The 57,671-nt window shown below is 44.9% G+C and carries 37 protein-coding genes (2 of these 37 cut by a window edge); 19 read left to right on the top strand and 18 right to left on the bottom strand.

The genetic code is table 11. The annotated features are described in order from the left end of the window. The 4 genes from AB4180_RS13755 to AB4180_RS13740 form a co-directional block, all read left to right on the top strand. Window positions 1–616, top strand: the 3' end of a protein-coding gene (locus tag AB4180_RS13755) for a DHA2 family efflux MFS transporter permease subunit (protein WP_102249238.1). It extends 935 nt beyond the left edge of the window; only the last 616 of its 1,551 coding nucleotides appear in the window; its start codon lies beyond the left edge, outside the window; its stop codon occupies window positions 614–616. A 276-nt stretch (window positions 617–892) separates the two neighbouring features. Further along, window positions 893–2,482: a response regulator gene (locus tag AB4180_RS13750; RefSeq protein ID WP_102249237.1), complete on the top strand. Its 1,590-nt coding sequence runs from the start codon at window positions 893–895 to the stop codon at window positions 2,480–2,482. Continuing rightward, on the top strand, window positions 2,476–2,808 hold the full coding sequence (locus tag AB4180_RS13745) for an Hpt domain-containing protein (RefSeq protein WP_009844988.1): 333 nt from the start codon (window positions 2,476–2,478) through the stop codon (window positions 2,806–2,808). The genes AB4180_RS13750 and AB4180_RS13745 overlap by 7 nt, the downstream gene beginning before the upstream one ends. Window positions 2,809–3,218: 410 nt before the next feature. Beyond that, the gene (locus AB4180_RS13740) at window positions 3,219–4,115 is read left to right on the top strand and encodes an RNA polymerase sigma factor RpoD/SigA (RefSeq protein WP_102249236.1); all 897 of its coding nucleotides are present in this window, start codon (window positions 3,219–3,221) and stop codon (window positions 4,113–4,115) included. Window positions 4,116–4,259: 144 nt separating this feature from the next. Here the strand turns inward: AB4180_RS13740 and AB4180_RS13735 are convergent, their stop codons facing one another. Together AB4180_RS13735 and AB4180_RS13730 are read right to left on the bottom strand one after the other, a co-directional pair. After that, entirely contained in the window at window positions 4,260–4,613 is a 354-nt protein-coding gene (locus AB4180_RS13735; RefSeq protein WP_102249235.1) for a hypothetical protein, read from the bottom strand. Window positions 4,614–4,814: 201 nt separating this feature from the next. After that, window positions 4,815–19,016: a tandem-95 repeat protein gene (locus AB4180_RS13730; protein ID WP_102249234.1), complete on the bottom strand. Its 14,202-nt coding sequence runs from the start codon at window positions 19,014–19,016 to the stop codon at window positions 4,815–4,817. A 186-nt stretch (window positions 19,017–19,202) separates the two neighbouring features. Here AB4180_RS13730 and AB4180_RS13725 point away from each other — a divergent pair, with 186 nt between their 5' ends. The 10 genes from AB4180_RS13725 to AB4180_RS13680 all read left to right on the top strand — a co-directional run bounded on the left by AB4180_RS13725 (window position 19,203) and on the right by AB4180_RS13680 (window position 33,706). Continuing rightward, window positions 19,203–19,565, top strand: a complete 363-nt coding sequence (locus tag AB4180_RS13725) for a hypothetical protein (protein ID WP_017102613.1) — start codon at window positions 19,203–19,205, stop codon at window positions 19,563–19,565. A 3-nt stretch (window positions 19,566–19,568) separates the two neighbouring features. Beyond that, a complete protein-coding gene (locus AB4180_RS13720; RefSeq protein ID WP_009844977.1) occupies window positions 19,569–20,918 on the top strand; it encodes an HlyD family type I secretion periplasmic adaptor subunit in 1,350 nt (449 codons plus the stop codon). 3 nt (window positions 20,919–20,921) lie between these two features. Continuing rightward, window positions 20,922–23,153, top strand: a complete 2,232-nt coding sequence (locus AB4180_RS13715; protein ID WP_017102612.1) for a response regulator — start codon at window positions 20,922–20,924, stop codon at window positions 23,151–23,153. Next, window positions 23,128–24,552 (top strand): TolC family protein, encoded by a 1,425-nt coding sequence (locus tag AB4180_RS13710; protein WP_017102611.1) that lies wholly within the window; start codon window positions 23,128–23,130, stop codon window positions 24,550–24,552. Before AB4180_RS13715 ends, AB4180_RS13710 begins: the two co-directional genes overlap by 26 nt. After that, window positions 24,542–26,128 carry an ABC transporter transmembrane domain-containing protein gene (locus AB4180_RS13705; protein WP_017102610.1) on the top strand — a complete coding sequence of 529 codons (1,587 nt, stop codon included), beginning with the start codon at window positions 24,542–24,544 and terminating at the stop codon, window positions 26,126–26,128. The genes AB4180_RS13710 and AB4180_RS13705 overlap by 11 nt, the downstream gene beginning before the upstream one ends. Beyond that, window positions 26,125–28,263, top strand: coding sequence for an ATP-binding cassette domain-containing protein (locus AB4180_RS13700; protein ID WP_102249233.1), 2,139 nt, complete (start codon window positions 26,125–26,127; stop codon window positions 28,261–28,263). The genes AB4180_RS13705 and AB4180_RS13700 overlap by 4 nt, the downstream gene beginning before the upstream one ends. A gap of 109 nt (window positions 28,264–28,372) precedes the next feature. Then, the gene (locus AB4180_RS13695; protein WP_102249232.1) at window positions 28,373–28,747 is read left to right on the top strand and encodes a hypothetical protein; all 375 of its coding nucleotides are present in this window, start codon (window positions 28,373–28,375) and stop codon (window positions 28,745–28,747) included. A gap of 215 nt (window positions 28,748–28,962) precedes the next feature. Beyond that, window positions 28,963–32,166 (top strand): response regulator, encoded by a 3,204-nt coding sequence (locus AB4180_RS13690; RefSeq protein WP_102249231.1) that lies wholly within the window; start codon window positions 28,963–28,965, stop codon window positions 32,164–32,166. 9 nt (window positions 32,167–32,175) lie between these two features. Then, window positions 32,176–32,652 (top strand): hypothetical protein, encoded by a 477-nt coding sequence (locus tag AB4180_RS13685; RefSeq protein ID WP_009844970.1) that lies wholly within the window; start codon window positions 32,176–32,178, stop codon window positions 32,650–32,652. A 1-nt stretch (window position 32,653) separates the two neighbouring features. Then, window positions 32,654–33,706, top strand: coding sequence for a sulfate ABC transporter permease (locus AB4180_RS13680; protein ID WP_102249230.1), 1,053 nt, complete (start codon window positions 32,654–32,656; stop codon window positions 33,704–33,706). Between the two features lie 107 nt (window positions 33,707–33,813). Here the strand turns inward: AB4180_RS13680 and AB4180_RS13675 are convergent, their stop codons facing one another. Both AB4180_RS13675 and AB4180_RS13670 read right to left on the bottom strand, forming a co-directional pair. Further along, entirely contained in the window at window positions 33,814–34,908 is a 1,095-nt protein-coding gene (locus AB4180_RS13675) for a HEAT repeat domain-containing protein (RefSeq protein WP_102249229.1), read from the bottom strand. A gap of 86 nt (window positions 34,909–34,994) precedes the next feature. Next, a complete protein-coding gene (locus tag AB4180_RS13670) occupies window positions 34,995–36,326 on the bottom strand; it encodes an anaerobic sulfatase maturase (RefSeq protein ID WP_102249228.1) in 1,332 nt (443 codons plus the stop codon). Between the two features lie 136 nt (window positions 36,327–36,462). Between AB4180_RS13670 and AB4180_RS13665 the strand changes: the two genes are divergently transcribed. Together AB4180_RS13665 and AB4180_RS13660 are read left to right on the top strand one after the other, a co-directional pair. Beyond that, complete coding sequence (locus tag AB4180_RS13665) at window positions 36,463–37,251, top strand: SUMF1/EgtB/PvdO family nonheme iron enzyme (protein WP_102249227.1); 789 nt, start codon at window positions 36,463–36,465, stop codon at window positions 37,249–37,251. Window positions 37,252–37,430: 179 nt separating this feature from the next. Next, the gene (locus tag AB4180_RS13660; protein ID WP_102249226.1) at window positions 37,431–39,113 is read left to right on the top strand and encodes an alkaline phosphatase family protein; all 1,683 of its coding nucleotides are present in this window, start codon (window positions 37,431–37,433) and stop codon (window positions 39,111–39,113) included. Between the two features lie 204 nt (window positions 39,114–39,317). On the opposite strand, the gene AB4180_RS13655 is transcribed toward AB4180_RS13660, so the two are convergent. From AB4180_RS13655 to AB4180_RS13615, 9 genes are all read right to left on the bottom strand, one after another. After that, on the bottom strand, window positions 39,318–40,223 hold the full coding sequence (locus tag AB4180_RS13655; protein WP_102249225.1) for a LysR family transcriptional regulator: 906 nt from the start codon (window positions 40,221–40,223) through the stop codon (window positions 39,318–39,320). A gap of 78 nt (window positions 40,224–40,301) precedes the next feature. Next, window positions 40,302–41,696: a BatD family protein gene (locus tag AB4180_RS13650; protein WP_102249224.1), complete on the bottom strand. Its 1,395-nt coding sequence runs from the start codon at window positions 41,694–41,696 to the stop codon at window positions 40,302–40,304. Beyond that, window positions 41,693–43,417 carry a VWA domain-containing protein gene (locus AB4180_RS13645; RefSeq protein WP_102249223.1) on the bottom strand — a complete coding sequence of 575 codons (1,725 nt, stop codon included), beginning with the start codon at window positions 43,415–43,417 and terminating at the stop codon, window positions 41,693–41,695. The genes AB4180_RS13650 and AB4180_RS13645 overlap by 4 nt, the downstream gene beginning before the upstream one ends. Then, window positions 43,410–44,489 (bottom strand): VWA domain-containing protein, encoded by a 1,080-nt coding sequence (locus AB4180_RS13640; protein ID WP_102249222.1) that lies wholly within the window; start codon window positions 44,487–44,489, stop codon window positions 43,410–43,412. The genes AB4180_RS13645 and AB4180_RS13640 overlap by 8 nt, the downstream gene beginning before the upstream one ends. Further along, the gene (locus tag AB4180_RS13635; protein WP_102249221.1) at window positions 44,482–45,042 is read right to left on the bottom strand and encodes a DUF4381 domain-containing protein; all 561 of its coding nucleotides are present in this window, start codon (window positions 45,040–45,042) and stop codon (window positions 44,482–44,484) included. Before AB4180_RS13635 ends, AB4180_RS13640 begins: the two co-directional genes overlap by 8 nt. Continuing rightward, a complete protein-coding gene (locus AB4180_RS13630) occupies window positions 45,043–46,005 on the bottom strand; it encodes a DUF58 domain-containing protein (RefSeq protein WP_102249220.1) in 963 nt (320 codons plus the stop codon). A gap of 12 nt (window positions 46,006–46,017) precedes the next feature. After that, window positions 46,018–47,001 carry a MoxR family ATPase gene (locus AB4180_RS13625; protein ID WP_102249219.1) on the bottom strand — a complete coding sequence of 328 codons (984 nt, stop codon included), beginning with the start codon at window positions 46,999–47,001 and terminating at the stop codon, window positions 46,018–46,020. A gap of 184 nt (window positions 47,002–47,185) precedes the next feature. Next, the gene (locus tag AB4180_RS13620; RefSeq protein ID WP_102249218.1) at window positions 47,186–49,585 is read right to left on the bottom strand and encodes a tetratricopeptide repeat protein; all 2,400 of its coding nucleotides are present in this window, start codon (window positions 49,583–49,585) and stop codon (window positions 47,186–47,188) included. A 209-nt stretch (window positions 49,586–49,794) separates the two neighbouring features. Beyond that, the gene (locus AB4180_RS13615) at window positions 49,795–51,342 is read right to left on the bottom strand and encodes an arylsulfatase (RefSeq protein WP_029222847.1); all 1,548 of its coding nucleotides are present in this window, start codon (window positions 51,340–51,342) and stop codon (window positions 49,795–49,797) included. Window positions 51,343–51,688: 346 nt separating this feature from the next. Here AB4180_RS13615 and AB4180_RS13610 point away from each other — a divergent pair, with 346 nt between their 5' ends. Next, complete coding sequence (locus tag AB4180_RS13610; RefSeq protein WP_050633498.1) at window positions 51,689–53,251, top strand: arylsulfatase; 1,563 nt, start codon at window positions 51,689–51,691, stop codon at window positions 53,249–53,251. Between the two features lie 283 nt (window positions 53,252–53,534). Continuing rightward, window positions 53,535–54,182 carry a DUF2057 family protein gene (locus tag AB4180_RS13605; protein WP_102249217.1) on the top strand — a complete coding sequence of 216 codons (648 nt, stop codon included), beginning with the start codon at window positions 53,535–53,537 and terminating at the stop codon, window positions 54,180–54,182. A gap of 105 nt (window positions 54,183–54,287) precedes the next feature. On the opposite strand, the gene AB4180_RS13600 is transcribed toward AB4180_RS13605, so the two are convergent. After that, a complete protein-coding gene (locus AB4180_RS13600; RefSeq protein ID WP_009844954.1) occupies window positions 54,288–54,782 on the bottom strand; it encodes a GNAT family N-acetyltransferase in 495 nt (164 codons plus the stop codon). Between the two features lie 481 nt (window positions 54,783–55,263). Between AB4180_RS13600 and AB4180_RS13595 the strand changes: the two genes are divergently transcribed. Then, the gene (locus tag AB4180_RS13595) at window positions 55,264–55,761 is read left to right on the top strand and encodes a fasciclin domain-containing protein (RefSeq protein ID WP_017102596.1); all 498 of its coding nucleotides are present in this window, start codon (window positions 55,264–55,266) and stop codon (window positions 55,759–55,761) included. Window positions 55,762–55,888: 127 nt separating this feature from the next. Here the strand turns inward: AB4180_RS13595 and AB4180_RS13590 are convergent, their stop codons facing one another. From AB4180_RS13590 to AB4180_RS13575, 4 genes are all read right to left on the bottom strand, one after another. Then, window positions 55,889–56,356: a GNAT family N-acetyltransferase gene (locus tag AB4180_RS13590; protein ID WP_017102595.1), complete on the bottom strand. Its 468-nt coding sequence runs from the start codon at window positions 56,354–56,356 to the stop codon at window positions 55,889–55,891. A gap of 53 nt (window positions 56,357–56,409) precedes the next feature. Next, window positions 56,410–56,724, bottom strand: coding sequence for a cupin domain-containing protein (locus AB4180_RS13585; protein ID WP_017102594.1), 315 nt, complete (start codon window positions 56,722–56,724; stop codon window positions 56,410–56,412). Between the two features lie 107 nt (window positions 56,725–56,831). Beyond that, on the bottom strand, window positions 56,832–57,335 hold the full coding sequence (locus AB4180_RS13580) for a YgjV family protein (protein WP_017099360.1): 504 nt from the start codon (window positions 57,333–57,335) through the stop codon (window positions 56,832–56,834). A 91-nt stretch (window positions 57,336–57,426) separates the two neighbouring features. Further along, window positions 57,427–57,671, bottom strand: the 3' end of a protein-coding gene (locus AB4180_RS13575) for a PhzF family phenazine biosynthesis protein (RefSeq protein WP_029222846.1). Its footprint extends 556 nt past the window's final position; the window shows 245 of its 801 coding nt (coding positions 557–801); its start codon lies off the right edge, out of view; its stop codon occupies window positions 57,427–57,429.

The following is a 57,671-nucleotide window of genomic DNA, read 5'->3' as shown; positions in this document are numbered from 1 at the left end:
GATGGAGATTGGTGAAGTCTTGATGTGGATGGGTTTCCCACAGTTGTTGATATTCCCAATCGTTCCTAAGCTGACCCAAATCATTAAGCCTAAGTACTTGGTTACTTTTGGTTTCGCGATGTTTGGCTTCAGTTGTTACGTGAACACGCATATGACGATTGATTTTGGTGGTCAACAGTTGATCTTGTCTATGGTCCTTCGTGCTATCGGTAGCCCGTTTATTATGGTTCCGCTGTCTTTGGTTGCGATGAAAAACATCAGCAAAATGGACACGCCTGACGCTTCGACCTTAACCAACGTAATGCGTAATTTGGGTGGCGCGTTCAGTATTGCGATTATCGCTACGCTATTGGATAACAAAACCCGTGAGCATCTTGCACACATCAAAGAGTCGCTACCTTCAGTGAGTCAGTTAGGTTGGCAAACTCTCAAAAATCAACAAGCGTTCTTTATCCAATCTGGCAGTGATGCCGCGACAGCGATGCAACAAGCGCAAGCTAGCCTACTTGGCACAATGCAACGTGACGCTGCCATTATGGCTTACAACGATGTGTTCTTAATGATGACGGCGTTCTTGGCTCTAGCTGCAGTATTGATTCTAAATATGCGTGATTAGCGCAGAGTTTTATTTAATAGAGCTTCAAGAAAAGAACAACATTTCGAATAACAAATCGAACAATTAAACTGAGAGGTATGCTTATCGGCTTGCCTCTTTTTTTATTTCTAAAACACGTATAACCCAACGAAAATCAAGTAAAAGTCACCTGCGTTAGAAGGATTTCATAAATGTTTTAATTACCAATAGTTTATTGAGTATTTTTATGTGATATAGGCACCTTGACAATGTGCAACCTGACACCTAAATTAAAGATAATATTTGGTATTGAGGAAAATGGATTTGACCTTACCAACAGACCTTCGGATTTTGATTGTCGACGACTCCAAGAGTGCAACTATTCTTATAAAGCAGCAACTCTCGAGCTTGGGCATTGCACATGATTGCATCTTTATTGCGACCGACTATCGACAAGCAATTAAAGCGGTCGAGACGCACTCTTTTCATGTACTCCTCATTGACTACCACTTAGAACAGTCTTTTACTGGCTTTGAGCTGTTGGGGATTCTGTATCGAAACAGGCTCATCGATCATACGGTGGCGACAATCTTGCTCTCTGGGGATATGCGTCAAGAAACGGTATTAACTGCCCTTTCAGGCGAGGCACACCATTTCGTTTCTAAACCGATTCATACTCAGAGGTTAGGTAAAAAGATCCAAAGTGCTGTGTCCGTCTCGAAGAAGCTGACACAACTGAACGAGTTATATCCAATCACCAGTCAGGAGAAATTGGCTCAAGCATTAGCGGTCTCGCCTAATGGCACTAGCGTTCAATTCGAAGCGACACTGATTGAACATTTAATTTCAGGTAAGAAATGGCAATTACTCTCTAGCGTCATTAACCACTCGAAAACCAACATGCACCCGACAAAACTGGTTGCTGAAGCTCTGATTCTCGACAGTTTAGGAAAACAGGAGCTAGCCATAGATAAGCTCCACAACTTTCTGATCGCGCAGCCACTCTCATTGAGCGTCATTGACTGCTTAAGCTGTATCTACGAAAAACATAAGATGCTGCTTCCTGCTCTGAAATTAGCGATTCGTGCATTTGAGATGACACCAAGTATCAGCCATCGTGCAATCAGGGCGATTGACTTGGCTGAGAACGTAGACAACACACGTATGATCATAAAGTTAGGTGAGATGTATGCTACCCATATTTCAGCTGCTGACATTGATGTCATTCACTCCATTTGTGCGCACTTTAATTCGTTAAAAGCGACTTATCAGCGCGAGACGCAACTAAAGTACAAACGTATTTTGCTTGAGCACGCCAACCAATTCACCGAGTTAGTAAACCTGAAACTTCCGGTAAAACAACAGCAGCAGGTTTTGGCCAGCCTTGCCCTGTTTCAGAGCAGTATCTTGCTCATTGAAAATAGCCCTCAGGTTGCCCACAAAAAAGTGATTAGAGCTTCAACGCTGTTAGCGAATAATTTCCACAGCCAACCAACTTACTTGCTCGCTCAACTATTACCACTGCTCGTCCATTTTGGGGAATACTCTCTTTATCACTTAACAGTGGAGTGTCTAAAATCTCGTGGAGAAGCAGTAAACCACAAACTTGAGTCCAAAAATGTCGACCCTTCAACTTGTATAAACATTGAAAACTTTGGGTCGATCCAGGAATTAAAGGACTACATTCACAGTTACCCATATTCAGTTGCCGCCAAACTTGACTATATATACGCCGTCCATAAAGCTCATATAGATGAAAAACTTAGCGACGACTATTTAAGAGAAATTTTACAGTTAGAACTTCCTCCAAAATGGAATCAATGGATTAGTGATTCATTAAGAGCTGGTTTTTCGAGTAAGCCGCCTAGCCCATTTTCAACATACAGCCAACAGGAGTCTATATGCTAGATATCGATGCCTTAAATGCCTACTTAGATAATGACAGAGAAATAATCTTCGCTGTATTGTCTGTGTATCAAGAAGACCATGGCAATTCATTAGAAGAGATACAAGAACTGGTACAGCAACAAGATTGGGGCAAGCTTCATTTTATCGTACATACATTAAAAGGCATATTGGCCAGCTTCGGCGAGGAAACAGCTACAGCCGCCTTAGAAAGAGTCGAGCAAAACACATCCAATAAACTAGCACCTCAAACGGATGACCTTTCGGTTATCTATAGCGAAGTAAAAATCATCAATCAACAAATCGATGATGTACTCAGCACTTATTAATCGATAGAACTAAGAGTTACGTGGTGAAACTTAGTAGCCAAAGGAGTTGAGGTACTTGGAAACATTGAACCTCGACTCTTGTCATTTTTCTCATCATTTTCCCTCTCAATTATAGTTCTAACCCACACCTATAAATTCACGTCATTTATCTAGATAAACCAATGCATAACACATGCTTTATAAACTAGCCGCCTTAATGTTTTAAATGAAAAATCAACATACTTGATGAGATGCAAAATAGTTAAACATTTGTAGATCTTTTTGTGACATAAACATACGAAATTGCATTTTATTTATTGGTAAAGAAGGAACTGTTATCTACACTCTAGTGAAACCAAGCGTTAATCACTTGGTGGCATAATAATAAAATATAAAATAAAACGTTCAGTCGGCTAAAAAAGGACAAGGAAATGAACAATGACAGTTTTGCTGCGTTTCAGGGGCTCACGGATGACACACCCACTAAAGAATCATTTTCTACCACTGCAGAACCTTATGCTCGCTATCTAAAGGATATTGTGGGGATTGATTTGCTGTCGCGTGAAGATGAGGTGTATTACGCAAAATTGAATCGCGCGGGTGACAAACATGCACGTGACATCATGATCGAATCAAACCTGCGACTTGTTGTAAAAATCGCAAAGAGCTACCTAAAACGTAAAGGCAATAACTTCACCCTGCTCGACCTGATTGAAGAAGGTAACATTGGCTTGATTAAGGCAATCGATAAATACGATCCAGAACCCGGTTATCGCTTTTCGACTTACGCCGTATGGTGGATTCGAGAGAATATTGAAGCGGCATTGATGAATAAAGGTCGTACTGTCCGATTGCCCGCCCACGTATGCAAAGAAATAAATAGCCTCGCGTCCAAGAAGCTCGATGTAAGTAAAAAAATGAGTAAAGAAATTTCTATTTCAGAGTTGTCAGACAGCTCTGGCGTTAAGGCAAAACGTGTCGACCAACTCGTGGCGCTTAGCGGGTTTATTGACGTGACAACAACGGTTGGTATCAGCCACGCACCAATAGTACTTGAACAGTGTGAAAGTGAGTATATCCCTGACCCGCAAAAAGATTGTGAAGATCAGTCTTTTACCCAAGCTCTAGAGCAAATAATAAACACACTGCCACCCAAATTACAGAAGGTTCTCATTCACCGTTTTGGTTTCTTTGATAACAAGGTGAAAACACTGTCTGAGGTGGGACAAATGCAAGATGTGAATGTTTCTAATGAGCGTGTTAGACAAATGCAGAAAGAAGCAGTCGAGAGAATTCAAAAACGACTCAAATTTGATGGTTGGGTCTAAATAGCTAAATAGACATTTAAAGAACAATCACAAGGGTGAGCCTCAAAAGCTTGCCCTTTTTGTTTGCCTGCTTTCTTAGCAAACTTGAGTCATCATAGCTCTCAAAACAAGCAATCATGGTCAGCGAATCCAGGCTGCGTTTAATCACCTTAACGAAGTACCTCTTTCGCTGCGTAGAATGAGGTAATTAACATAGGTGGTTTCAAGGCAATCTTGCTCCCACAAAGATAGGATACGCTTAGTGGCAAAGTAATAGTCTTTGTTCCTCAATAACATGCCAACCGTGCGGCTAAGTTTTTCAAATCGCACTTGGTCGCTTGCCGAAATGTAATCGTCATCACTTTGAATAATGGGAGCCAAACCATCGGCAAACCAATTATTTAGAATTTCTCGCATCTCCAATTCAGACTCAGGTACATCCACACTCGACAACTCACGATGTTGAGGTGGTGGTACGATGTATCTCGACGCTTGTGGCGAACTGACATAACGATACATGTCGTCCCTCCTTTCTAACTAACTCTTCTAATAATTAAGGACATTTTTATCTGTTCTCAAGTTTATTTAGCGAAACAAAACAAATAAAAAAGCCATGCATCAATGACTCTACATGGCTTTAATGAGGGCAACTTTACGCTGCCCGATCTACTTGTTGGTTTAGACTAAATGTCGGTTCAGACTAAAACTAAGCCCTCTCGATTAAATCGAGCTTTGGTCGAAGTCGTTGCCTTGATCGGTTCCAGTTTGAGAATCTGAATCGAAGCTTCCAGAGTCGTCCGTGAAGTCAACACCTTGATCTTGACCACCTGAACTTGTCCAGTCGCTGCCACCAGATTCCATACCTGCCATGTCTGGTTGCTGCTCTTGAGTAGAACCTTGCATGGTGTATTGGTCATCGACCTCAACCTCAACAGAACCGTTAGCACCGTCTATTGAACTACCCAATTCGTCGTAACCTTGGAATTGGATCTCGCTAGTACCTTCGTAACCTTCTGGTAGTTCGACAGATACAGGCTGCTCTAGGTTGCCACTGATTGTGAAGCTACCATCACCGTTATCCAGTGCGTTGCTCACAGTAGCGCCCTCAGGTAAGCCAGACATATCAGCGTAATCAACCGATTCGTTACCACTTACCTCATCTGGAATCGAGATAGAGATGGTATCACCCGGTGCCGCGGTTACATCTACTGTACTGTCTTCAGTTTCAGCATCTTGAGCTTGGTCATCAGCTTGTTGAGCCACTTCCACTTGTTGCTCTTCTGTTGCCTGAGCAGCTTGAACTTGTGGTTCATCACTTTGTACTGAATCATCGGCTACTTGGATACTTAAGCTGTGACTTGATACTTCACCGCCGTCGTTAACTTCAACATTCATCGCTAAGTTGCCATCGAAGTCTTCGTTCGGCCAGTAAGTCCACTCACCTTCACCTGATTCGGCAAAGAAGCCAGCATCGTTCGCGTCTGCAACATCAACAACTTGTGCAGAATCACTCACGCCCAACTCATCCACCAGCTGTGCATCCGTGATAGTTAGTGAACCATCATCAGCTAAGGCATAACCTTCACTCGCCGCTGCTTCATCACCACCTTGGATATCCACATTGAAGAAGCTTTCGATGCGGTTTTCACCATCGGTCGCTATAAACCCAACTTGAACATCGCCGGTGTAGTCTTCAGCAGGTGTGAATTGATAGTTACCTTGGTTATCGCTCTCAATTACACCCTGACCTTCCATCAAGCTTACTGACTCAATGCTCAAGCTATCGCCTTCTGCATCGCTCAGGTTCGCTAACATGTCTTCATCAGTGAACGACAAGGTTGCATCCGCTGCGATTTCCGTCGTCGTGATGCTGTTAACTTCTGGTGCAGCATTCTCTTGCGAGTCGCCTTCTTTCACGACCACGCCAGTTTGCTCATCATGAAGCACGCCATCTTTATCAACCACGTAAGCTATATCTGCTTCGCCAGTAAAGCCTGGTGCTGGTGTGAACGTCCAAGTGCCATCGCCATTATCGACAATCTCACCTTGGCTGCGGTCGGCAAGATGAACCAATTTCACTTCATCATCGCTGTCAGCATCCACATTCTCAGCCAAACCGATTAGGTCGTCCGCCGTTAGGATGATGGAATCACCCGCTACGGTTTCGAAATCACCAGAATCGATGCCATCTTCAAACGCTTCCGGCTCATCTCCGTAATCAACCGTTGTTGCGCTAACCGTTACGAAGAACTCACCATGGAAGTCTTCAGGCGGCGTCATTTGAATGTTTGAGATATCCCAGTCGAACAGGTCGATGTATTGACCCGGCTCAGTGATCATCACGGTATTCACACCATCTGTTACCTCGAATCCAACAGGGAAACCTGTCATCACTAGGTTACTTAGCGTTTCTGAATCATCGACTAGTCCAACATTCAATCCTAAGTGACCGGTTTCATCTTCACCGAACACTAATGGACCGTCATGGTCAGTTGAAATAACCGCGCCATCTGCGACAGGACGTACGTACACTGGAACATCGAGAACGGTTTCAAACTCACCATCACTCACGACAACTTGTAGGTCAGAGACGCCTGCAAAGTCGCCTGTTGGTGTGAATGTCCAAGTACCATCACCGTTGTCTGTTACTTCACCACCATCTTCACCGTCTGCGGTAATAATGCGTGAAACAACAAGGTCAGCGGTATCAATGTCACCGAACAGGTTCATCAAGTCGCCAGCATCGAAGGTGAACGCGCCATCTTCATTTGTGGTCATCATTGCGTTACCGACGTTAAACGGTGCGTCGTTAACAGGAATGACATCCACATTCAGCGACCCATCAACCACTTCTTCACCGTCAGTCGCTTGATAACCCAGTTCTACTAAGCCATTAAAGTCTTGAGTAGTCACTAAGTGATACATGCCGTCTGGTTGCTGAGTTAAGGTCGCATTCGCTGGAGCTCGAACTGTGATGCTTTCAATGCTGATCTCATCGCCATCAAGGTCTGTAACTTGATCCGCGATGTAAGCAGGGTCAATCACCATGACCACATCTTCTTCGCCTTGCATCTCAATCATTGGTGCTTCAGGTGCATCGTTCACTGGCGTGACATCGATGTTACCGTCGACTGAAATTGTCTCTTGGCCATCACTAACGTTAAACGTCATTGGCACATCGCCATTGAAGTTTTCGTTTGGTGTAAATGACCAAGTACCATCTTCGTTGTCTAGCAACTCACCCAAGCTAGGGTCGATTTGTAGACCCGAAGCTGACAGCTCATCTGCGGTGTTATCGATGTCGGTAGCTTGAGCTAACAACATGTCTTGTGTGATTAGAATGGTGCTGTCTTCGGCTGTGGTTAGTTCCACTTCCTCAGACTCTGGTCCATCGTTCACAGCCAGAACTTCGATACCTGCCGTTGTTGTTGCAGTTGCACCGTCATCATCGGTCACGACCACATCTAGGCTGATATCACCGTTAAAGTTCTCGTTTGGCGTGAAGGTCACAGACCCATTATCGTTTTGAACCAAGGTGCCGTCAGAGCCTGAGTAAGTCACGCTTTCAAGCGACACTTCACCATCAACGTCAGAGCTATTAGCAATCAACTGTTCAGGGCTAATGTTAATCGTGCCATCTTCATTCATTTGATAAGACGTAGAACCCGCAACCGGCGCATCATTCACATCCGTTACGGTCACATCAATATTGGCATCGACTGTCTCAGTGCCATCAAACACTGTGAAGCCAAGGTTTACATCACCATTGAAGTTCTCGTTGGGCGCAAAGCTGTAAGTGCCATCACCGTTATCCGTGAACACACCTTCTGCGCCCGTGTAAGACACATCCGAGATAGACAGGTCATCTCCGTCGATGTCTGCAGCGCCTGCTAGTAGATCTGCATCCGTGAAGATTAGCGTTCCATCTTCCTCAACTGTGAAGCTTTGGTCAGCGGCTGTCGGTAAGTCATTGACTGGGTTAACCGTTAGGTCGACGCCTGCTTGAACAGTTTCAAGACCATCTGACACATCGAAGCTTAGGTCTATGTCGCCGTTGAAGTCAGCATCCGGTGTGATAGTAAATGAACCATCATCATTCGCTGTTACAGTCGCATTGTCTCCTGCAGATAGGTTACTTGCGGTCAGTGCATCACCATCGACATCTGATGCGTTAGCCAGTAACTGCTCTTGAGATAACGTAATTGAACCGTCTTCATCAACCGAGTAAGCCACGTTTCCAGCCACTGGTGCGTCGTTAACTGCAATAACTTCAATACCAGCGGTGGTTTGAGCCGTTGCACCGTCGTCATCAATAACCGTCACGTCAAGGTTGATGTCGCCGTTAAAGTTTTCGTTTGGTGCGAACGTTACCGAACCATCTTCATTTTGAACCAAGATACCGTCTGCACCTGAGTAGCTCACGCTATCAAGCGACACTTCCCCGTCCACATCAGAGCTATTAGCAATCAACTGCTCAGGGCTCAATGTGATGGTGCCATCTTCGTTCATTTGGTAAGACGTTGCGCCTGCCACTGGTGCATCGTTAACGTCTGTTACCGTTACGTCGATATTTGCATCAACCGTCTCTGTACCGTCAGATACTGAGAAGTCCAAACTTACGTCACCATTGAAGTTCTCGTTCGGTGCAAAGGTGTAAGTGCCATCGCCATTGTCGGTGAACACACCCTCTGCTCCAGTGTAAGACACATCGGCAACTGAAAGCTCGTCACCATCAATATCAGAGGCACCCGCTAGCAGTTGATCGTCTGTAAAGGTAAGTGAACCATCTTCTTCAATGGTGTAAGCGACATCTTCTACAACCGCAATGTCATTCACTGGATTCACAGTAAGGTCGGCCGTTGCAACAACCGTTTCAGTACCATCAGAAAGGTCGAAGCTAAGGTCAATATCGCCATTAAAGTCGGCATCCGGGGTAATGGTAAATGAACCATCATCGTTTGCCGTAACGGTAGCGTTATCACCTGCGGTTAGGTTGGCAGCGGTAAGATCATCGCCGTCCACATCCGATGCTTGAGCAAGCAGCTGCTCTTGGCTTAGTGTGATTGAACCATCTTCATCCACTGAGTAAGCCAAGTCACCTGACACTGGCGCGTCGTTAACCGCGATAACTTCAATACCCGCAGTGGTTTCAGCCGTTGCACCCTCTTCATCAGCAACGGTGACATCTAGGCTGACATTGCCGTTAAAGTTTTCATTTGGTGCGAAGCTGTAAGTACCATCACCATTGTCAGTAAAGATACCGTCTGCGCCTGAGTAGGAAACGTCGCTAACGGATACATCACCTTCAATGTCTGAGCTGTTCGCAAGAAGCTGTGCTTCAGAGACGGTAATCACGTTATCTTCGTCAACGCTGTAGGTCGTTGAACCTGCAACCGGCAAGTCATTGACAGCAATGACGTCGATACCTGCGGTTGTTTCAGCGGTTGCGCCATCTTCATCCATAACAGAGACATCAAGACTGATGTCACCGTTAAAGTTTTCGTTTGGAGCAAAGGTGTAAGTACCATCACCATTATCAGTGAATACACCATCAGTGCCGCTGTAGCTTACATCGCTGACAAACACTTCCCCTTCAACATCCGAGCTATTCGCCAGAAGTTGTGCATCGCTTAGCGTAATACTGCCGTCTTCTTCAACGCTGTAAGTTGTAGAACCTGCTACCGGTACGTCGTTGATTGGAACCACTTGAACATCAATATTCGCCGATACAACATCTGTACCATCGCTCACATCGTAAGTTAGGTCGACATTACCATTGAAGTTCTCGTTTGGAGCAAAGGTATAAGTACCGTCGCCGTTATCCGTGAACACACCGTCTGCGCCTTCGTAGTTAACCGACTCGACAGAAAGATCATCGCCGTCAATATCCGTTGCACCAGTCAGTAGCTGTTCATCGGTAAAGGTCAGCGAGCCATCTTCATTAATGGTGTAGTCGTGGTCGTAAATTACAGAAAGGTCGTTAACTGCTGTTACGGTCACGTCTAGTTCCGTAGGCGCAACCCCACCGTTGCCATCGTCTACGTTGTAGCTAATCGAGAATTCACCATTGAAGTTCTCTTCCGGTGTAATGGTGTAAGTACCATCACCATTGTCAGTGATAAGAGCGTTCTCAATGGAAACATCTCCAACACTTGGTTCGTTTCCACCCGTATCACCAGAGTCATCACCTTCATCGCCCGTTAGCAATTCAGAGATATCAATGCCGTTTTCATTCGCGAGCGCTTCTTCTGCCGTTGGTAAATCAAACGCATTCTCGCTGCCTACATCTTGGCTTGGAACAATAACGCCATTCACGATATCAAATACATGCCAATGGTCACCTGATGGGTTATCGGATAAATCAGGGCTAAAGGTTTCAACCAATGTATCGCCTACAAACACCTGAACTTGTACATCTTCAACACCATCTACATCCCAACTTCTGCTGGTGTAGTTGTGTACTGAATAGTGCATGTCAGCATCTTGATAATTTGGAATAGTGATGGTTTCAGGGCCGCCACCATTTGTGTCATCTACATCTTGTTGAACAATGTTACCTTCACCCAAATCATGGCTCATGTCGCGATAGTAAATATGGTCTAGCTCATTGCCATTCTCTGTATCGTAGAGCCATAGATGGTTGTCCATATCACGTGGGCTTTCACCCCATGTGACCACGATACGCATATCTGTTTCTTCAAGTACTTCAGATATTGCAGTTACGCCACCGTTGGTATCTTCACCAGCTGGAACTAGGAAGCTGCTAGTAATAGAGCCTTCTTGTTCAATAGTAACAGTACCTTGGTCGACAACAGGACCGCTCACAGAGTAGTTACCTGATTGATCCGTCACCGTGGTGTAAGAGTGACCCGCGTTGTCGGTTAACGTCACATCCGCACCTGCGATTGGATTGCCGGTTTCAGCATCCAACACGGTACCGGTTACGGTTGTTTCATCGCCCGGCTCTCCGATAATTGCAGTCATGTCATCGTCTTCGATGTCAGTCGCGAATTGTAGGAGCTCTTCTTGAGTGATTGTGTATGAACCATCTTCTTCTATGGTTATCGCCACATCAGCAGAAACAATTGGCGCGTCGTTAACTGGGTCAACGGTTAAGCCCAAGTTAGCGGCAATTGGTGTGTCGCCATCGTTGATGCTGTAGGCAACATCGATGTAGCCATTGAAGTTCTCGCTTGGAGTGATTGAGAACGTGCCATCGCCGTTATCGACAATCGTTGCATCGTCACCCACTAAGGTTAAGTCGGAAGCGACAAGGTCATCACCTTCAATATCTGCGGCATTCGCAAGTAGCTGCTCCTGCGTGATAGTGATGGTGTTGTCTTCATCAACATTGGCATAAACATCGTCGTTAGTTGGCAGGTCATTAACAGGGTTAACCGTCAGATCGGCATTCGCCACAATCGACTCAGTACCGTCCGAAATATCAAAGCTTAGGTCGATATCGCCATTGAAGTTAGCATCTGGCGTTACCGTAAAGGTGCCATCGCCATTATCAACAACGGTTGCATTATCACCTGCGCTTAAGTTGCTTGCGGTCAGATCATCACCATCCACATCCGAGGCTTGAGATAGCAATTGCTCTTGAGTCAGAGTAATCGAACCATCTTCATCAATGCTGTATGACAAGTCACCCGATACTGGTGGATCGTTAATTGGAAGCACATCAATGCTTGCCGTTGTAGCTGTCGTTGCGCCATCCTCATCGGTCACCACGACATCAAGGCTAACATCTCCGTCGAAGTTTGCGTTCGGCGCGAAGCTGAATGTTCCATCGCCATTATCAGTAAAGATGCCGTCAGCGCCTGTGTAGTTAACGCTATCAATCGCCACTTCACCTTCAATATCAGAAGAGTTCGCCAACAGTTGCTCTGCACTGATGGTGATAACTTCATCTTCGTTCACTGAGTAGCTGGTAGAACCTGCGATTGGCGGATCGTTAACCTCAAGTACGGTGATTCCCGCGGTGGTCGCTTCTGTTGCCCCTTCTTCATCGGTAACAACAACCGCTAAACTCACATCACCATTGAAGTTCTCGTTTGGAGAGAAGGTGTAAGTGCCGTCACCGTTGTCTTCGAACACACCATCACTGCCAGTGTAAGTCACGCTATCAATCGCAACCTCACCTTCAACATCTGAAGAGTTGGCTAATAGCTGTTCGTTACTGATCGTGATTGAGTTGTCTTCATGCACAGTGTAAGACGTGCTGCCCGCCACTGGTGGATCGTTCTCAGGCGTCACGCTCACATCGATGTTCGCTTGAACCGTATCCGTGCCATCTGACACATCAAAGCTGAAGTTCACATCACCATTGAAGTTCTCGTTTGGCGCAAAGCTGTAGCTTCCGTCGCCATTATCAGTAAGAACGCCATCAGGACCCGTGTATGTCACACCTTCTACCGTTAAGTCATCACCTTCAACATCCGTTGCACCCGTTAACAGGTCAGCGTCAGAGAAGTTAAGAACCCCATCTTCACCAATAGTGAATGCTTGGTCTTGTGGCTCTGGCGCATCATTGACAGGTGTTACTGTCAAATCTAGGCCTGCAGCGACCATGTCTTCCCCATCGGTTACATCGTAACTAAATTCGATATTACCGTTGAAGTTTTCGCTCGGTGTAATGGTGAAACTGCCATCGTCGTTCATTTGAACGGTCGCATTTTCATCATTGGTGGTTAGATTGATTGCTGATAGGTCATCGCCATCAATGTCGACAGCGTGCTCTAGCAACTGTTCTTGAGTTAGCGTGATGCTGTTATCTTCGGCTGTAACGGCACTAATATCACCGTCAACTTCTGGAGCATCGTTCGCTGGCGAGATGTGAATCGTCACATCTTGTGTTGCCGTTGCGGTAGTGCCCGTATCAACATCAGTCGATGTCGCATTCACGGTTAGAACCACATCACCATTGAAGTCACCTGAAGGAATAAACTCTAGCCCTTCTAGCTCGCCTGGTTGCAATGACCAAGTGCCATCACCGTTATCGATACCTGCAGAAAGCGAGCTGCCTTCTGGCACGTCTTCAATCAAGATAGCAAGGTTTTCTGAGCCATCGGTATCGGTTAGAGCGGCATCAATATCGAGTGGTACAGGTGTATCTTCGGTACCAATGATTTGGTATTCCGCGTCAGACACTGTGATTTCGATGTTGTCGATACCAAACGATTCGTCATTAACGCTTTGATTCAGGGTTGAACCGAAGCCAAGTTCAAGTTGGCCGTCTTCTACTGGTACCGTTAGGTTGATTTGGTGTGCTTGGTCATTCCAACCACTGAAGCCCTCACCTTGCGACACGCCGTGAACCACTTCGCCGACTTCATTACCCTCTGAGTCGTAAAGCGTTGTAGTGCCATCTTGAGTACGGAACGCAGAATTATCTAATGTCGTTAGCTCTTCGCCACCAACAAAGATTTGGAACGACTCACCATCCCAAGAATCGATTTCGTAGAAGCTAAACGAGATATTAACTTCGCTCACATCACTTGGAATGTCGTAAGTTTTGCTGACGGCTTCATCACCGCCCGTTCCACCAATACGACCTAGCATGTCACCCGACTCGAAGCCTTGTGAGCTTTCAGTACCGGTATTCCAGCCGTTTGAGCCAGACTCGAAGTTGTCTGAAACAATCACTAGGTCAGACGCAATCGACAGCTCTGGCATATCAACCACAGATTGAACATCAATTGTCGCTTCTGCTGGTACTGTCGCTGTACCGTCATTCACGTCGAACGTCACATTTACATTGCCGTCGAAGTTTTCATTCGGTGCGAATGTGTAAGTACCGTCGCCGTTATCAACCAAAGTACCGCTATCTGAAGCCACATTTTCAACCGATAGGTTATCGCCATCAATGTCGCCCGCATTTTGCAGCAGTTGCTCTTCTGTGAAGGTAAAGCTGGTGTCTTCTTGAGTCACAAATTGTGGCTCACCTACTGTTGGCAAGTCATTAACTGGGTTAACCGTTAGGTCAGCTGTTGCTTGAAGCGTCGCATCACCATCGGTAATGTCGAAGTTCAAATCAATGTCGCCATTGAAGTTAGCATCTGGCGTGATAGTGAAACTACCATCATCGTTTGCAGTAACTGTCGCATCACCACCAACGGTCAGGTTAGCCGCTGTTAAGTCATCGCCATCCACATCACTCGCTTGAGCAAGTAATTGCTCTTGGCTCAGGGTAATTGAACCATCTTCGTCCACGCTGTACGCCAAGTCGCCCGATACCGGAGCATCGTTAACAGGCAGAACATCAATGCTTGCGTTGGTCGCTACGGTTGCGCCTTCTTCATCAGTAACGACAACATCAAGGCTTACATCGCCATCGAAGTTAGCGTTTGGTGCGAAGCTGAATGTGCCATCACCATTGTCGGTAAAGATACCGTCTGAGCCTGTGTAGTTAACGCTATCAATCGCCACTTCACCTTCGATATCAGAAGCGTTCGCCAACAGTTGCTCTGAACTGATGGTGATAACTTCGTCCTCGTTGACTGAGTAGCTGGTTGAGCCTGCGATTGGTGGATCGTTCACCTCAAGTACAGTAATACCCGCGGTGGTCGATTCAGTTGCACCCTCTTCATCGGTAACGACAACATCAAGGCTAACTTCGCCGTTGAAGTTTTCGTTTGGTGAGAAGGTGTAAGTACCGTCACCGTTGTCTTCAAAGACACCATCAGCGCCAGTGTAAGTCACGCTATCGACTGCCACATCACCTTCAATGTCCGAAGTGTTAGCAAGTAACTGTTCGTCGCTGATGGTAATTGAGTTGTCTTCATGAACGGTGTAAGACGTGCTACCTGCAACCGGTGGATCGTTCTCTGGTGTCACGCTGACATCAATGTTGGCTTGAACCGTATCCGTGCCATCTGACACATCAAAACTGAAGTTCACATCACCATTGAAGTTCTCGTTTGGCGCAAAGCTGTAGCTTCCATCGCCATTATCAGTAAGAACACCATCAGCGCCCGTGTAGAGCACGTTTTCAATCGACAGTTCATCACCATCAATATCTGACGCGCCTGCAAGTAGGTCAGCATCGGTGAAGAGTAACGTACCGTCTTCTTCAATCGTGAACTGTTGATCTTGCGCTTGTGGCAAGTCATTCAACGGGTTCACTGTGATATCAAGACCGACTTGAACCTCACCACCATCGTTATCGATGATATCGAAACTCAGGTCTAGGTCGCCGTTGTAATCAGCGTCTGGTGTAATGGTGTAGCTACCATCGTCGTTTTGTTGGATGGTTGCATTTTCATCGGTCGAAAGGTTAATAGCTTCTAGGTTTTCGCTATCAATATCACCAGCTCGCGCCAGTAACTGCTCTTGGCTTAGTGTGATTAAGCTGTCTTCGTTGATGGTGTAAGCCAAATCGCCCGATACTGGTGGATCGTTAATTGGCAGTACATCAACATTAATCTGTGTCTCTACCGTCGCACCATCTTCATCTTGAATGGTCACACCCAATTGAACCTGACCATTAAAGTTTTCATTGGGTGCAAAGCTGCATGTACCATCACCATTTACAGTGAAGATACCGTCAGAGCCATCGTAGTTAATGCCAACAAGTTCTACATCGCCTTCGATATCCGAAGCATTCACAAGAATCTGAGATTCACTGAACGTCAGAACCGAATCTTCATCAATGGTGTATGACGTTGGACCTGCGACCGGTGGATCATTCACTTCTAGAACGGTAATGCCCGCGGTGGTCTCATCAATCGAACCGTCTTCATCAGCAACAATAACGTCAAGGCTGATATCGCCACTGAAGTTTTCATTAGGAAGGAAGGTATAACTGCCGTCACCATTGTCTTGGAACACACCATCCGTACCACTGTAGGTCACGCTATCAACCGATACCGCACCTTCAACGTCAGAAGAGTTTGCTAACAATTGCTCATCAGAAATTGTGATAGCGTTGTCTTCATTGACCATGTACGAGGTAGAGCCAGCAACTGGCGGATCGTTCTCAGGTGTCACGCTCACATCAATATTTGCACTAACCGTTTCTGTGCCATCAGACACATCGAAGCCGAAGTTTACATCGCCATTGAAGTTTTCGTTTGGTGCAAAGGTATAAGTACCATCACCATGGTCCGTTAATACACCGTCACCGCCTGTGTAGCTGATGCCTTCTACGGTGAGGTCATCGCCATCGATATCGGTGGCATCAGTAAGCAGGTCAGCGTCAGTGAATTGGAGCGTACCGTCTTCTTCTACACTGAACTGTTGATCTTGAGGAACTGGCAGATCATTGATTGGATTAACAGTAAGATCGGCGGTTGCTTGAACCGTGTCAGTACCATCCGTGATGTTGAATTGGATATCAACGTCACCATTGAAGTTCGCATCAGGAACAATGGTGAAGCTACCATCATCATTAGCGGTTACCGTTGCGTTTCCATCAACCGTTAGGTCGCTCGCGGTTAGGTCTTCACCTTCAACATCGGACGCTTGAGACAACAACTGATCTTGGCTCAATGTGATTGAACCGTCTTCGTTAACGTTGTAAGCCAAATCACCCGAGACTGGTGCATCATTAATTGGCAGAACATCCACGTTGATGACCGTATCAACTTCTGCGCCGTCTTCATCACGAATAGTCACGTCAAGTTGAACTTGGCCATTAAAGTTCTCATTCGGTGCAAAGCTACAAGTCCCATCTCCATTGACTGAGAAGATGCCATCAGGGCCGTCGTAGCTAATGCCGACAAGCTCAACATCCCCTTCTAAATCAGAAGCATTCAGTAGCATTTGTGACTCACTGAAGGTCAGTACTGAGTCTTCATCAATGGTGTAAGACGTTGGGCCTGCGACTGGCGGATCATTCACTTCAAGTACGGTGATACCCGCAGTTGTCGCATCGGTTGCACCTTCTTCATCGGCAACCACTACATCTAGGGCAATTTCACCGCTGAAGTTCTCATTTGGCGAGAAGGTGTAAGTGCCATTACCGTTGATTTCAAGGACACCATCACTACCCGAGTAAGTCACGCTGTCTATCGATACATCACCTTCGATGTCTGAAGATGTTGCCAATAGTTGTGCATCAGAAATGGTAATCGAATTGTCTTCATTAACTGTGTAAGACGTAGAGCCAGCAACTGGCGGATCGTTCTCTGGAGTCACGCTAATATCAATGTTTGCAGACACCGTATCGGTGCCGTCTGAAACATCGAAACTAAAGTTTACGTCGCCATTGAAGTTTTCATTTGGCGCAAAGCTGTATGAGCCCCCACCCAGGTCAGTCAGTACGCCATCAGTACCTTCATAACTGATACCTTCAACCGTCAGGTTATCACCTTCAACGTCTGTCGCACCTGTAAGCAGATCCGCGTCTGTGAACAGTAAAGTACCGTCTTCTGCAATACTGAACTGTTGATCTTGAGGCACTGGCAGATCATTAACTGGGTTAACAGTTAGGTCTGCGGAAGCTTGAACGGTATTGGTGCCATCAGAGATATCAAAACTGATATCAATGTCGCCATTGAAGTTCTCATCTGGCGTGATAGTGAAACTGCCATCATCGTTTTGAGTAACGGTTGCATCACCGCCAACTGTTAGGCTGCTGGCTGTCAGGTCATCGCCTTCAACGTCAGACGCTTGCGATAGAAGCTGCTCTTGGCTTAAACGGATAGAACCGTCTTCATCGATTGAGTATGCTAGGTCACCTGACACAGGCGCATCATCAACCGCTGTTACGCTCACATCGATGTTGGTAGAGACTGTATCGGTACCATCTGATACATCGAAACCGAAGTTTACGTCGCCATTAAAGTTTTCATTCGGTGCGAAGGTGTATGTGCCATTACCGTTGTCGGTAAGAATACCGTCGCCACCGTCGTAGGTCACACTTTCAATAGTAAGGTTGTCACCTTCAATGTCCGTCGCACCAGAAAGAAGATCAGCGTCGGTGAAGACAAGAGTTCCGTCTTCCTCTATTTCAAACGTTTTATCTTCTGGTACAGGTGCGTCATTAATAGGACGAACCGTTAAATCAATTGCACTACTTATGGTTTCTTGGCCGTCACTGATATCAAAAGTAAGGTCTAGCTCGCCATTAAAGTCAGCGGAAGGTACAACTGTGAATGTACCGTCACCATTATCTTGAACCGTTGCATCTGCGCCGACTTGAACATTTGAAGCAACAAGCTCATCACCATCAACATCACTTGCGTATTCGAGTAATTGTTCTTGAGTAAATGTTATGGAGCCATCTTCATCCATGATGTAAGCCAGATCTTGTTCAGCCTCTGGAGCATCATTTTCACTTTCCACTTTGATTTTGAACGTTTCACTTGTTGTCTCAGAATCAAAGTCATCTTCTACTTCACTGATGGTCTCTTCATCTGAAGCTTGAACATCAACGGCAAATGTCTCTTCGACTGTCTGTGAATCGAGGTCATCATCGACTTGTTGGCCATCAGATTCAGAAGATGTAGCACTCGGCGCTGCAGATGTACGTGCTGCTTGGCCTTGTTCTTCATTACCCTCAGCGTCGGCTCCACCTGTCGCAGCCTCTGCGTTATCGCCACCTACGGCTTGAGCGCCAGCACCTGCTCCGCCACCACTGCCAGCAGCATTATCCGAGCCAGCTTCCGAAGCCGCACCACCGACTACATTAGATTGAGCTGCATCTGAATCTCCATCGCTTTCTGGCGTCTCTTCTTGAACAGCCGCACCAGAAGCTGCTGCTTCTTCTGAATTACCAGCACCACTTGGATTGTCTTCCAACGCTTGGTTCACTTCGTCTGCCGCGTCGGTATTTTCAGCACCCGTCGCTACCGTCGACGCAATCGTGTTCTGTTGATTCTGCTGTTGGGAGGGCGTACCCGCGTCGTTCGTGTCCGTCTGTTCTACCGCGTCATTGAGATCTTCATTTTGGTTGTTTTGGTTATTTTCGCCTGCCATTACAGCCTCCGTTGCTACTAGCTAACTGATCGTATTTAGAGGCATTAAAGGACACCATTTTGAAAAACCAAGTTTTTATACAACTTTTTTCATATTTTTCTTTTTATGCATAAAGAAGTAAAAAAAATTTGAAAACTGCCTTTAAAGATCCTTAGTTATTGTGATTAAAGCAATTAAGGCAGTGGAATGATGATAGACATGACGAATTTATTGCGTTCAATCGACAACAACCACAAAGGGCTGCAATTGCTGCTAGGCGACTTTTATAAGGACTTTTCGGACGCACCGATGAACATAGAGATGCTTCATAAAGGTAATCGTTTTGATGAACTCAACAACTACTCTAAAAAATTGAAAACCATCTTAACTTTGTTATGCGACCAAGACCTGCCGCCCAAAATGGCCAAGTTGGAACATTTGAGTAAACACGAATTCCCTGCGCCGGAAGCGCTTTTAGAGGATGTAAAAACTGAACTACAAAACGTCAATAGACAAATCCATCACTTGTTGGATATTAAGGAAGTTGTAGATGACGAGTCATCGAGGTAGGTCATGAGCAATAACCAAATAGAGCATCACCTAAGAAAAGCGCTTGTTTCTAACAACGAGGCTTCCAAGGTCACAGCAGATGACACCATCGTGCTTGCAAGTGCGATGACTAGCGTTCACAAGACGTTACTCATCATTTTTCTACTTGCTTTGGTGGCTATCGCCGTAGCGTCACAAGCACGCATCGACATTGTCGTTTCTGTGCGTGGCGAGCTGTTACTAGAGTCTGATGTTGAGAAAGTTCAACATCTAGAAGGCGGTATTTTAGAAGAGCTGTTAGTGAGAAAAGGGGAAGTTGTGTATGAAGGCCAACCTATTGCTCGAATCCGCTCACTCGACCGTAACACCCAACTCGATACAGTGAACACCGAAATCATTCAGCTGGAACTCGATAAAATCCGTTATGAAAGCTTGCGTGACATGGTCGAACCAAACTTTGCTTCTTACATCGAAAAGTACCCAGAACAAGTTCAAGTCAACATGAATACGTGGCAGCAAGAGTTCTCGAAGAACCGCTCTAACGAAGAGCTGATCACTCACGATATTAAACACAAAAACTCTCTAATTGGATCAATGCTAAAGCGTCGCAAAAGCTCAGAGAACCAACTCTCACTCATTCGCAAACAACTCAACATCAAAAACACGCTTTATAAAGAAGAGATGGCGTCATATGTCGACGTTCTAAATATGAAAGTACAAGAATCCAATATGGTTCGTGAGATTGAAAACCTTGATGAGTCCGTCATGAATGAACGTTTCCAGCTCGACAAACTCGAGAAACAACATCGAGACTTGGTTGAGAACCGAAACTCTGAGTACCAAGCACAAATCATCCAGGCCAATAAAGACCTCAAACTAAAACGGATCTTACAACCACAGCACTCCGATAAGGTAGACCGACTCATAGTCTACTCACCAGTGGATGGTGTGGTCGACAAATTACACTTCAACTTCCGTTCTGCGGTAATACCACCCGGCGAGAGTATCGCTGATATTGCTCCAATCAATAACTCCCTACACGGTGAAGCGAAAATTCCGCGTAAAGACATGGGGTTTGTTGAAATTGGCCAGGCGGTAAAAGTAAAAATGGATACTTATAACTTCGCAAAATATGGATTTGTTGAGGGAACCATCGCCTCAATTAGCCGTTCATCATACGAAGAAGAAGATGCCGAATTCTATTTGGCAGAGATTGAGATTGATCGAAACTTTCTTGAACGAGGAGGCACTCAATACAAATTATCACCTTATATGGAATTTACCGCCGACGTAAAAACAGGCTCGCGTCGCGTGATCGAATACGCTGCAAAACCTGTGATGTCAGCCATCGAAGATGCATTCGATGAGAGGTAATCAATGAGCGGAAAACCTTCTTATAACATTTCCGTACCAGCTCTACGTCTGAGCATATTGTTCAGCGTAGTACTAGCGGCGCTCGCTTTCTATTTATACTTTTCTTGGTCAAAAGTAGATTCGGTTGCTCAAGTGCAAAGTGCCCCACTGCTCATACAAGCTCAGAAGCTTAATCAGACCATCGAACAAGATATTCAAACTCTACAGCAGTGCTTAAGTACCGACACTTGTGGTACTAACGAATTCAATCTAGTTAACTTGAAGCGTGAAATAGATGAATTTAGATCGCTAGCCTCTTTGAACAAAACTGAGTTCAGCTTGGTTGGCGCGACTGAATACACCCAACTTGAATTAGCTATCAATCGCTTTTCCGACAGCACTAAAACACGCAACGACGTACTCGACTTATACCTGTCACTGACCAACAACTACCTACAGATGGACGACAACTACCGCACCATGTTCAACAACCATGCGAGCGACTTGATGTCAGAGAAAAATGAGTTCTTTATCTGGTTGTTTATGGTGGTCGTGATACTGGCAGTAATCACGGTCCTATCGAACTCAGTTGCTATGTTGAAGCTGAAGAAATCCAGCTCTAATGAACGAGAAATCGACTATGAGTTCGATGCTCTCTATCAAGAGCTGAAACAACTCGACTTACAAAGACTCGAAGAGCTTCTGAATGAAGTGAGCATCAATCCGAAACAACGCCAGATCTACTCTCACCTCAAACTGATTTTCAGTAAATTGGAAGACCAAAAGCGCAATAACGATCTCTACAAACAGCTGTATGCGCTAATCGGCTATGAGATTCGCGGAATCACCAACACCATCAACGGTGGTGTCCAATATCTGGTTCAAGAAACCGATGAAAACGGCGTATTGATGGCGAAGGATATTACCTCAGCATGTAGTACGTTATCTGAGTTAGCAGAAAACTATAACCGTTTGATTTCACAGGGTACGGAAAGTAAGTCGAAGGAATTCTCTTTACTGAGCGTGTTGTCTGAATTGATGATTCATATCAGCGCCAAAGTTCAGAGGAACGAAGGTCAACTCGACTGCTTTATCTCTGATAATTTGCCGAACCGTGTGGAAGGCCAATCCACCAGCTTGTTCTGGATCTTGTTCCTGCAGCTTTCTAACGCCATCCAACTTAAATCAAACAAGAAGTTGTTCGTGACAATAGAGTCTGGCGCAGCTTCGGATATGGAAAATACACGTGTCACCATCAATCTGAATTTCCTTTCAACACTGGATGTCTCTGTCGCCAAGCTCAATAAGCTCCATTGGAGCGATCATAAACACCATACTGCTAACACAGACGACTTAGCGAAAAGCGTATTAAAAGATTACGGGTATTACGAAAGTCACTGGTTCCAATCGGGTACACAGGAACGTTTTCAGATCGAGCTTGATCTCAAGGCGAAGAATTTCCATACAGAGAAAACTCGCTTCGACGGCAAGCGTTTACTGCTTTGCGCCAATACACAAGTTCGTATAGATGTAATGAAGAAAATGCTCAGTAACTTGGGGCTTGATATCACTGAAATCCGCACTGCAAATGAGTTGTTTTCAGCGGCGAAGACCTTTGGTGAGTACGATGCCATCATGCTGACCGATACCTTTGAACCTAACAAGCTGCCATCACTGAGCAAAACGGTGAAATCTCAACTTAAGAATCATCCAAATACCAAGCTGTTGCTGTCAGTAACCAATACTCAGCATGCACAAGAGTGTCACAGCTTCGTCGATAAGATCATCAACTCCCCTGCGATTCCTTATGAGTTTATTCCGAACTTACTCACCATTATGGAAGCAGAAGCATCAGAAGAGCAGATGGAAAACAGTTCATTCCTTATCGTAGAGGATGACCGAGTTCAACAGATCTTACTTAAACGAATTTTAACCAAACAAGAGTATGAACCAGACACGGTTGGCGATGGTGCCGACGCAGTAGAGCACTTCATGAATAAACGTTCTGACATCATTTTCATGGACTGCATCATGCCAGGTATGGGCGGCATTGAAGCGACCAAACGCATTCGCCAGTTTGAACAAGAGAACGAGAAAAACCCTTGTACCATCATAGGGGCAACCGCATTGACCAGCAGTAACGAACACCAGGCTTGTATTGAAGCCGGAATGGATTACGTGATCAGCAAACCTTACAAAAGCGACCAAATCATCAAGGTGATCAACAAGTATGTGGCGGTACAGAAACTTAACTAGCAGCATTATGGCTGCGCTTGCATTCAGCACAACACCTTCAGTATCGGCGACGACCCTGCTTGAGGCGGTAGAACTCGGCCTGCAAAACAGCCTATCCCTTCGCGCCAGTGATAAAGGTGTGGAAGAGAACGAATACAACATTGGGATCAGCCGCTCTAAGTTTCTTCCTTCACTCAATGGTGCAGCTGATACTACATGGAATGAGAATGAAACCTTGTTATCGAGCGTGCCCGATGAAACCTCCAGCTATAACTCAAACAGCTACAGCCTTTCCCTTACCCAATCGATATTCAATCTTGGTGATATTTTTAAATATGGAACGGCAAAACTCGACTTCAATATTGAAGAAATTAAACACGAGAACAAAATCCAGAGCACTATCTCTGAAATCGGCTCTCAATACTTCGAGTATTTGAAAAACAATGCGCAAATAAAAGCGACCAAGGTAGAGCTTAAGTCGTCTGAGACTCGTGAACATCAGATGCGACGCAACGTAGAGTTGGGGAACACAGCCGCCAGCGAGCTGTACGAAGTTATCGCTCAGAAAGAAGGTGTGTCGAATCGATTAAGAACCTTGCAGAAAGATCGCCGTGTCATTCTCAACGGGCTATCCATTCAGATTCAGTACCCTATCACTCCATCACAGGATATATACGAAAGTGTGCCATTAAAAGAGATAAACGAAAGCGAACAACACTCAATCATGGATCAAGCGTTAAAGCTCAACAACGACTTACTAGTAGCCAAGAAAAACGTCGAGAGAAGCCGTAGAAGCTTAAAAGAGAGCGGTACAAACTTCTTACCTACCGTGTCACTCTCAGCCAGCTATCGTCACGATGACGCCAATAACTACGATAAAACCGACATCACAGCGACAGGCGAAAGCAACTCAACTAGCGTTGGCTTGAACCTAGCCTTGCCTATTTTGTCTGGTGGTTCTGATTACTATGGATATCAAAAATCATCGACGGCAATTGAACGTACTGAACTGCTTTATCAAGACTCGCTTTACACCACGCGCAACAGCGTGAACACCTCTGTACTCAACATCAACGATTTTTCGCAATCTATAAGCAGTTACGAGAACATCATTCGCGCCAACTATGCCTCTTATAAAGGGATCCAAAGAGCCTACCAATTAGGCACGCGTACCATCACCGACTTGCTGGCGGCGGAAAGTAAACTGTTCAGCGCTTTGAGAGACTATGAAAGCGCACGATACGACTACATCATCGAGACCATCAAGCTTGAGCAAATTAAAGGCATACTCTCAATTCAATCGATAGAGAGCATCATGCAATTGATGAGCGATATTGAGGGACGAGACAATCAAGATTTGGTGCCGAAACACCTTCTCTCAACGGAGTCATTGAGAAAAGGAGGTCGTAATGCAAACTGAGCAATTTTCGCAAAAGATCAATATGGCAGATAAGTGTTATCTGACTTTCTCAACGATAATATCGACCCTGTTTGGCTTGGTACTGCCCTTCTCTATTCTGATCATTTTTGACCGAGTGTTACCCAACCAAGCACAAGATACTCTGTTCTTACTGTTTACGATTATCTTGATTTCCATCTTCCTTGACTACCACCTGAAAAATCAGGAAGAGAAGATTTCCTCTGTCATCATGAGGCAGTTTGAGACCAACTTAACCAATAAGGTATTTCAATCCATCTGTTTGGCTGAGATCTCTAAATTCCGCCGTTTAGAGCCCGGTGAATATTTGGAGCGTATTTCGACCATTCCAGAACTGAAAACCTTTTTTGGTGGAGAATCGGTTCGAGCACTGATCAACCTTGCTGTCAGTTTGATTACCATCCTTATCATAGGACTCATCAACATATGGGCTGGTATTACACTTCTGATTGCCTCTGTCATCTTGGCTATTTTCGCGTGGAGCCTTTCCAAACAAAAGATTGGTAGTTTGCAGAATAAGTCAGACATCGAAGGGTTAACCACCTCCAAAATCATCGAGATCATCTCTAGCCCGCTTGATATCAAAGCTCGAAATATGGAATACCGCGTTGAAAGCCTGATGACACAAATGGTCGAGGAACGTGAAGTTGAAAACATCAAATACGAACAGATTGAATCGAATTTTGGCTTAATCTTAGCGCTCATCCAACAACTCTCGATTGCTTGTGTTGTTGTGGTATTGGCAACAGCCGTGATCAATATGGAGTCAAGCCAAGGCATTATGGCCGCGATAATCATGCTTACCAATCGTTACTTCGCGCCCTACCAACAAGTGATGCGTACCGCGAGCCGCTGGGAACTAAACAAGCTCCATATACAACGTATCGCCGAACTTCTTGAACTGGCCGCGTCGGTTGAACATCAACATGAGACGACCGAAGTAGAACGTATTTCTGTTAAATATTCTGAAAAGCAGCGTATCGAATTCGAACTCGGACAAACTTATTTGCTTACCGGGAAAAGTGGCTCCGGCAAGACCCACCTTGCTAACTGTATTACACGTCAGAACAATGATAACAAACTGGACATCATGATTAATGACACGCCTCTGAGTGACGTAAACTACAACGTTTGGCGTAACAGCGTGCTGATGGTCGATAAAACAAGTTCATTCGTGGAAGGGACCATTATTGATAACCTAACCTGTTTCCGTCCAAGCCTGAACAATACGGCTTTCGCCTTATGTGAAACCATGAACATCAAGGCTCAAATTGATGGGCTGCCTGCAGGTTTCTATACCGAGCTCAAAGGTCACATGCGTAACCCATTCTCACGCCAAGTTGGCTATGCTCTGTTATTAGTCCGTGCCCTGCTCGCCAGTAAGCGTGTGTTGATATTCGACGATATAGACTGCGTCTTTGATGAAGAATTTGCGCGCGTCGTGCTGACCAGTACCGCCTATCGTGCCAATGACAAAATCTTAATCATCGCCAGCAATAAGATGGATAAACTTAACCACCGCCTCAAACGCGTAAAACTTATCGGAGGTGACCAATGAGTATCCTAGTAGACTTCAATAATGTGCCGCAACGTGTTTTGGATTTTGAATCTAGTGGATACGACGAACGTTACAGTCAATCGCCACTTATTCGTGGTTTGGCCTACACCTTGATAGCGCTCGAATGGGAAGGCACGCCCGCTATACTCAGCGATGCTTTTATTCCAAAACCCAAAGACGGCGATAGCTTTACAGCAACCATAGAGCGCCTTGGATACCGCTGTGATGTGACCAAACTAAAGACACTCGAGAATATCGATAAATATCCTCACCCGTGCTTTATTGAGATAGAAAACCTCAGTGCCATCTTCTTAGGGACAAAAGATGGGAAGTTGCTGCTGTTTGATTACACGAACAACAACACCATTGAATACCCAATGTGTAAAAAGCCCTGCTTGCTGATTTCTATTAGCGAGTACTCTCGTCTGTTCCGCGAACCACCTCCGGAATCGCAAGACAGAAGCAATTGGATAAAATACGCTTTCTATCGTTACAACAATGAACTTAAAAGCCTGATCATTCTGAGCTTCGTCATCAGTATTCTCGGTGCGTTACAGCCATTCTTCATCATGAGTGTCTATAACTTCGCACTGACTTCGAGTTCTCAAGCCACGCTCTATTGGTTGACCCTATTTGCCGTGATCGTCGGCTTCTCGGAATACTTCTTCAAAAAGATGCGAGTCAACATCATTGCGACCTCCGGTAAAGATCTCGCGGTTCACATATCCCAAGCCGTAATATCGAAACTGCTTTGGCTGCCCTACGCAATGACTTCAACCGCAGGGGTTTCGTCTCAGTTGGCTCGTTTGAAAGATATCGATACCTTCCGCCGCTTAGTGACCGCAGAATCGACCCTTAGTTACTTTGATATGCCGTTTGTGATTGTATTCATCATTGCGATTGCTCTGATGTCTGGCACCGCTGCACTTGTGGTGATGGGCGGCTTAATATTGATGTTGGTGTTCTGTGTTTACTCTCGTTACATCTACTCACAAGCCACATCTAAAAGCTCTCGCGCCAATGCGATGGTCTCTTATCAATGGAATGAAATCCTTCGTGGTATCAAGACCATTCAGGGTTTGCCTTTGTTGCGCGTGGTTCAATCTCGTTTTAGTGCCTCCCATATGCAAAGCACCAATGATGCGGAGAATGTCGCTGTAACCAACAGTAAAATTCAGGCTGCAGGTGGTAGTTTGATTCAGGTGATTGGTACTGCAAGTATCGTGACCGCAGTAATCGGAGTCATGGAAGGCACTTCTGATGCGGGCGCGATGCTCGCAACCGTTATTCTCGTTTGGAAAGCACTAGGCCCGATAATGGGCATCTATAACTCAATTTCTAAGTTTCAATCCATCAAGGCTTCGTCGGCACAGATCAACAACTTGATGTCGATGAATGACGACAAGTTAACGCTAGAAAAAAGCCCGCCTATTCGGCTGTTCCAAGGAAATATTGTGGGCAGTGGTGTCAGCCACCGTTACACAGGGGCAGCAACAGGGTTAACCAACTTGGGGTTCAAAATACCACCCAGTGCAAAAGTGGTCATTTGTGGCCCTACGGGCTGCGGAAAAACCACCTTAATTTCAATCATTGCTGGGCTAGAAGACCGCTATCAAGGCGCAGTTTCTGTCGATGGTTACAACATTAAACAGTTCAATAGCTACCGTTATCGCACCTCAATTAACTACATCCCTTTTAACCTGCATATTTTTGAAGGCTCACTAGAAACCAACTTCATTCTGCATAACGGACTCATTCCGACAGAGAAAATGCAGGAGATGGTGAGCTTCTTCGAGCTAGACGAATGGCTGCCAGAAGGCTTAGCGACTCAATTGAGTGTCGATAAGTGCAAAGGTCTTCCCAATGGCATTCAACAAAAGCTGCGTTTGGCACTTGGTTTAGGTAACTGTGAGCAATCTCTGATAATCATTGATGAACCGTTCAACGGGGCTGAAAATGAAAACGCCCAGTATTTTAACCGCCTGTTCAGCGATAAGTTGCTGAATAAAACCGTCATTTTTTCGACCAATGATCCCGGTTTGATCGCTACTTCCAATATGAGTTTGGTTCTAGAACCTGATGGCAACTTGAAATATTTTGGCTTAACAGACAAATACTTAAACAGCTTGAGTTAAACACGACGATGCTTATTCACAAATTACTCGTTAGATAAATAGATGTAATTGACAAAAACATAAGTGAGAGAGATGATTCGCTCTAAAATCACCGATACAAAGGAAGCAAATGTACACATTCGTTGCAGACAAGCTTGATGTAGCTTACTTATCCGCAATTCCTGAAAACCATCAACTTCAGGGCTGCGATGTGCCTGAAGAGGAAATCGAACTTCGAGAGATCATAGAAGTTTGGTATGAGTGTGCCTTTCTACCCGTTTTCAATCTTCAGAAAATCGATATCGAGAACAAAGCTGAGTTAACCGTCGTACAATCAAATGTTCTGAGCAACGATACGCGTACGCTCGCTTTCCTACTCAAAAACAGAGTGTACCGCGCTGCACTGAACAGAATACTCGGTGTTTGGGCGCTAGAACCTTCTGCAAAAACGGGGTTAGAGCAACTTCTATTTGAACTAAGTCTCGATAAAAATCACCCTAATTAACTCGCTTTTTAAGATACTCATCAATAAGCATCAAAATCAAACCGACCGCCAAACGCTATAAATTGCTAGCAAGACAAGCTATTTCAAAATAAGCTGTGGAATCACAAGAACTTATACCCCTCCCACACTTCCATTAAATTTACAGTTTCAAAGTTTCCATATCGGCATTTTTATTCTACTGTTTTTATATAAAACCAGTTGGATGGATCCTTAATATGTCGACACTTACGGTCTGGAATAACCTTTCAGTTAAACATAAACTCTTTGGCTTAGTTCTACTACCGATCTCATTGCTCCTTTTCTTAGCCGGTAGACAAGCTTACTTTCTGACTACGCAGTTAAACGATTTTGAGCGAACCAATCAGTTAGCAATTTACCTTGAAGATATCTCTGTCTTGTATCGAAGTACTTTGGCCCCAAACACTGAAGAGTTCGTTAATCGAAGTGCTAAGGTAAATGCCGAGCTCAAAGCACTTTCACCCAGCATATTTCTAAACAGTTCCGAAGAAGTGAACCAACTGCTGGCCGACTTCAGTGAGGCAACCTTGTCGACTATGAAAACGACCGACAGTTTCGATAAGCTGGATGCGATTGAGTGGCAAAGTGACTTGTACCAACAATTGTTGTTGGCCATTGAGAAAGTCCCTTTTGATATCACCAAGCGTGAGATTCAACAGCACCTCACCGCCTTGCATCAACTAGAGTGGTTGATGTTTTGGTCAAATGAAGAATTTAAGCTCAGCGCTTCGCTCTTCGATATTTACCAAAATCATCAAGAGTATGATTCTGAACTAGCCGAGTTGGTTGAAAGCCTCAATGCTAGGCAAGTTTTGTTCTTAGAAAGATTTGTATCCTTGAATGCCAATACACATCAAGTTTCACTCATGATTGAAGTGTTTAAAGATGAGGCTTTTATGAAAAGCCAAGAGATACGTCACGCACTTCATAGTTCATCCACAATAAGCGCATTGACTCCACAAGAGATCACTACCGGACTCAATGCGATGAGTGCTCGCCTAAGCCTGTTGCAGAATTTAGGTGACGTGATCAAACAAGAGTTCCAAGCCGAAGTAGCTCAAGCGATCTCAGATGCTCAAACAGAAAGAACGCTATTTATTTCCATCGTCACGTTGCTTGCAGCAACTGTTATGGGATTAACCCTCAGTTTAGCGAAACAAGTCACCAACAATCTTGGGCTAGTTCTTAGGTTCTTAAAAAGTGAAAACGATGATACCCGCCCTTCTTTGGCCAAACTGATTCAAGGCAAAGACGAACTCAGCCTATTTGCTCAGCAAGTAGAGCGACTCACCATCGAACGAGAACATGCAAAAGAGAAGTTAACGATAGCTAAAGAAGACGCAGAGCGAGCTAAAGAAGACGCCGAAGAAGCCAAAGACCACGCGATACAAGCTAGCAAAGCGAAAAGTAGCTTCTTGGCCAATATGTCTCATGAAATTCGAACCCCACTGAATGGCGTTATCGGAATTTCGGAGATCCTGTCAGACACACCACTTACACCAACACAACGTGATTATGTAGATACGATCGAGACCTCATCCCAACTACTGCTAAGCCTGATCAACGACATCTTAGACTTCTCTAAGATTGAATCTGGCATGCTATTAATCAGCCCGCATTCGGCATCGATTAGAGAATCCATTTACGACATCGCATCTATTGTCGCGCCAAAAGCTAAAGAGCAAAAAATATCAGTGAACGTTGATATCAGCCCAGACACACCTGCACGCGTGATGATCGATGATCACCGATTAAGACAGATCTTGATGAACTTTATGTCGAACGCGGTGAAGTTCACAGCAGAAGGTGGCGTTACCCTGTCAATCCAAACGCTAAACAAAGCAGAAAACAATGTCACCCTAAGGTTTTCTGTGCGAGACACGGGGATTGGTATCGATAAACAGCAACAGAAACAGATATTCGAACCGTTCGCTCAAGAAGATGATTCAACGACCAGACAATTCGGTGGTACTGGTCTTGGCCTTGCGATCAGTACTCAGCTTGTTGAACTTATGGGTGGTCAGATCCAACTCGACTCCGTCAAAGGTAAAGGCAGTTGTTTCTACTTCGATCTAGAATTACCCATTGATTTAATGTTGCCAAAACCAAGCACAGCAACCGCCGACATTTATGTTCTAGGTAACGCGAACATGCTCTCTAAACGAATAGAATGGGACCTTAACCTCTATGGTTTAGAAATAACCCAACAAACGAGAGATACAGCTGAGCTTACACAACAACTCACGATTCAAAAGCACGCTAACCCAATCACAGTTGTCTTTGCTGAAGATGACACATTCCAAGCCAGTGACTATACCAGTGACTTAGATAAGCTCCACCAAAACGGCATCACTATCTGCTTGATTCGATCATTTTTGAGCGAGCCGGCTGACATCGGCAATTATGTTACGGCTCAAGTATCACAACCCCTACTCGGTTTACGTTTGATTAAAGCGGTTGAGCTCTGTGATACACAGGGTCGGGTTGAGCTTTCAGAGGCGAGCCAACCTTCTCTAGAGATACAACACAAAATTCTGATCGTCGAAGACAACAAGGTCAACCAAAAAATTGCCGGGCTTCATGTTGGTAAAAGTGGTTTTGAATTCGAGTTTGCGAATAATGGCCAGGAAGCCGTGGACATGTTCAGATCGAACCCTCACTACGCAGCAATACTCATGGACTGCATGATGCCGGTTATGGATGGCTTTGAAGCGACAAGTAATATTCGCCGCGTTGAAAAAGAGACCAATGCCACGCGTCGTATCCCTATCATTGCCCTGACCGCCAGTGTTATTGATGACGATATTCAAAGGTGTTTCGACGTGGGCATGGATGACTATGTGCCAAAGCCATTCAAATTTGAAATGTTAAAAGAAAAAGTACTTGCCGCCGTTGAAGCAATGCCACTTCCTGTTGCCTACAAAACTAAATCTACGAAAAAACCCGCGACCGTAACGCCGATTCTTAATGCTGCAGCTAAACGGACTGTGCCAGAGGAAAGAGAACAAAACCCGGTTCCGATCAAATCTGAAAGAATACTACTCGTCGAAGACAATCGAGTTAACCAAAAAGTCGCTTCGGTCATGCTAACAAGGGCTGGTTACGCTTTTGAAATTGCAGAGAATGGTCAAATTGCCGTTGATATGTACCAAAACGACAGTAGTTTCGACATTATACTAATGGATTGCATGATGCCCGTTATGGACGGTTTCACAGCAACTAAGGAGATTCGGGAGCATGAGAAAAACCTAGGCTTAAGCAAAACCCCTATCATCGCGCTAACCGCCAGTGTTATCGATGATGACATTCAAAAGTGCTTTGATTCAGGCATGGATGGATACGTAGCGAAGCCCGTAAGAAAAGAAAAGCTATTCCATCAAATAGAAAGTGCGACTTGTTAGGAGAAACCCATGGATTGGATTAAAACAATAAAAACACTTCCACGCAGAGTCATATTGCCAGTCGCGGTAGGGCTATTAGGAAACTTGCTTCTTCTCAGCCCAGCTCATGCCGCAGAAGATTACGCCATATTCTCTTTAGATTCAGGATTTGAAGAAATATCGATAAACAAAGCAAGGAAGCTGTATAGAGGAAAAACAAAACGACTCGATGGTAAACGTGTAGAACTTTCTGATTGGCCTGAAAACAGCAGCGAACGTGAAGTTTTTTACCAACAACTGCTTGGAAAAAACGCAGCTCAAATGAATGCCCATTGGGCGAGCTTATCCTTCTCAGGTAAAGCTCGTTATCCAAGAGAGATTAAATCGGCGTCCACCGAAACCTTGGTTGACTGGCTTGATGACAAGCCCAATCGAATTGGGTACGCCCCGCTCTCGACGCTCCCTGAAAATGCCAATGTTCTATACGTTATAAGCTCGGAGAAATAATATGAAAAAAATAATTACGTCAGTGCTATGTGCTTCAATTGCCTCTCCGGCTTTCGCTATTATTGAACTTACCGATAATTTTTCGTTAAGCGGATTTGGTTCTACTTCTTGGGCAACATCAGATAACGACTCCCCTTTAATCATCAACAATGGTTTTACCGATGAAAATTGTTATGACTGTGATACCACACTTGGAGTTCAACTCGATTACTTTTACAACTCATTTAAAGCTTCCGTACAAGTTGTCAAACCACCCCAATATGATTGGAGTGATCCTCAACTCGAGTGGGCTTACTTGGGCTATGAATTTAACGACTTCGATGTGAGTATTGGTCGATTACGACTGCCACTATTCCTTGCCTCTGAATACTATTATGTTGGCCAAGCCTATATGACGGCAAGACCACCGACAGAGGTGTATAACAGCGTTCTTGGTATTACCGCTTTCAACGGTGTCAAAGTGAGTTGGACTCATGATGTAACCGATGAAGCTACCCTACAACTCTCTCCATTTGTCGGAATCAAAGATAAGAATGAAGTAGAGTTCAATTCGACAACCGAGCTGGAATTCGAAACAAATCGAATGTTTGGTGCAAACCTTCAATTAAGTGGTGATAACTATCGTTGGAACTTATCTTTCCTTGATTCAAATTTCGATCAAACGACAAAAATTAAAAACGTTGGCACGCTTCCAACAGCAGACAACCAACACATCCAACTTTGGTCGCTAGGCGCTGAATATGAATTTGGCCAAGCGGTATTGGCGAGCGAAGGTCAAATCAGTGACGTTTCTTCATCCATGTACGCCAGCCTAGGTTACCATTTAGGAGTATTCACACCTTACGTAGTATACGGCGCGCAATTTAACGCCAATGAGCACTTAGAAGGGAATAGCTACTTAGTTGGTGTAGATTACGACTTGATGTCAAATATATCTATCAATGGTGAAATGCAATTCTTCGAAGCTAGTAGGTCAAACGGTGTCTTTATTGACGCCCCTAAAACCGATAAAGATGCATTGCTCTACACCATCATGTTGAGTTTTGTTTTTTAGCTCGAATTCAAATCGATGGTCACTTGCAGCAATTAAGATCCAAAAAAGCCAGTCGAATATTTCGACTGGCTTTTCATAAGCGGCTTATCTATTTACTCATTCAAATATTATGAGCTTGGCGCTACTCGCTTCTCTTTCAGCTGCTCAATAACATAGTCAGGAGCCACTTTACCTAGCTCACTTAAGCAATCATCAGTCTTGTCGTTGCCGTATCGCACGTAGATATCACATACCGCGTATAACTGCTCCGGAGAACCAGAGATCAAATACGCCTTCTCGAACGATTTAGTCGATTTGTCGATATCCAGCTCTTCTTGTAGTACCCCATTCAAGTACCAGTAGTAGCTGTTATCTTTTGCAAGTTCTGCTGCTACTTCAATCTCTTTGGCTGCTGCTGCCTTGTCTTCAAGGCGAACCAAAGTTAATGATTTAGAATAGTGCATCGCTGCATTGTCCGGCACGTTCTTCAAACCACGATCCAACACCTCGACCGCTTGTTGATCTTTATTCTGAGCTCGGAAGTTATCCGCGTAGCTCAGCCAAACTTGAGGGTCTTTCTGGTGAGTATTAATCAACTCAAGATAAATCGTTTCCGCTTTATCCCATTCATTGTGCCAACGGAGCACGTCAGCGAACAACAATTGAAACTTTTCAGATTCTTGTGATTCCAAGAATGTTATTAACTCAGCGACAGGTTGTTCGATTTGTGCTTTCTGTTCTTTATCTAACGTATTGTAATCACGAACTAAGTTCGATGTTGCTGAATGACGAACCATAGAGTCTGTATCGCTCAGCAAAGGCGAAACTAACGCCCAACGATGCTCAAGTTGATATGGCGAAGAACCGATAATCGAAGCCTCACGAACTTCAGGGTTTTGATCTTTCAAACCTCTTGCCACCGCCACCAGCGCATTCTGGCTTGGATATGAAGCAAGCTCTTGCAGTGCACCAGTACGATTTTCAACAGATTGATTTTGATCTTGTGCCATGTAAGACAACTGTTGAATACGGGTTTGAGTGTCCGTCATTTCGAGCACTTGATTGATATTTTGTGCCGGTGCGTCAACGGTTTGTTGAACGCTATTGGCAGCCATTGCTGACGTTGAAATCAATGCAGACGTTGATATCAATGCGGACGTTGAAACTAATGCGGACGTTGAAACTAATAGAGCAACAGCCGTCGCTAAACTCTTCTTCATCATAGTATTACCTTAAACTGGAGAACTTAGCCTGTCCTTAGACTCGTATCTGATTAAATTTATCTTGGGCCGTTGACCCAAAAAACGAGTTAAAACTTGGTCTCGAACGTAGCTTGTTGCGCCTGTTTTGCACGATGCGCCATCAATACCGAGTCACTGAATTTGCCATGAGCCACTGAGTGCCCCATCGCACGAGCAATATAAGCCATCGACTTGTCGGCATGAGAAAAGAACTTGTGCCAACCAGCACATAAGTAGTTCAAGCCCGGTTCACCTGCGCGAGTTTTGATAAAGCGGTTTTTCGGACATTCACCATGACAAGCAAACTTGTACTCACACTGCTGACATTGACTGGTCATTGTGCGTGATTTAGCAAAACCAAACTTTTGCTGTGGTGCGCTGTACGCCAAATCATCAAGCTTCTCGTGGTGGATATTGCCAATTTTGTATTCAGGGTAAACGTAGTGGTCACAAGAGAACACATCACCGTTTGGCTCCATCGCTAGGCCTTTACCGCAGATCTCATTCAGAGTGCAAAGCGGATTCGGACGACCAATCCACGTTTCTAAGCTCGCTTCAAAATACTGAACGAACACTTTACCGATGTCGTTCTTCGCCCACTCATCAAACACAGAGATCAGGAAGTTACCCCAAGCCAAGTCCGACACACACCACGATTCCATGATCGAATCTTTATGGCCGGGGATCAGGCGTTTGTCGCCTTGTTTTAGCTGCTCACTCACTTGGGATGTTTGTGGCGCAACCGTTCTAAAGGTTTTCTGTTCAACGATAGGAATAAACTGCATTTGTGGAGACTTCACCACATCACGTAGGAAGCGATACACCTCAAGTGCATTTTGACTGGTGAGGTTATTCACACAAGTCAACGTTGCAAATTTAACTTGATGTTTGTGCAGCAACTCAACCGCCGCCATCACTTGTTTGAATGTACCACGGCCTGCTCTATTAACACGATACGCATTGTGCAGCATTTCAGGGCCATCAATACTCAAGCCAATCAGGAAGTTATTCTTTGCTAAGAATCGGCCCCAATCGTCATTCAGCAGTGTGCCATTGGTTTGTAGATCATTTGAAATCAACACACCTTCAGGCTGGTACTTTTTTTGTAGCTCAACCACTCTTTCAAAGTACGCTAAACCCAGCATAGTTGGCTCGCCGCCCTGCCATGAGAAGATAATTTCAGGCGTGTTTTGACCTTCGATATATTGTCGGATGTAGGTTTCTAGCGTCTCATCATCCATTCTTGGAGAACTGCCTTTCTTGTACTCCAACAAATCTTGCTTACTTAGGTAATAACAATATTTACAGTCAATGTTGCATGCTGCGCCAATTGGCTTAGCCATAACATGCAAGCGTTTAGACGCTTTACCATTGTATTGTGGACCTTGAGTAATGTGCATGATTTATCTACCTATCTTAGTGTCTGTAGCCATCATAATGCCTATTTCAGTCAGTGGCATGTTATACCCTTTATAACCAATAGGAATGACCTTAAACGTTAAAATTGCCCTCTATTTCGAACATTCGAGGCACGTGATGAAATTTTTCAATTACAAACAATTAGCGGCGATCAGCAGCGTCACCATGACTATTTTCCTAAGCGGCTGTGCGAGCGTGCCTACACACCCTATCGCCCAACAAATCGACCAAGAGATGGTGCTAGTTGAAGGTGGTACATTCACCATGGGTTCGAACGATCCTGAAGCGACCAAAGCAGAACAACCAGCGCGAGATATAACTGTAGATAGTTTCTACATTGCGAAGTTTGAGGTGACTCAAGAATTGTTCGAATCGGTGATGGGTTCATCTCTCAGTTATTTCCAAAACCCACAAGTTCCGGTCAATAACTTAAGTTGGCAACAGGCGAACTACTTCGTTGAACAATTGAACGAACTTACAGGTGAAGAATACCGTCTGCCGACTGAAGCTGAATGGGAATTTGCAGCGAAAGGTGGCAACAAGAGCAAAGGCTATACTTACAGTGGTTCCAATAACTTAGATGATGTTGCGTGGTACTCAGCAAATTCTAAAAATAGCGCACATCCAGTCGGGCTAAAGAAGCCAAATGAACTAGGCTTATATGACATGACCGGAAACGTGGGTGAGTTTGTGATTGATGCCTTCGATGACACCTTCTACCGATTCGGTCCAACAGACAATCCTAACAACGCAAAACACAGCGACGTTGGTTTATCACATAAATCGGTTCGCGGTGGCAGCTTTGCTTATGACGAAAACGAATCTGAAAGTTACCGTCGCGACTTCGCAAGCCAATCGATCACTATGTCAGATATGGGCCTGCGTTTAGTTAAGGATACGAACTAGCTAAAGCTGTGAGCTAGTTAAAGAATGAACTAACTAAAGGTGCCAACGGTTATGAATCAACAATCTTCACAAGCGATACTAAAATACGACTTGCACTATACACACATTAGAAATTTGACACACGTTAGAAATCTGACCAAACGTTAGAACTCTGCGGCAACGCTGAATAAGGAACTTCTATGCAATACACCAAGCTTTCAGGACTTACACTCGCGTTACTCTGTGCCTTCCCTGTCTCAGCAGCAGAGAAGCCAAATCTAGTCCTTCAAATCACGGTAGATGGCCTGCGCGCAGATCTTATCGAACGATATAAGCACAACTTCGGTGAAGGTGGTTTCCGGTACTTAATGGATGACGGTACTTACTACACCAACGCGAACTATCAACATGGCAACACGGAAACGATCGTGGGCCATGTGTCGCTTGCAACCGGCGCTCCACCGAGCGTACACGGCATGGTAGGTAACGTTTGGTATGACCGTAGCGAAGAACGTTTGGTGTATAACGTAGAAGACGGTAACTACAAAATGTTGACCTCTGGTGCGGGTGTCGATAAAGCAACTGAGATCGACCCAACTCAGAAGACAGCACAAGGTGATGGGCGATCTCCAGAGCCTATACTTGCCACCACGTTTGGTGACGAGCTGACAATTTCCAATAGTGGCAAATCAAAAGTGTTCGGTGTATCCGTGAAAGACCGCGGCGCAATCTCATTGGCGGGACACAGTGGTAAAGCCTTCTGGTTCTCCAAAGCGCAATCTGAGTTTGTCACCAGCAACTATTACTACGACGAGTATCCAGATTGGGTATCACGTTGGAACGAGAAAGCGATTGCTGCAGAGTACTCGAAACAGAAGTGGGATCTCTCATTACCACGTGAAAACTACACGCTGCAAGAGCACGATACCGAACACAAAGTGAAACTCGGTGATTTCCAACGCACCTTCCCTCACCCTTATGGCCCCGCGAGTTACAAGTACTACAGCACAACGCTAACCGTTAGCCCGGCTGGCGATGAAATCACAGAAAACTTTGCAAGCACACTGTTGATGCAAGAGAAGCTAGGTCAAGGTGACGTGACCGATTACCTGTCTGTAAGTTTCTCATCAAACGACTACGTGGTGCACTTATACGGCCCTGAAAGCCTAGAGACAGAAGACAACCTTATCAGACTTGATAAGACGATCGCCAAGCTTCTTAAAACCGTTGATCACCAAGTCGGACTAAAGAATACACTAATTGTGTTGTCTGCCGACCACGGTGTACCTGAATCTTCACCTGCGGCAAATGCGCTTGGCTTCAATCAAGCTCAATACTTCAATAAAGACACACTGCTCTCGAGTGGCGTAGAGCAAAGGTTGAAGGATGAGTTTGGTTTATCCAAAGACGCAATACGCTTGTACGCACAGCCTTATATTTATCTGAATCACGATTTAATCGCAGAGAAGAAACTTGACCTAGCTAAAGTACAGGAAGCGATCGCCGATGAAATAGCGAAAGTGAAGGGAGTGGCGTTTGCCGTATCAAGCAGTGATATCGCGGCAAACCGAGTACCTGATACTCATGTAATGCAGCTCATTAAGAACAACTACCACCCAGCTCGTTCTGGCGATGTGTATGTGGTATTTGCTCCACGTAGCTACATTAACGACATGGAAGGCCTTCAAATCGCCTCGACTCATGGCTCGCCATGGAAGTACGATACACATGTCCCTGTCATCTTCGCAGGCTACGACGTTGAAGCTCAGAAAATCTCGCGTGCAATCACGCCATACGACATTGCACCAACGCTTTCGAATAAACTGGGTATCACTCAACCAAGTGGTTCAATTGGAGAAGTTCTCCAAGAAATTACCGAATAAAAGATGTCATTGAGGTTTCTTAGTTTTAATGTCGAAACCCACACCAAGTAAAAGAGCCACTTATCAATTCAGACTGATTCAGTCAAAACAGATAAGCGGCTCTTTTTGATTGCCTGTTGTTAGGTCGAAATCCAATCAACGTATGTCAGTGCTAGGAATAACGGCTATTCACACAAACATTTTCCATTAAACTCCCTTTAAAGGTTAACTTGATATGTCTTTTGCTGCCGCTTTGATCTTAGCCCGCAACCACTTGTGGCTAGGTTCATTAGTGCGACTCGGGTGCCAAATCATACACATATCGAGGTCTTCCAATTCGAATGGCAGTGGTAGTGTTTTAACCGCGTACTTTTCAGAAAAACAACGCACCGATGACATAGGTAACACTCCGATGTAATCAGAGCCCTCAATAACTGGAAGCATCTCAACAACACCCGCAGCACGATAGACTATTCTTCGTTTTTCAAGGTCACTGTAGTGTTCAGAACTCAATAAGCTTTTACGTGCATGCCAACGAGATACAACCACATGCTCAACTGATAAGAACTGCTCCATATCAATCGTATCACCAATCGTAGGATGGTCTTTGCGGCAAACGACCACCAGCTCCTCTTTAGAAATCACCTCATGCTTGAGCATGGTTCTTCCTTTAGGTGTCATATCGATAATAACATCATGTCTTTGAAGCCTTAAATCAGACTCGTAATCTTCCGTAAATAGAGGGTGAATTTCTAACGCGATACCAGGTGCAACTTGGCTGATTAACTGCATCACTCTTGGCATCATTTCGTAGCTCGCCGCCGAGACGCAGGCAATTGAATACACGCGCCCTGAAGTTTTGGGGTCGAAATCTCTTGATGCGGATAAGGTAGACGTAAAGTTTTTTAGCGCAGCGGCCATTGCCGGGTAGATATCAATAGCGAATGTGGTTGGCTCTACGCCTGATGTGGTTCGGTGAAACAGTGGCTCGTCATAGATATCTCGCAACCGTGCAAGCGCTTTGCTCACAGCAGGTTGGCTTATATCCATGCGATTAGCAGCCCTAGATAAGTTCTGCTCTTCATAGATAGCAACAAATATAGGAATTAAATTGAGTTCGGTGCTTTTCATACAGTTCCATATTAAAGAAGCAGGTCCCCTATAGTAGAGAGCCTGCCGATTTTGTTCGATGCGAATGACTAAAGTTTGCTACTTAGTTCTATCTTTTAAGTCTGGCAAGGCTTTAGGGATTTTCAAGCGGTCGAAAATTGAACGAGAATTGCTTGAGTTTGATGTGTCATTGGGTAAGTTACGTAACCCTCTCCACAAACGAGTAAATACGTTTTTGTCTTCTCGCCCTTGTTGGAGGGATTCACTGTCTTCTATCCAACGCTTTTGTTCGTTCGCTTTACCCAGTTGCTCTTTACTTAGCTGCGCTTTATCCAGCTCTAGCTGAGAGGTTTCGTTTCGTAATTGACGATAGATAAAGGTTCTCAATGCGGGCCAATTATTTTGCTTAAGCAAACGACGCAATACCAACCAACTTGGTGTTGGTCGATTTTTGTAATAGCGCTTCGCCGCAACGAATAACATGCCACATAAGACCACTGCCAAACCAATGTTTATAAAGACCGACATGTAAGCTTTGATGAAGGATTGGAATGTGTGTTTTGCTTCAAACACTTCGCCTTTTATTACCACGCTCTCAAGACGCTGTTTTTTGCTGTCCCACCACTGGAATGTGAACTCCGGTAAGGTAAACTCACCACCTTGCTGAATCACATAAACCGTCTCTTCAATTCTACTGGAACGGTAGTCACCACGTTCTTGTGTGTCATCTAAACGATTAGGTTGCGGGTAAGCTTGATATTGCTGTGTCGATTCATTGGTCAACACATTGGGAAGTAACACCGACAAACTGTCTTTCGCTTTGATGGTCACGGTTCGAGTAACCGCATCACCCACTTTTAAGTCTTCGCTCGAACGTTGCCATTGCTGCTCAACATCCACGTCTGTCGCTGAAAACCAAGGCGATTCATCGCTTAACAAACCAGACGGTAATGAGGCTTCAAACTTAATCGGCTGCGTATAAAGCGTGCCACCAACGTTTGACCCATCAGGAGCTGACACTTGAATACGAACCGGTACGGTTGGAATCACAAACTCGCCAGAAGTCATCGGATAAAGCGTCACTTCCCAACGTTGACGCGACCATGTAGTGCCATTGACCCGTTCCGTGTAATTAGTCGCGAGTTGGTTACGTTGCTTAGCGATCACGTTAGGGATTTCGATACTGCCGATTCGAGTCCCTCCCGTTAACCAACGCGGCGTCGCCACCTCAATATTCAGAATTACCTGCTCATTAACGCTCACTTTAGTCGGCGTTATCTTATCGCCTGACTTCGGTTTGTCTCCAACCCAAGCGATCAGTTCAACATCACCACTCTTCTGCAGATCATAGATATCCGTCGCAGAAGCAAGTGTAGGGAAAACAGTGCTAATCAATAGAACCATCGACACAAGCAAGGTCTTGGTTAGTTTAAAGGATTCTGAGCGCCCTACCTTTACTTGAATCAATTCAAGAGCTAAATCATGTCGACTCATTGGGTTTGCTCCTGTTTTGGCGTCTGTTCTTGTTTTCGCATCTGCTCGATCGAAGGCGCAGGATCTCTTAACTGAATTTGGAATTTGGATTTCAAGAAGAACTTAGGATCGGCTTCTACTCGCTTCAACCACTTGTCGGCAAGCTCTTGGCTACCCAAAATCTCATTCGCGTTAAGTGTTTCCTTAAGCATCAATTCCGCTACCGTTTCCTCGTCTGCACCATCACCCGTGCGCGGCTGGTCGTCATCTAATTCTAAAGATTCTTCAGGGCCATCAGTTGTGCCTGATTGGCTTTCACTGGTGCGATTAACCTCTTCGACAATGCCACTAAGCACAGCAAGATTGTTCTCCACATCCGTTCTTAGTTCTGGTGACAGACCCTCTTTCTCGCTTAATGACTTCAAAAGGTCTCGCGCGGCAAGGTATTCTCGCTGTCGAGCTAAAGCACTCGCGGCGTTATACAAACCATAATCGGTTTTGGTTTGTAAAAAGGCACTGTGAGCTAACTTAAAATCACGAGCATAGTAGTAAGCCGCGCCCTTTCGCATTGGGTCAGTAAAATGTTTTGCCGCTTCAAGGTATTCCTTCTGGTTCAACAGGCGTTGACCTTGCTGGTCGGGCGTTAACCATAAATCCCACCACCATTGGGCTGTTTTATCCCAAACCGTAACCGACTCCACCACAACGGGTTTCTCAGCAGTTAAGTTGACTGTTTTCGCAAAAGTGCTTGGTGAATAAATGCTGCCCGAAATCACTAGACCAACGACACACCACTGCACCAGCCATCCTTTTCTGAACCACAACAACATGATAATCGCCATTGGGATAAGCAAGCCATAGCCCATGTCTTTCCAAGGCATTGAAGATTCGCCGTTGAGCTGCATGTTTCTTTCAACCGCTCTGTTCAGTTGTTGGATATCCGAATCATCAACGGTCACCTCAACCACTCGTCCACCCGTCTTACTCGCTAAGTTACGCAGTGAATCTAGGTCGACTGGGTTATCGCTCACCACATTACTGTTTCCTGCGGCGAGAATGAGCAACTGATACGGATTGTCGTTAAAGAAACTCTCGTACGCCCTAATGGTGCTTGGGTTGACACCATCTGATACCAGCAGTACAGAAGAGCCTAACTCACCAGACAGTTGTTGATTAATCAATGGCAGTGCTTCTTCTGCTGACTTACCTGATACCGGCATGATATCGGGTGTGATAGCCGCTAGAAACGGTTCGAATACCTTGCTGTCTTGAGTAACGGGCATCGCGACGTGTGCGCTGCCTGCGTAAACAACTAAGCCCGTATTACCGCCTTTCCGAGCTGCTAATAAGTCTCTAATCTTCTGCTTAGATCGTTCCAAGCGACTCGGTGGTAAGTCTTTAGCGAGCATAGATTCACTGTTATCAAGCACAACCAACATCGACGCTTTGTCTTCACCAAAAGGCGAAGCCTCACGTTGCCATGTTGGGCCAGAACAGATAATGATGGCGATAGTTACAATCACCACCAATAGCTTCAATGGCAGCTGCCTACGCCAGCCTGTTTCACCAATGGTCAATGCATCACGTAAGTGTGCAGGTAGAATGTCTTTCCACGTTGGTTTGGTCTCTTCTCTCCAACGAACCCATAACAGGAAGAACATCGGAATAAAGGCCAACAACCACAAAGGTCGGATAAAATGAAACTGGGTAAAGAACTGTTGCAGAGTGAGAGAATCAGGCATCATCCTCTCCTTTCAATTTTTTAGTTTTAGAAGCCAAAAGCGACCTTCTACGTAAAGTCGCCAGACTAAAGGCAGTCAGATACATCACAACAACAATCGCCATTAAGTAATGGTGCAGCCCCTGTTTAGGGCGATAAGTGGTACTTTCATATAATTGTGGTTCTAGCTCACCAATCTGAGCGTAGGCTTTGGTAAGTTCGTCGCGGTTAAGTGCCTCAAAGGCTTCACCACCGGATTCTTGCGCTACTCGTTTGATGGTTTCCATATCCAACGCCACTTCTCCCACGGTTTGAGGATCACCCATGGCGATAACGTGAATACGAACGCCTTTCGCCTTGGCGACTTTGGCGGCATCAATCGGTTCAACAAAGCTTCCGGTGTCATTACCGTCGGTTAATACGATCACGACTTTCTCTTTCACGTTGGCATCAACACTTGAATCTTGAACGGCAGCACTTTGCTTCTCACTTTGCTCAAACACCTTAATCGCAAGACCAATCGCATCACCTAAGTGCGTGCTTTGCCCTGCCATCGCGACATCGGTTTGATTAAGCAGTTCAAGCCATACATCTTGGTCGGCGGTAAATGGCGTTTGTACAAACGCTGCATCACCAAACAAGATCAAACCGAGTCGGTCCCCTTTTCTGGTTTTCGCGAAATCGGCTAACACCTCTTTGGTCGCATCTAAGCGAGAGATTTTATCCCCTTGTTTAGACGTAAAATCTTGTTCAGCCATTGAGCCAGACAAATCGACAACCACCATCACGTCGCGACCTAATTGTTCACGAACTTGTGGCTCACCAAGAATGGTAGGTTTCGCTAATGCGCAGATCACTAATACCCAGGTAATGATCAGCGTAGTGCGTTGCCACCAGCTTGGTGTTAATTGGCTTGCACCTTCTGATGGAGCCTCGCCAATCGCTTCAACCAACTCACTGAAAAATGGCACCTTGATGGCCATTTGTTTAGTGCGATAAGCAGGTACGGCGAAGTAAACGAGTAAAGGCAAAGGTAGTGCGATAAACCACAGTGGGTGCGCAAATTCAAAGCTGGCAGATAAAACATCAAACATTGTCTTGCCCCTCAGCCATTACCTGTACATTCGGTTTTGTTCGTACATCGGGTTTATGAAGCTTTAGCCACATCATCGCGGTTTGAATTACCTCTAATCGCTGTTCAAAGCTCAGACGCACATTAGGGTCAATTAGGCTTTGCATCCATAATTCCGAAACTTCATCGGCAAAGAACGCATTGCTCTTTTCACTCGCGTTAGCGTTAACAGGCAGATAGGCATTCAAACGGTTTACATAAGCTTGGCCAAACAACTTAGCATTGCTGCTGTCTAGGTAGCGAAGCACCACTTTAAGGACTTTAAAGGTTCGTTCGGTTGAGTTCTTGTCTCGTGCATCCAATACCATGAGCTCTTGAAGCGCTTCTTTACGATAACGGTTATTCCACCACCTTAACGCCAAGCGATAAGCCAGATAGATGGCGACCAATAACAGAATAACGCCGAGGATCTTCCAACCAATGGTTTGCGGCATCCAGCTCACGCTCTCGGGAATGGCGACATCATGTAGGTCGCGAAGGATATAAGTACTTGGAGGCGTATGTTCAACGGCCATCTAGCGCCCTCCCACTAGCTTTTGCAGCTGTGAAATGTGATTGCCTGACGTGTCTAATTCGATATAAGGAAGGTTTTTCATCGCCATCAATTTAGCAAGCGACTGTTTCTGGAGTGCCGCTTTTTGGGCAAGGCTTTCACTTGCGAGGTTAACCTTAGATTGGCTATCCAGATTAAGTTGAAAGCGACCATCACCCACCACCCAATTTGCGCTTGCAAGATCTTGAGGCAATGATTGTTCTAATGGATCGGTCACCATAATGGCTAAGATATCGTTGTGTTGTTGCAGTTGCTTTAGTCGGTCAAGATGTTGCTCTTGGCAATCTCGCCAATCACTAATAAAGATTAAGGTCGACTGCTTTAATCTCATGCGTTTGATCAGTTCAATCCACTGGCTAAACCCAACACCTTCGCTGTCGCTCACACTGACACCTAAGCTTTGATTGGCTTTGGTGAGGTGTTTTAGTTGAGCCAATAAGTCCGATTGAGAACGCTGCGCTTTGGTATGAAAGAGCTTTTGGTGTGAAGCTAAAACGAAGCCGACACGGTCACCATCTTTCAGCACTCGCCATCCACACAATGCTGCGACTTCGGCGGCCACAACAGATTTCATAGTGTTTTGAGAAGCAAAGAACATCGAGCTGCGCTGATCAACACAGATCATCACATTACGGTCTTTCTCTTCGGTATAACTACGAACATGAGGTTTGCCTGTTCGCATCGTGACTTTCCAATCGAGATTACGAATGTCATCACCAAGTTGGTAGTGACGTAGCTCCTCGAAATTCAAACCTCGACCTCGGAACAATGAGTTGTGTCTACCCGACAGCACACTACCCGCCTTTAGATGAGGCAGTAGAGAAAACGACTCAGCTTGAGCCTGAATTCGCACTAACCTTGAATAATCACAGTACAAACGTGGATCAAGGCCTTGCGATTTGGGAGCTTGTGTTGGCTTCGCCATGACGCCCCCTAGTTATCCAATCTCAACATTATCGAGCAGTTCTTCAACCACTCTTTGATGGTCAACACCATCGGCCAATGCATCGTAAGACAGCGAGAATCGGTGACCTAACACGGTTGGCAACATGGCACGCACATCGTCTAACGTGACGTGGTCACGCCCTTGCAGCCACGCATAAGCGCGAGCGCATTTATCCAATGAAATAGATGCACGAGGGCTTGAACCAATTTCAATCCATTTCGATAAGTCTGATTCTGGGTAACGCTCTGGCTTACGAGTCGCCATCACCAAAGCCACAATGTAGTTCTCAACTAAATCGGAAACGGCAATATCTGGAAGTTGGCGGCGAGCTTCAAGTACCAACTCAGGTTCAATATGCTCTGGAGTGACTAATTCCGAACTCGTCTCGCTACCGAGCTCCTCACTGCGCACAAGTCGAATGATGTCGCGTTCAGCTTCATCTTCTGGATAGTCGACCGTCACTTTCATGATAAAACGGTCCATTTGTGCTTCAGGCAGTGGATACGTACCTTCTTGCTCTACTGGGTTTTGCGTAGCGAGCACCATGAATAGCTCTGGAAGAATATGAGTTTGACCACCCACCGTAATCGTTCCTTCCGCCATGGCTTCAAGCAGAGCCGCTTGTACCTTTGCAGGAGCACGGTTCACTTCATCGGCTAAAACAATACTGTTGAAAATAGGACCCGGTTGAAAGTGCAACTGAGGCTTTCCATCAAGCTCTTGATACACTTCTGTACCGGTTACATCTGATGGCAGCAGGTCAGGCGTAAACTGAATTCGACCAAAACTGGTGTTCAGTAGGTTCGCCAGTGATTTCACTGAACGAGTTTTCGCTGTACCGGGAAGTCCCTCTAAAAGCACATGCCCATTAGTCAATAACCCTATCACCAGAGCCCGAACGACGTGGCTCTGACCGATAACATTTTTCTCTGTTTGTTCAATCAGTTGGTTTATTGCTTGTTGCGCATGGTTCATAGGTCTTCCCTTAATTCAATCTGGCTGCGTACATCCTACTCACAAGCCCCATAACTATTAGTTATACACGTGATAATTGTTCATCAGCGCGATAAGTTATAAACGTGATAATTGCTCATAAGCGCGATAATTGGTTACAAGCGGAATAAGCAGCAAGCACCATAGCCAAGCTCACCTCATCGCTTTATTTAAACTTAGCTTTCAATTGGTTAATGGCCTCCGGCGGTGCCACTTTGCTCAGTGATGAAATACATTGCTCAAACGCCTTTGGTACGCCCGGTATATGGCTGTTTCGCGCCAACACTTCACACTGGGCATACAAGTGCTGTGGGTTGCGGCTAAATTGGTAAGCCTTGTGCAGTGATTGACTTGCCGCAAGTACATCCGATTTCTCCAAAGCCAATCCGTACACATACCAATATTGTGGGTCGGTTTGTGCAGTTTCAGCAGCTTGCTTAAGGTACTCCGTTGCTTGTTCGTAATCTTTCACACGAAGCAGAGATAAGCCTGTGCTGTATGGCAATACACTCGATCTCGGCTGAGCTTCAATACCTTGCTTCAATGTCGACAGCGCTTTTGCTTCGTTACCTTGCGCTCGATACAAATCCGCTAAGTTGGCGTAGCTGTTTTCGAAATAAGGCTCGATTTCGATAGCACCTTGATAAAACTCAATCGCTTTTTGATATTGGCCTAGATCGCGGTAAACGTTGCCTAGGTTAGTACGTCCAAATCCTCTATCGGAATTAAATTGCTGTATCTCAATGTACTCTTCCAATGCAGGCTTGATTTGGTCTTTCTGCAGAGGATTCATTTCTCCCCAGTAACGCACTAATGCACCTGCGGTTTCTGAACGAATCGACAATACAGGGTCTTTCAGTAGCGGTTCTAAAATCTGCCAACGGTCAGTGAATGGGAAACCAGACGAGCCTTGCACAACGCCCAAACGGATCATTTCATCATCATGTTTCACCGCTCTTGCTAGCGAGATAAGCGTATTCTTACCCGTATTGCCGCCCAAACGTTCTAAGCTCGATGCACGAATGATATTGCTTAAGCTAGAGTCCTGAGCCGAGTATGCCAACGCATCCTCTGCCCCTCTGTGCCCTATTGAGTCAGCATAAAAGGCAACGGCAAAGTGCTGCTGATTACGATACTTAGAATCTGGGAACCACTCACCGATTTGCTTATCTGCCCACTGGTCGGTTTGATCTTCATGACAGCTAGTACACACGTTCGGCGTTTTAATATGTTGGCTAATATCAGGACGCGGGATATGCCAACTATGGTCACGTCTTGGGTCGACCTCCATGTAAGTCGTCTCAGGCATGTGACAAGTCGTACATTGTGAAGCTTCGGTATTCGCCTCGTGGAAGGTGTGCTTTTCAGGCGTGTATTCAGAAGCAATGTGACATTGGCTACATACAGCTTCCTCTGCAATTTTTAATTCTGCGGTATGGGGATCGTGGCAGTTAGTACATGTGACGCCTTTTTCAGCCATCACTGATTGAAGGAAAGATCCGTAAACGTAATCTTCATCGTAGATTTGACCATCGTTATGGTAAAGCTCAGGAGTAATCAAACTTAGACGATACTCATCAAAGAAAGACCCGTTAACGTGATCTCCAGTTTCATTTAACTGAGTACGTCTGCTGTGGCATTGCGCACAGGTTTGAACCTGATTGGTATGGATGATGTCTTTTGGTTGTAGGGTTGAGTTGCCCTCTTGGTAGATCCATTCTTTCACCGATTTCGACAAGTCGCGATCAAAGCCATAATGCGCGGAGGCTTGAACATCCTTTTCGCCGTTGGCTTTTACTGACTTGTAATTTGCTAGCTGGGCTTGTTTAACGTGCTCGCTTGCAGGGCCATGACAGGCTTCACAACCGACATTAATCTCAGACCAAGTTGTGTTATAGGTATTACTCGCGCTGTCGTAGTTTTTCTCTAGATTCGTTGAGTGGCAATCGGCACACATGAAGTTCCAGTTTTGACCGCTGTTGGTCCAGTAGAATTCATCAGTGTTGGTGGTATCCGGGTAGAGGTTAAACCAGCGTTGACCGCCTTCGCCCTCAGTGCGAGAGTCCCAAGCGAAAGGAATCAACTGTACTCGACCGTCTTCAAACTCAACCATGTACTGTTGTAATGGTTCAAAGGCAAAGGTATAGCTGATTTTGTAATCTTTGAATTGCCCGTCTGGGCCTTCGATATTGACCCAGAACTCTTCACCCTTGCGAAAAAATCGGTTGGGTTTACCGCCATGAGTGACCGTTTGATCGTTGAAATCGCCTAATACAGATTCATCTGTAGCGTGTTTCATCGCCATGTCATGATGAGAGCCTTGCCACGCTTCCACTTCTTCGCTGTGACAGTCAACGCATGCTTCAGAACCGACATACGTAGCCTTGGGAGAGCTGGCATCTAAAGTTCCTGAACCAATAAGCGTAGCTTCAGTCGCTGGAGCTTGTTCATTAGCATACACATTGACACTGAGTGTCGACAACATAGGTAAAGACAACATTGCGGATAATACTGCAACTCGCTGGTGTTTCAATCCGTTCACTAGTGAGCACAACCATGCAGACATAACATTCCTTGTTTTTATACATCCTTATGCTTAATAAGGTAGACGTAAAAACAATGAATTTACAATTATTTAGTGGCAGTGAGCTTGATTGTTGTGACTCATATTCACGACTGGTATTTACTCATCGATATGCGCATAAAAAAAAGAGCTCCGAAGAGCTCTTTCGTGTTAGCAGTTTCATCAAACTATCAGTTTCAATAAACCAAAGCTTACTTATTATGGTTCTCTTGAAGTTTCTCCATAACCTGATCCAAGCTAAAGCTCGCTGCTTTTTGGCGTGGCGGGTATTCAGCAAAGGTTTCTAAGAACTTGCCAACATACGCTTGAGCAGGAACAAACATATAAGCATGGTCTAACAACCAGTCATAGTAAGTATTCGATGTGATATCTGCGTTTTCGTATGGGTCCATTCGGAGGTTAAACAGCTTAGGAAGACGTAACGTTACAAACGGTTCTGCCCAAATTTGCATGGTACCCGTCGCACGCTGCTCCATGAACACCGCTTTCCATTGGTTGTAACGAAGTGCCGCAAGGTCACCGTCATCGGTAAAGTAGAATATCTCCGAACGACGGCCTTTCTCTTCTTCTCCGGTTAGGTAAGGAAGGAAGTTGTAACCATCTAGGTGCACTTTAAACGTTTTATCACCCGCAGTATGACCTTTCAGTAGTTTCTCTTTGATCTGATCATCACCAGCAGCTGCAACGAAGGTTGGCATCCAGTCCATGTGGTGCATGATTTCATTTGAAACACTGCCCGGTTCAATCTTTCCTGGCCAACGAACCATTGCTGGTACACGGTATGCGCCTTCCCAGTTGGTGTTTTTCTCACCACGGAACGGCGTTGTACCGGCATCAGGCCAAGAGTTCATGTGTGGACCGTTATCCGTTGAGTAGAAAACGATGGTGTTGTCTTTGATGCCCAACTCATCCACTTGCTTCAATAGTTGTCCAACGTGTCGATCGTGCTCAACCATACCATCAGCGTAATTACTGATGCCGGTTACACCTTTGCTATCTGGCTGCACGTGCGTTCTAAAGTGCATTCTTGTTGCGTTCCACCAAACGAAGAATGGTTTGTCCGCTTTCACTGCGCGATCCATGAAATCAAGTGCCGCGTCTAGTGTTTCTTCATCGACCGTTTCCATACGCTTACGCGTTAGTGGGCCTGTATCTTCAATCTTGCCATCAGCGAATGATTTGATCACACCACGAGGGCCAAATTTCTTACGGAACTCTGGGTCAGTTGGGTAATCTTCATTCTCCGGTTCTTCTTCAGCATTCAGGTGGTAAAGGTTGCCAAAAAATTCGTCAAACCCGTGTGCTGTTGGAAGGAATTCATCTTTATCGCCAAGGTGGTTTTTACCAAATTGACCTGTCATGTACCCCATAGGTTTAAGCATTTCTGCAATCGTTGCATCCTCCGCTTGCAAACCAATGTCTGCTCCTGGAAGGCCTACTTTACTTAAACCCGTTCGTAATACACTTTGACCCGTGATGAACGTTGAGCGACCTGCGGTACAAGACTGCTCCGCATAATAATCGGTAAACATCATGCCTTCTTTGGCGATGCTATCAATATTTGGAGTGCGGTAACCCATTAAGCCAAATGTGTACGCACTCACATTGGATTGACCAATGTCGTCCCCCCAAATGACCAATATATTTGGCTTTTCTGCTGCAAAAGTGGCGCTAGACGCGGCCATCATTGCTGTACCCAAAATCGCTAATCGACGTTTAGCGCCATACTTCGCTGTCATAGAAACCTCTTCGTAAGTTATTTGCATCCTGCCCTACAACGTATAGTTCATTTTTTGCGCATACGCGAGATTACCTAAGCTATTAATATTTTTGTCATTTTCATCGAGATATGGATACAGAAGTCATCGATAAGGTTTACGGCAACAAACATGATAAGGATCACACATACAAACTAAGGGGTTGTTCTGGTAACACACTAGAACTGATATTAATCAATAAGTTAACTAGACATCATAACGATTGGTTATAAGCACTATAAAAGGACGGAACGGAATTTTGAGAATAACATTTGCTCATCGATGTGTTGTTCTAACGCATTAATCTTAAAAGTGAATTGGAGTCCTTATGGGTACTAAAATTAATAAACTAGCATTAGGTGTTGGCTTATTAGCAGCTTCTTCAGCGGCAACAGCAGCAGAAAAACCAAACATTCTTGCTATCTGGGGTGATGACATTGGTGTATTCAACATCAGTGCATACAACAACGGTATGATGGGTTACGAAACACCTAACATCGACCGTATTGCTAACGAAGGCGCACTATTTACTGACCACTACGGTCAACAATCGTGTACTGCTGGCCGTGCTGCATTCCTAACCGGTCAAGAACCTTTCCGTACAGGTCTACTGACTATCGGTATGCCGGGCTCTGACCATGGTATCCCTGATTGGGCTCCAACTATCGCAGACCTTCTTAAAGAACAGGGCTACATGACAGCTCAGTTCGGTAAAAACCACATGGGTGACCAAGATAAGCATCTTCCAACGAACCACGGTTTCGACCAGTTCTTTGGTAACCTTTATCACCTAAATGCGGAAGAAGAGCCAGAGACATACTACTACCCTAAAGATCCTGAGTTCCGTAAGAACTTTGGCCCTCGTGGTGTAATCAAGTCGACTTCTGACGGTAAGATTGAAGATACAGGCCCTATGACGCGTAAGCGTATGGAGCACGCGGATGAAGAGTTCCTAGAAGAATCATTAGCATTCATGGAAAAAGCAGTGAAAGCTGACAAACCATTCTTCATCTGGCACAACACGACTCGCATGCACGTTTGGACTCGTCTACAAGAAAAATACCAAGGCGCGTCGGGTATCAGCATCTACGCAGACGGCATGTTAGAGCACGATGACCAAGTTGGTGTGCTTCTAGACAAGCTTGATGAGCTTAAAATCGCAGACAACACCATCGTAATCTACTCTACCGATAACGGTGCAGAGACAGTATCTTGGCCTGATGGTGGTGCAACTTACTTCCACGGTGAGAAAGGTACAACTTACGAAGGTGGTATGCGTGTTCCTCAGCTAGTTCGCTGGCCTGGTACTATCAAGCCGGGAACTAAGATCAACGACATCATGGGTCACCAAGACTGGATCCCGACTCTACTAGCAGCCGCTGGTGATGATAAAGTGGTTGAGAAACTAGCGTCTGATAAAGGTGCGACTTACAACGGTAAAAACTGGCGTGTACACCTAGATGGTTACAACTTCCTACCTTACTTCCAAGGTAAAGAAGAGCAAGGCCCTCGTGATAGCATGCTTTACTTCTCTGCTAACGCTGAACTAAATGCGGTACGTTGGAATGACTTCAAAATTTCTTTCGCAGTAATGGACGGGAACATTGTTGATGCAGTTCGCTTCCAACCAAACTGGCCTCAAGTCGTTCATCTACGTGCTGACCCATTCGAAAAAGCACCACACGAATCGGGCATGTACCTACGCTGGATGGCAGACAACATGTGGTTGTTCGTACCAGTAGGCGGCAAAGTACAAGAGTTCATGAACACGCTACCTGACTACCCTATGCAGCAAAGCCAAGTGTTGAACCCTGGTAACTTCAACCAGAATGCTTACATGCTTCAAGGTAAACTTAAGCAACTAGAAGCGGCAGCAGCGCAAGCTAAATAATTAGCTAAAGCTTAACCAACCCTAGGAAAGTGAAACCAAGCCGTGATAGCTCAAGCGCTATCACGGCTTTTCAGTATATCAACAATGAAAACTGTCCCACATAAGCCTTTAACAAACGAGTGACGAACAAGGTTATCCGCATACATTTACTCGCATAGCCTTGTAGCTCGCCTCGTTTATGACCGTTACGTTAAGATTACGCAAATTTTTTCAAATCCCACGGACATCACTTGAAATACAGAGATATGCGTGCGATTGTATTTTAACTCACCCTAACAACTGTATGATTATGAAGACAATCCAAAGCATTGCCCTACTCTCAGCTATCGTTGCTGCACCTTCAGTATTAGCTGACGTTGAAATCCAAGTTCCATCCAGTGTTGATATTCTAGCGGTTAACGAAGCTAAGCCTGACTTAGACGGCGGCTTATTCTCTTCTCATAAAACACTGACGTTACCAGATGGCCAAAACCAAATCGTATTCCAATATCAACTTGCATTTGATAAAGGTAACGATCGTGAATTCGTAGACAGCGACGCTGTTATCGCAACATTCGATGCGACTGATACCACACTGACTTTCGACCTGCCAAAATACCGCAACACAGCAGAAGCAAAATCTGGGTTTAAGAACTTAAAGTGGAGCCTTGTTGACGAGAACCAGAATGAAATCAGCGTTAAGCAAGACAAGCTAGTTAAAGACGGTATGCAAATTGGACGTAAATACCCTCAAGAAGCAAAAGAATACAACCAGCAAGGCGGCATTGCTGCACTAGCTATAGGTACAACAGCGGCGGTTGTTCAACCTGTAACACTTCCAGCAAAAATTGATGGAAATGCGGCTAACACAGCTGAAGAAATGTTGTATTTTTGGTACGAAAAAGCCGATGCTGAAACGAAGCAGAAATTCAAAGATTACGTGAACAAGTAGATTCGATTACGAACAAGTCTATAAAATATCTCGTTCAAACCAAAGAAGCTGGCACACTGCCAGCTTCTTTGATTTCATCTAAATAGGACGTTATAGGTGTAACAATCAACGATAATCAGGTCTAATCCTCGACATCAACAACATATCAATGTATTTCCCGCCTTTGAATGTACTCAGCCTTTTAGTGCCTTCTAACTGAAAACCTACTCGTTCATACAAAGCAATGGCAGCGTTGTTATCGGCATGAACCTCTAGCTCCAGACGGACCAGATTAAGCCAATTATCAGCCTGATTAATCGCTTCTTTCATTAATGCCTTCCCAACCCCTTTGCCGTGTGCATCAGGGTGAATCGCAATCCCTAAGCCAGCACTATGTCGGTCTCTCACCTTAGTCGTCATGAATAAGGTAATGTGCCCAACGACTTTACCTGACACTTCTGCGACTAAAGTGAAATGGTCTGAATGACCAAACAATCGCTCCACTTGATCAGAGCTAAGGAAAGGTTTTTGTGAGGTATTTTCTGATACTGATGAATGACGATAAATATCAAAAATGTCTTGGTTGTCTGTGGTTTCAAGATGTCTAATTTGTATTTCCAAAGTGATTCCTTACTGTCTATTACTATCCTTAAGCTAATTTTCATATTACGGATAGCAACGAGTAGCTACAACCGTAAGTGACAGAAATAATTGAATAATCGTCATAGCCCATAAAACAGTCGCCACAGCCCATAAATAACAAACTCAAATACTAAAAATGCACCATTGAAGTCCCTCACTCGCCTGTTCATAGAGTAAAGTTCGCTCTCGAATCAAATAGCTCAAAGGTATAATAATACCAATCGTAGTAAATAACTGTTCACCCTAGCTTGTTAAAAATCTCGATAACGTCGTTAGGTTTTTTGATTGTAGAATAACTACTTATCGAAACTATTTATTGAAAAGAGCAGCCTTGTTCTCAAGCTTTTTTCCTGCGCTATTTTTGATCACTTACTTACTGTGATTGGTATAAATTGATCCATCGCTTTGAGCCTTTCGTAATACCTGACGAAAATAACGGACAAACTCAAAGGATTCCAACATGATTAATAAAATTAGTAAGTCTCTATCTCTTCTTGTCGCTGCACTTTTTTTTAGTGCATTCGCTAACGCCAATCATCATGAGATGAAAAAAGATATCGTCGATGTCGCAGTAGGAAATGGCTCTTTCAATACACTTGTTGCTGCTGTTAAAGCGGGTGGACTTGTAGATACTTTGAAAGGAGAAGGACCTTTTACCGTTTTCGCTCCAACCGATGAAGCATTTGCCAAGTTGCCAGATGGTACTGTCGATATGCTTTTGAAACCGGAAAACAAAGACAAATTAGTCGCCGTGCTAACTTATCATGTAGTCGCAGGGAAAGTGATGGCGGCAGACGTTATGAAAATAGACAAAGCGACAACAATTCAAGGTCAAAACGTGATGATAAGCGTAAGCGATGGCACGGTTATGATTAACAATGCGAAAGTGATTGCGGCTGATGTGGAAGCAAGCAATGGTGTAATCCACGTAATTGATACGGTCTTGCTCCCGAAATAATCAAATAGAAAGAAAGTCTCAGGCAAACCAAACTCTTTGAGGGTGTGACAGTTCACACCCTTTTTAACCTACTGGGCTAAGCGTTGAGCATATCCAATTTTACCTACACTAGACATAACGTTAATGGCTACTTAGTGGTTTTCTCCATCACGTAATTAGTCAGCTTAACGCCACGTATTTCGACTTCCTGTTCATTCACTAACTTAAAGCCAAGGTGCTCATAGAAAGGCCTAGCGGTAATACTCACCTCAGAGAAGTATCTCGATACACCACGAAATCGACCAATCTCGAATACATGCTCCATCAAAGCTCGCCCTACACCTTTACCTCGATATTCATGATGACAAAAGAAGTGATCTATCAACCCATTCGGTTGCAAGTCAGTATAGCCAACAATGTGGCCATCCAACTCCGCTACAAAAGGTTGGATACGATGCAGACACTTTTCCCACACCTCGGAGTCAAAGTCACTTGGAGCCCAAGCCTCAACTTGTTCTTGAGAATAGTCACGAACATTAATATTTCGGACGGTATGGAAATAGATCTCCCATAATGCTTTGGCATCACTAACTTGGTAATTTCGAATTCTAACCACGACACAGTCCTTTCATGTATTGCTGATTGCCTATTCACTACTTGATAGCAATACTAACGATAAAACACAGCTAGCCAAATAGTCACAACGTCTCTATCCGTACCAATAACCTTGTGCTTCTCTCTCGCGGCAATATTGATGTAATCCCCTTTAGACAAGGTAACGACACGTCCGTCTTCGAACTCAATAACACCTTGCCCCTCTACCACCATAACCCATTCGTTTTCATCTTGGTCATACCAACCTTGTTCTGGAGAACTGTGCCCATGAGATATTATTCTTTCAATCCGCACATTCTCAGTAGTAATGATGTCGTTGAAGATTTCGTCGGGTATTGACGAAGGCACATTCGAGTAGATATTTGACATCGCTCTCTCCTAATCCTTGTTAGATGAATATGGTGCAGTGCTTTATCGTTTTATCGTTTTATCGTTTTATCTAAAGCCTAGCTTCCTGAGCTCCTGAGCTATAAGCCCTAAGCCACAGCACTTTTTCTGAAATAGAAACGATAATAGCCAACCAAGTTACTGCAGATAAATAGCGCTTCCATCAGTACAGCAGTTGGAGAACCAACTAAGTAATTGTGAACCAACCAAAAGCTAGTTCCGATGATCATCAACTCTCTTAATCGACGGTCATCTTTATTGAAGGCTGCAAAGGTTTGAAATACGGAAGCAAAGCAACTCAATATGCTAGTGAGCCCCGAGTAAGTCACAACCGTTGCGACTACTGACATGGAACTGAACAAATATTTAAATTTGGGTGACGTAGAAAACACGCTCGTCAAATATCGAATAGTGGCGATCGTCATTAGGCTCGCCGCTGTCCATTGTTCAAGAAGAATAAAGTGGCTAGAAATAAGAACGCCTGCAAAAAACAAGCATGTGACGATTTTCTTCCTCTCTTTAAATTGAAAAGACAGAAGATCGAAACAAATAGCAATTGCGACTAATACCTGAGAAAGATAAAAAGCTGACACGATTATTCCTTAAGTAGTGACCTAGCAGATTTAAATTATGACGTTTCCGTTCTAAATAACGACATTACTGTTTTATGAATGATATTGAAGTTTAGACTTTTAAAGTACCACTGATTACGGTGGTTGCAGACCCCATCAGTTTTATACGACCATTCGGTAATAGCTCTGTCGATACATACCCACCGCGGCGCGACGCTTGGTAAGCATTGAAATGCGCTTTGTTTAGTTTCTCGGACCAGTATTGTGTGAGAGCGCAATGCGCTGAACCCGTAACGGGATCTTCGTTAACACCCACCCACGGCGCAAAATAGCGCGAAACAAAATCAAGCTCAGAGT

The organism is Vibrio sp. 10N.286.49.C3, from assembly GCF_041469545.1.
GTDB classification, from domain to species: Bacteria; Pseudomonadota; Gammaproteobacteria; order Enterobacterales; family Vibrionaceae; genus Vibrio; species Vibrio tasmaniensis_A.
The sequence above is the reverse complement of the archived record's forward strand: the minus strand, read 5'-3'. Positions and strand labels throughout refer to the sequence as shown.

Excerpts from the sequence above, each read along its gene's own strand:
- AB4180_RS13750 (WP_102249237.1), top strand. The coding sequence starts at position 893 with ATGGATTTGACCTTACCAACAGACCTTCGGATTTTGATTGTCGACGAC.
- AB4180_RS13595 (WP_017102596.1), top strand. The coding sequence starts at position 55,264 with ATGATTAATAAAATTAGTAAGTCTCTATCTCTTCTTGTCGCTGCACTT.
- AB4180_RS13675 (WP_102249229.1), bottom strand. The coding sequence starts at position 34,908 with ATGATGAAGAAGAGTTTAGCGACGGCTGTTGCTCTATTAGTTTCAACG.
- AB4180_RS13665 (WP_102249227.1), top strand. The coding sequence starts at position 36,463 with ATGAAATTTTTCAATTACAAACAATTAGCGGCGATCAGCAGCGTCACC.
- AB4180_RS13700 (WP_102249233.1), top strand. The coding sequence starts at position 26,125 with ATGAGTATCCTAGTAGACTTCAATAATGTGCCGCAACGTGTTTTGGAT.
- AB4180_RS13680 (WP_102249230.1), top strand. The coding sequence starts at position 32,654 with ATGAAAAAAATAATTACGTCAGTGCTATGTGCTTCAATTGCCTCTCCG.
- AB4180_RS13710 (WP_017102611.1), top strand. The coding sequence starts at position 23,128 with ATGTGGCGGTACAGAAACTTAACTAGCAGCATTATGGCTGCGCTTGCA.
- AB4180_RS13650 (WP_102249224.1), bottom strand. The coding sequence starts at position 41,696 with ATGAGTCGACATGATTTAGCTCTTGAATTGATTCAAGTAAAGGTAGGG.
- AB4180_RS13735 (WP_102249235.1), bottom strand. The coding sequence starts at position 4,613 with ATGTATCGTTATGTCAGTTCGCCACAAGCGTCGAGATACATCGTACCA.
- AB4180_RS13645 (WP_102249223.1), bottom strand. The coding sequence starts at position 43,417 with ATGCCTGATTCTCTCACTCTGCAACAGTTCTTTACCCAGTTTCATTTT.
- AB4180_RS13670 (WP_102249228.1), bottom strand. The coding sequence starts at position 36,326 with ATGCACATTACTCAAGGTCCACAATACAATGGTAAAGCGTCTAAACGC.
- AB4180_RS13715 (WP_017102612.1), top strand. The coding sequence starts at position 20,922 with ATGAGCGGAAAACCTTCTTATAACATTTCCGTACCAGCTCTACGTCTG.
- AB4180_RS13610 (WP_050633498.1), top strand. The coding sequence starts at position 51,689 with ATGGGTACTAAAATTAATAAACTAGCATTAGGTGTTGGCTTATTAGCA.
- AB4180_RS13690 (WP_102249231.1), top strand. The coding sequence starts at position 28,963 with ATGTCGACACTTACGGTCTGGAATAACCTTTCAGTTAAACATAAACTC.
- AB4180_RS13585 (WP_017102594.1), bottom strand. The coding sequence starts at position 56,724 with ATGTCAAATATCTACTCGAATGTGCCTTCGTCAATACCCGACGAAATC.
- AB4180_RS13635 (WP_102249221.1), bottom strand. The coding sequence starts at position 45,042 with ATGGCCGTTGAACATACGCCTCCAAGTACTTATATCCTTCGCGACCTA.
- AB4180_RS13620 (WP_102249218.1), bottom strand. The coding sequence starts at position 49,585 with ATGTCTGCATGGTTGTGCTCACTAGTGAACGGATTGAAACACCAGCGA.
- AB4180_RS13725 (WP_017102613.1), top strand. The coding sequence starts at position 19,203 with ATGATGATAGACATGACGAATTTATTGCGTTCAATCGACAACAACCAC.
- AB4180_RS13720 (WP_009844977.1), top strand. The coding sequence starts at position 19,569 with ATGAGCAATAACCAAATAGAGCATCACCTAAGAAAAGCGCTTGTTTCT.
- AB4180_RS13745 (WP_009844988.1), top strand. The coding sequence starts at position 2,476 with ATGCTAGATATCGATGCCTTAAATGCCTACTTAGATAATGACAGAGAA.
- AB4180_RS13615 (WP_029222847.1), bottom strand. The coding sequence starts at position 51,342 with ATGACAGCGAAGTATGGCGCTAAACGTCGATTAGCGATTTTGGGTACA.
- AB4180_RS13705 (WP_017102610.1), top strand. The coding sequence starts at position 24,542 with ATGCAAACTGAGCAATTTTCGCAAAAGATCAATATGGCAGATAAGTGT.
- AB4180_RS13655 (WP_102249225.1), bottom strand. The coding sequence starts at position 40,223 with ATGAAAAGCACCGAACTCAATTTAATTCCTATATTTGTTGCTATCTAT.
- AB4180_RS13625 (WP_102249219.1), bottom strand. The coding sequence starts at position 47,001 with ATGAACCATGCGCAACAAGCAATAAACCAACTGATTGAACAAACAGAG.
- AB4180_RS13695 (WP_102249232.1), top strand. The coding sequence starts at position 28,373 with ATGTACACATTCGTTGCAGACAAGCTTGATGTAGCTTACTTATCCGCA.
- AB4180_RS13685 (WP_009844970.1), top strand. The coding sequence starts at position 32,176 with ATGGATTGGATTAAAACAATAAAAACACTTCCACGCAGAGTCATATTG.
- AB4180_RS13640 (WP_102249222.1), bottom strand. The coding sequence starts at position 44,489 with ATGTTTGATGTTTTATCTGCCAGCTTTGAATTTGCGCACCCACTGTGG.
- AB4180_RS13660 (WP_102249226.1), top strand. The coding sequence starts at position 37,431 with ATGCAATACACCAAGCTTTCAGGACTTACACTCGCGTTACTCTGTGCC.
- AB4180_RS13740 (WP_102249236.1), top strand. The coding sequence starts at position 3,219 with ATGAACAATGACAGTTTTGCTGCGTTTCAGGGGCTCACGGATGACACA.
- AB4180_RS13630 (WP_102249220.1), bottom strand. The coding sequence starts at position 46,005 with ATGGCGAAGCCAACACAAGCTCCCAAATCGCAAGGCCTTGATCCACGT.
- AB4180_RS13730 (WP_102249234.1), bottom strand. The coding sequence starts at position 19,016 with ATGGCAGGCGAAAATAACCAAAACAACCAAAATGAAGATCTCAATGAC.
- AB4180_RS13605 (WP_102249217.1), top strand. The coding sequence starts at position 53,535 with ATGATTATGAAGACAATCCAAAGCATTGCCCTACTCTCAGCTATCGTT.